The organism is Mesorhizobium sp. Primo-A (genome assembly GCF_003997175.1).
GTDB lineage: Bacteria > Pseudomonadota > Alphaproteobacteria > Rhizobiales > Rhizobiaceae > Mesorhizobium > Mesorhizobium ciceri.
Genome location: NZ_RZTG01000015.1, coordinates 1 through 54996 on the forward strand (window position 1 = coordinate 1; position 54996 = coordinate 54996).

The following is a 54996-nucleotide window of genomic DNA, read 5'->3' on the forward strand; positions in this document are numbered from 1 at the left end:
CTCCCCGTCTGTCCCCGATGCCGCAGATAATGATCGGCGATCGCACAGGCAACCATTGCCTCGCCGATCGGCACGGCGCGGATGCCGACGCATGGATCGTGGCGGCCCTTGGTCATGATCTCGACGTCCTTGCCGTCCTTATCGATCGACTTTCGCGGGGTCAGGATCGACGAGGTCGGCTTGACGGCGAAACGGGCGACGATTGCCTGGCCGGTCGAGATGCCGCCGAGGATGCCGCCGGCATTGTTGGACAGGAACACCGGCTTGCCGTCATTGCCGATGCGCATCTCGTCGGCATTCTGCTCGCCGGTGATGCGGGCGGCCTCGAAGCCGTTGCCGATCTCGACGCCCTTGACCGCGTTGATCGACATCAGGCCGGAGGCGATGTCCTGGTCGAGCTTGGCATAGATCGGCGCGCCGAGGCCCGGTGGAACGCCGTCGGCGACGATCTCGATCACCGCACCGACCGAGGAGCCCGCCTTGCGGATGCCGTCGAGATACTGCGTGAAGACAGGAACGGAAGCCGGATCGGGGGTGAAGAACGGATTTTCCGCATCGCCGATGAAATTCCAGTTCCAGTTGGCGCGATCGATGGATTTCTCGCCCATCGACACCAGCGCACCGCGCACCACCACGCCGGGCACCACCTTGCGCGCCAAGGCACCGGCCGCCACTCTGGCTGCCGTCTCGCGGGCCGAGGAGCGGCCGCCGCCACGATAATCGCGCACCCCGTATTTGACGTCATAGGTGTAGTCGGCATGGCCGGGCCGGTACTGGCGGGCGATCTCGCCATAATCCTTTGAACGCTGGTCGACATTCTCGATCAGCATCGACACCGGCGTGCCGGTGGTGATCATCGTCTCGCCGTCCTCGTCGAGGATGAAACCTGACAGCACCTTCACTTCATCTGGTTCGCGACGCTGCGTCACGAAACGTGACTGTCCCGGCCGGCGCTTGTCGAGTTCGGCCTGGATCTCGTCGCGCGTAAAGCGGATGCCGGGCGGACAGCCGTCGACCACGCAGCCGAGCGACGGGCCATGGCTTTCGCCCCAGGTGGTGACGCGGAAAAGGTGGCCGAACGTGTTGTGAGACATGAAATACCCTGCCCGGCATCGGAGCCGGCTGAAGATTGCGTTCTATTGGCGTTTTTCACAGGGGTCAAACTGTGATCTGGCGGATTTAGTTTTGACACATTCGGTTGGTTTCTGCTCTGCTCCATCCGCTGTTGAACAGCCCGCCGCCATGCCGGTGCAATGATAAAGAGGAACGATTATGCGTACCCTGATTAGCGCCGTTGCCGCCACGCTGCTGCTTTCCACCGCCGCTTTCGCCGGCCAGACCGAAGGCCTGATCAAGAAGATCGACAAGGACACGGCGACGCTGACGCTGGATGACGGCAAGTCCTACAAGCTGAACGCAGAGACCGATCTCGACGCGCTGAAGCCGGGCATGGACATCGTCATTGCCTACGATGTGACCAATGGCGAAAACGTCATCACCGACATGGAACTGCCGGACAGCTCAGCCAACTAGAGCTTCCAACCTCAATTGAATGCAGCGTTTGCGGTTCAGCTTTCGCCGAGCCGCCTGCGAAATGGCCTAGAGCGTGTCGCGTCTGAACGGATTCAGGCGACCCGCTTTAGGTCTTTGTTTTATGCATGTCGTTCTCCCAAAACCGGGGCCAATTTTGGGCGACATGCATCAAAGCCACTCCAGACTCTTGCCTTCGAGCTTGAGCAGGCGATCCTGCGGTATTTCCAGGTTCGCTGCCTCGTCCTCGGCCAATCCCAGAACGAAACGAAACAAGGTGCGCATGACGCCGCCATGGGTCACGCATATCGTCTGGCGTTCAATCGCGTCGAAGCATGGCCTCACCCGTTCGAGCAGCATCTGATAGCTCTCGGCGCCTTCGCCGGGCGGCTGGAAGTTCCACTTGTCCAGAGCACGCGTCCCGCTTGCTCCGGGATACCGCGTCTCCAGCTCGGGAAAGGTAAATCCCTGCCAATCGCCGAAATTGACCTCGACGAGGCGCGGATCGGTTCGATAGGCATCCGGATCCAGCTTCATCGCGGCGCGAATACGCTGCATCGTTTCGCGCGTCCGTTTCATCGGACTGGCGACGAAGTCGAATTCCCAGGGATCTGGAACCAACGCAGCTAGCCGAAGCCCGTTGCCGGTCGCCTGTTCGCGGCCAAGAGCATTGAGATCGGTGTCAGCCTGCCCCTGAAGCCGCATTTCGGCGTTCCACGCGGTCTGGCCGTGGCGCGCGATATAAACCAGCGGGTACATCAGGTCTTCCGGTGCGGATCGGGACGGACGACGGTTGGGGGGTGCTAGTCCTTGACCGTCGAAATATCAGGCGCGTCGACCGCCTTCATGCCGACGACGTGGTAGCCCGAATCGACGTGGTGCACTTCACCGGTGACGCCGCGCGACAGATCGGACAGGAAATAGACGCCGGAATCGCCGACTTCCTCCTGCGTCACCGTCTGCTTCAGCGGCGAATTGTACTCGTTCCACTTCAGGATGTAGCGGAAATCGCCGATGCCGGAAGCGGCAAGGGTCTTGATCGGGCCGGCCGAAATGGCGTTGACGCGGATCTTCTTGGCGCCGAGATCGACCGCCAGGTAGCGCACGCTGGCCTCGAGCGCCGCCTTGGCGACACCCATGACGTTGTAGTGCGGCATCACCTTTTCGGCGCCGTAGTAGGTCAGCGTCAGCAGTGAGCCGCCATCGGTCATCAGCGCCTCGGCGCGCTTGGCGATGGTGGTGAAGGAATAGACCGAAATGTCCATTGTGCGCAGGAAATTGTCGCGTGACGTCTCGACATAGCGGCCAGTCAGCTCATCCTTGTCGGAGAAGGCAATGGCGTGGACGAGGAAATCAAGCTTGCCCCAATGTCTGGCGACATTGGCGAAAACCTCATCCAGGCTCGCCGGATCGGTGACGTCGCAATGGCCGGCGACAAAGGCGCCCAGTTCCGCCGCCAGCGGCTCGACACGCTTCTTGAACGCCTCGCCCTGATAGGTCAGCGCTATCTCGGCGCCATGATCGACGCAGGCCTTGGCAATGCCATAAGCGATCGACCTATTGTTGGCGACGCCAAGAATGAGGCCGCGCTTGCCGGCCATTAGGCCCTGTCCACCCGCCATGTGAGCGCTCTCCGCAAGATTTCAGCTTTGTGGGTTGCCCTATCGCACAGGCACAGAGCCCCTTCAAGCGCTCAAAACGGACAGTTCAGGGGACAAAAGCCGCCGATCAGCCTTTTTGGCTGCGCAACAGCGCTTCGAGCGCGCTGTCACCGCCTTCCGGCAGCATGATACGCACATGAGCGTAGAGATCGCCGTGACCGCCGGCCTTTTCCGGCAGGCCTCTGCCCTTCAGCCGCAGGACCTTGTCGGAGCTCGACCAGGCCGGAATGTTGACCGCGAGCCTGCCGGTCGGCGTCTCGACAGGCACCTTGGCGCCGAGCACGGCATCCGCCAGCATCACCGGCAGATCGGCGTGCAGGTCGCGGCCTTCGATGCGGTAGCGTGGATGCCGGCGCAGATGGATCTTGACCAGCGCGTCGCCTGGCTGGCCCGGCCCCTGCTCGCCTTGACCCTTGAGGCGGATGGTCTGGCCATCCTCGACATAGGCCGGCAGCTTGACCGCCACCTTGCGGCCGTCGGGGAACATCGCCGTCACCTTTTCAGCGGTCGCCGCTTCCTCGATGGTGACGTCGAGCGTCACGTTCAGATCGGCAGCGGTCGTCTGCTGGCGGCGATCGCCCATGCCGGGACCGCGCGCGCCGGAAAAAGTGTCGCCAAAAATCTGGCTGAAGATGTCGCTGTTGCCGTCGAACGGATCGCCACCGGGTCGACCGGAGCGGAATTCGAACCGCGAGCCGCCCGGACCTTGCTGCCGGCGAAAGCCGCCAAACGGATCGCCGCCACCGGCAGCGCCCTCAAAGCCCTGGAATCGCGGCTTGCCGTCAGCGTCGATCTCGCCGCGATCGAAAGCGGCGCGATTCTTTTCGTCGCCGACGATCTCGTAGGCCTGGTTGGCTGCGGCGAAACGGTCCTTCGCCTTTGGATCATTCGGATTCTGGTCCGGATGATGCTTTTTGGCGAGTTTCCGGTACGCCGACTTTATGTCTTTGGCCGATGCGTTCCTGGCAACGCCCAGCACCTCATAGGGGTCGCGCATGCTTACTGCCCTGGAGAAGAGTTGAGTCTCTGGTTGCCTCTTATATGCGCTCCCATAGGAAGAAATTCCAGTGCTGGAGCCGCATATCAGACGCGGAAAATCAGAGCGCCTTGAAGTCCTGCATGCGCCAGCCGCCGGCGCTGGCCAGGCACAGTTCGCCTTCGAACATGGCAACGCCGTCAAAGCTTTCGCGCGAGGCCTTGAAGCGGCGGCAGGTCTGGCCGTTGTCCTTCAATTCCGCCAGATCGGTGATGGAACCGCGCGAGCCGGTACCGGCATTGGCCCATGGGACGGCCTGCCCGCCGAGCTGCTCGATGTCGGCCGAGGAGACTGCATTGCCGATCGTCGTCTGGTCGGAGTCGCGATCCAGACTGGCCGGCGCGGCCGAGGCCGATGTGCTGCTGGTCAGGATCGAGCGGTCGACTTCGGCTTTTTCCAGGCTGAAGCCGCCGGCGCCACAAGCGGCAAGCGGCAAGGCGACCGCCACGATCGCGGCTTTCGCGCTGGCCGAAGCGATAACGCTCCATTGCCTGCTGTCAAAAGCTTGCGCGATAAGCGACAATCGGCAGCCTCCCCCTTGCTTCGTTAAGAATCTTGGCTTTGTAAGAATCTTCGTGACAATTTGAGAAAAACTATGAGTGACACTGAGTTAACAAGCGGTGACTTTACCGAGGCTGCCGAGCCGTTTCGCCTGTTTGCCGCATGGCTGGACGACGCCACGAAAAGCGAGCCGAACGACCCCAACGGCGTGGCTCTGGCGACCGTCGATGCCGACGGCATGCCGGATGTGCGCATGGTTTTGCTCAAGGGGTTCGATGAAAGCGGGTTTGTCTTCTACACGAATTTCGAGAGCGCCAAGGGCCAGGAGATTCTTGGCAGCATGAAGGCGGCGATGTGTTTCCATTGGAAATCACTGCGCCGCCAGGTACGCATTCGCGGACCGGTGGAGATCGTCAGCGACGCCGAAGCCGACGCCTACTATGCGACACGGCCGCGCGGCAGCCGCATCGGCGCATGGGCCTCGAAACAATCGCGGCCGCTGGAAAGCCGCTTTGCGCTGGAGAAGGCAGTGGCCGAATACACGGCACGCTACCCGATCGGCGAGATCCCGCGGCCAAAGCACTGGTCCGGCTTCCGAATCGTGCCCACGACAATCGAGTTCTGGCACGACAGGCCGTTCCGCCTGCACGACCGGCTCGTCTTCAGCCGCAACGCGAAAGGCGCCTGGGACAAGACGAGGCTTTATCCCTGAAGAAGAGGCTCAGGCCTTCTTTCTCGTCATGAACGCGGTGAGCGCGGCGCGCGCCTCATCGGACTTCAGGCGCTCGCGAAAATGCTCGCTTTCCTCGCCGATGCGGGCGACGAGGTCGTCGCGCGAGCCGCGCATCAGGTCGCGCGCGATCTTCAACGCCTGCGGCGGCTTGGCCGCGATCTGGCCGGCGGCCGCCAGCACCGAGGCCTCCAGTGCTGCTTCCTCGACCACCTCGTAGATCAGGCCGGCGGCCTTCGCCCGTTCAGCCGAAAAGCCCTCGCCGAGGCCGAGCAGCGCGAAGGCACCCTGCTGCCCGAGGATGCGCGGCGCCAAGAGGCTCGACCCCGCCTCGGGCACCAGGCCAAGGTCGACGAAAGGCGTCCTGAACACGGTGCGCGGCGTGGCGAAGGTCAGGTCGCAATGCAGGTTGAGCGTCGTGCCGATGCCGACCGCGATGCCGTCGACGCCGGAGACCATGGGTTTTTCGACCCTGGCCAGCGCCATCAGGAAGTCCCAGACTTCGGTGCCGCCGTCACCACCGGTGGCGATGATCATGAAGTCGGCAAGGTCGTTGCCTGAGGAGAAGGCGCCGGGCACGCCGAGAAAGACATGGACGCGGATCTCCGGGTCGGCGTCGCCTTCTGCCAGGCTTTTTGACATTTTCGCATACATGGCGCGCGTCAGCGCGTTCTTCTTGTCCGGCCGGTTCATGCGGATGATCTGGATGGCGCCCTGGCGCTCGACGAGGATATGGTCTGTCACGGTTCTTTCCTTGTGAACGTCAGGCGGAAATCAGCGTTTTTCCGGCAGCGGCGAGGCTTTCGGCGCCATCGATGACGCGCGCCCGCAAAGCGCTGACCTCGCCGAGCAGGTTTTCGGCGAAGAAGCGGCAAAGGGGAATACGGCCTTGGTCGGCAAGAGCGCCGCGCGCCAGATAGGCGCCGCCGGCGGCAAGCGAGATCAGCCTGAGATAGGGCGTCGCACCCGCCAGCGCCTCGTCCGCCCGGCCTTCGGCCGCCAGTTTCTGCAGGAAGCGGGTCGCTTCGCTGAGATCGCCAAGTGCCGCGTCGAGAGCGTCGGCGGTGCGGCCGAAACCCTGCAGGTTCGAGGTCCGCACCGCTGCGGCCATATCAGCCAGTTCGGCGATATAACCATGCACATGGTCGCCGCCGCCGAGCGGCAGCTTGCGCATCACCAGATCGATCGCCTGAATGCCGTTGGTGCCCTCGTAGATCGGGGCGATGCGCGAATCACGATAGAAGGCGGCCGCTCCCGTCTCCTCGATGAAGCCCATGCCGCCATGAACCTGGAGGCCGAGTGAGGCAACCTCGACGCCGATATCGGTCGAGAACGCCTTTGCCAGCGGCGTCAGCAGATTGGCGCGGTCGCGCCAGTGGGCCGCCTCGTCACCGGCGGAGACACCGGCCATGTCGATGGCGTGGGCACAGGAATAGCTGATGGCGCGCGCGGTTTGGGTCAGCGCCTTCATGGTCAGCAGGTTACGCTGGACATCGGGGTGATGGACGATCGGCGCCATACCCGTGCCAGTGTAGCTCGCGGCCTTGCCCTGCCGGCGTTCATTGGCATAGGCGATCGCCTTCTGCGTTGCGGCTTCCGCGACCGCTACCCCCTGCATGCCGACACAAAGCCGCGCATTGTTCATCATCGTGAACATGCAGGCGAGGCCCTTGTTCTCCTCGCCGATCAGCCAGCCGATAGCGCCGGGCTTGGCGCCCTGGAAACCATCGCCATAGATCATGGTGCAGGTCGGCGAGGCGTGGATGCCGAGCTTGTGCTCAAGTCCGGAACAGAAGACATCGTTGCGCGCGCCGAGCGCGCCATCGTCGCCGACCAGGATTTTCGGCACCAGGAACAGCGATATGCCGCGCGTGCCGGCCGGCGCATCCGGTAGCCGCGCCAGCACCAGATGGATGATGTTGTCGGTGAAATCGTGCTCGCCATAGGTGATGAAGATTTTCTGGCCGAAGATGCGGTAGCTGCCGTCACCCACCGGCTCCGCGCGGGCGCGCAAGGCGGCGAGGTCCGAACCGGCTTGCGGCTCGGTCAGGTTCATCGTGCCCATCCACTCGCCGGAGACGAGCTTTCCGAGATACTTTGCCTTGAGGTCTGTGGAGGCGTGTTTGTCGAGCGCTTCGACAGCGCCCATGGTCAGCGTCGGGCCGATGCCGAAGGCCATGGCGGCGGAGTTCCACATTTCGAGCGCGGCAACGCCAAGCATGGTCGGCAGCGCCTGGCCGCCATATTCCTCAGGCCCGGAGAGCGCGTTCCAGCCGCCATCGATCCAGCGGCGATAGAGTTCCTTCCAGCCGGGTGGTGTGGTGACGGCAGCGTCCTTCAGCACGGCACCTTGCCGATCGCCGATCGTGTAGAGCGGTGCGACCTCTTCAGTGGCGAAGCGGCCGGCCTCGCCAAGAACGGCATCGACCAGGTCATCGCCGAGATCGCCGAACCTGCCGGCATCGAGCGCCGATTTCATGCCGGCGACGTGCTTGAGCGTGAAGGCGATATCCTCGACCGGTGCCCTATACATGCCGCTTACTCCTTCCGATGCATCGGTCCTGCCGACCCTAGAGCCAGCGCCGCTGCAAAACCACCCGCCGTATCAGCGCTCTCCCATCTTCTTTTTACGTAAACGTCAAATTTTGTCACGCGGATTTTGCAATCGCGGCGGCGCGTATTAAGTTCAATCCATGCCGGATCAAGTCGACCGGCGACGGATCAGAACCAGCCAACCGGAACAGCCCATGCTTGCCAGACCCGACGCCTATCGCTGCATCGAATGCGGCCTGCCCTATCGAGCGGAGGGGTTCTGCTACCATGGCGGCAGACTGGACCACGGGGCCGCCTACTGGTCGGATCGCGGCATATTATGCTCGCCGCAATGCTCACTCGCCCACCACCGCAAACGCGCCGCCGAGGGCACGCTGCGGCAAGAGCCGGCTCCGGACCCGTTTGAATTCTAGCAGCTGATGCGTCGCCAGCTTTTCTGAAGTCAGCCCCGAAAGTACTTCCTTAACCATAGCCGTTCAGGATTTGTCTTTGATCAACGGGGATTCCCTGTTTTGAAAAGGACGGCGCGTCTCCTTCGCCGCTTGAAGAGTGTCGTGCCGACGCCCTTCAAGCCATTGTTTCCTCCGCATGTCGTTGCCCCAAAACCGCTGCACACTTTTGGGCGACATGCGCTGGCGCTTCTCGCCTTGGCGGCGACGATGGCGCTGTCCACGGCGGCAAAGGCTTCGGATTTTTCCGAACCCTGGAAGAACGCCGACCGCGCTTTGGTGGTCGATGCCTACGAATACAATTCCATCGGTTGGGCCCAACTCGCCACCGACAAGCGGGTCGTCGGCTTCATCAACAAGGCCTCCGACGGCATGCCGCCGCCCTATTTCTGCCTGGGCAACGACATTGAGGTGAAGCTTTGCAAGGCGCTGTGGAAACGCCATGCGGTGACGCGCGAACTGTTCCAGACGCGCCGGGTGGTGGCCAAGGCACTCGGCCTGAAATGGGGCGCCTATCACCTTGCCCGCCCGGGCAATCCGGTCGAACAGGCCAACAATTTCCTCGATTTCGCCGAGCCTGCGCCCGACGATCTCATGGCTCTCGACATTGAGGGCAATGATCCCTCGCAATGGATGTCGCTCGACGATGCCGAGGAGTTCGTCCGCCAGGTGCATCGGCGCATCGGCCGTTTCCCGGTGCTGTACACCAACGGCAAGACCGCCCAGTACATTGCCGACAACAGCTACCGATACCGGCTCCTGTCGCGGCTGCCGCTCTGGTATGCCCGCTATAAGTCCGACATCGACGTGCATTTTCCGATGGGCAACTGGCAAGGCTACGCACTGTGGCAGTTTTCGGCGCAAGCCAATTGCGGCCGTTTCCGCTGCCCTTACAGGGTTGCCGGCACGCCTAACGACATAGACGTCAATGTCGCGCCGACCGACGCCGCCACGCTGCGCGCGCAATGGCCGTTCGGCGGGCTTATCGACGTGCCGCCGGACTATCTCGCCTCCATACCGCTGCCGGTTTCACGCGAGGCCGGCCTCGCCGGCAATGTCACCATCACCTATGCGTCTGTGGCCGCGCCGCCGACTTTCGAGGACATGGTCGCAGCGTTGGGCACACGCTGGTCCCGTTTCCGCGACGGCTTCCGCATGCCGGTCGTGAAGACGGTGCCCCGGAGACCGAGTTTCGGCATTGTCCAATATGTCGCCTGGAAGCGGACCGAGCGGCGTTCGCCCGCACAACTCGACGCTGCGTTTGCCGCTGCCGATCCGCTCAGCACCGCTTCGACCGAACTCGACCGCGGCCAGCGGTAAGCCAACGCGGACTTCAGGTTCCCTGTTCGCGCGCCACCGCCTGCCAGCCGATATCGCGGCGGCTGAACCCGTCCGGCCAGTCGATGCGGTCGAGCGCGGCATAGGCTCGTTTCTGCGCCTCGCCGACCGTGGCGCCTGATGCCGTCACGTTGAGGACGCGGCCGCCATTGGCCACCAGCGCGCCGCCATTGATGGCGGTGCCGGCGTGGAAGACCTGGACGCCGTCGCTTGCCGCGTCTTCGACGCCGCGGATGACCGAGCCTTTTTCCGGCGTGCCGGGATAGCCTCTCGCCGCCATCACCACGGTCAATGCCGCCTCGTCGCGCCAGCGCACCGAAGTATGTGCCAACTGGCCGTCGGTTGCCGCGTTGAGCAGGACCAGCAGATCATCCTTCAGCCGCATCATCAGCACCTGGCATTCCGGATCGCCGAAGCGGGTGTTGTATTCGATCAGCTTCGGCCCCTTGTCGGTGATCATCAGCCCGGCAAACAGCACGCCGGAGAAAGGCGCGCCCAGTTCGGCCATGCCGCGCATGGTCGGCTCGATGATCTCACGCATGGTGCGCTCGACCAGTTCCGGCGTCATCACCGGTGCCGGCGAATAGGCCCCCATGCCGCCAGTGTTCGGACCGGTGTCGCCGTCGCCGACGCGCTTGTGATCCTGCGCGGTGCCGAAGGGCAGTGCGGTGGTACCGTCGCAAAGACAGAAGAAGCTCGCCTCCTCGCCGGTCATGAATTCCTCGACCACAACTTCCGCGCCGGCGGCGCCGAAGGAACCATCGAAGCAGGCATCGAGGGCTGCCTGTGCTTCACTGAGCGTCATGGCGACGGTGACGCCCTTGCCGGCAGCGAGCCCGTCGGCCTTGATGACGATCGGCGCCCCGGTCTTTTCGACATAGGCCCTGGCCGAGGCCAGGTCACTGAAACGGCCATAGGCGGCGGTCGGGATGTTGTAGCGGGCGCAGAGGTCCTTGGTGAAACCTTTCGAGCCTTCCAGCTGTGCCGCTGCCTTGGAGGGACCGAAGACGCGGATATTTTCGGCGCGCAGATCGTCGGCAATACCGGCGACCAGCGGGCCTTCCGGACCGACCACGACGAGGTCGATTTTTTTCTCCCGGCAGAATGCGGTGACCGCGGCGTGATCGGCGATGTCGAGCTTGACCAGTTCGGCCTCGCCGCCAATGCCCGGATTGCCGGGGGCGGCATAAAGCTTCGTCAGCAGCGGCGACGCGGCGATCTTCCAGGCGAGCGCATGTTCGCGGCCGCCGGAGCCCAGAAGAAGAACGTTCATGGCCACCTCTTGATGCCGAAATTCTGCTCTGGCGGCCATCTGATGGCGTTTTCTGCGCTTCCCGTTCTACTGCGTGCAGTAGAACTGAGCTCACGGACCAAATGTCCGCTCCGCTGCGGTTCTCGAAACCACCACCATATGACTCGCCAGAGCGAATTTCGAAACAGTCTCTTGGAGACCCGCTATTGCTCTCCGGGCGACGGGTCAAGGCATCAGGGTGTTTAGATCGCAATTGCGCACGGGAACGTTATCCCCGCAGAAAATTGGCGGCGGATACCGCCGCCAATTTTCTGGCGATTCGCTAGGCGGAGAAAACCACCGGAAACCAGTCCTCGCGCAGCCTCTCGCCCGGCTGCATGCCGTGGCCATGATAGGGCGGCGAGGTGCGGCCCGGCCGCTCGACATAGCGCGCATCGTCACCGACCCAGCGCAGCGACAGCGCCCGGCGCCGCGCCGCGGTCATATTGCCACGCGCGCCATGCGCGGTCCTGAAGTCGAACAGGATGGCGTCGCCCGGCTCCATTTCCCATTCGAGCACCTTCATCGAAGGGTCCTTGTCGGGATCGGGCACCGGCAGATAGTCGCCCTCGCCGGCATAGAAATTGCTATCGTCGAGCCAGCGCACCGGCAGGATCATCTTGTCCCATTTGTGCGAGCCGGCGATCAGCCGCAGCGTCGCCTCTTTCACCGGGTCGATGGGTATCCAGAAGCTCACCGTCTGTTGGCCATCGACGAAATAGTAGGGGATGTCCTGATGCCAGGGCGTCGGCTTCTGCGTGCCGGGTTCCTTCACCAGCACATGATCATGGAAGAACTGCGCGGTGCGCGACTGCATCACCGCCGCCGCCAGTTCGGCGGCGGGTGAGTCCCGTACCAGGCTGACGAATTCGGGGATGCGCTCCCAGTTGCAGTAGTCATCGAAGAAACTACCGCGACCGTTGGCTATGTCGGATGCGGTGGCGCTGCGGTTCTGCATGTTGCGTTCGATGCCGGCGGCAATCGTGTCGACCCAGCCCTTGAAGGCGCCGCGAATGCAAACAGCGCCGTCACGCTGATAGTCGGCAATCGTGGACGCGCCGATCCTGGTGGCGTCGAGGGTGGCAGTCCGGGAAGCCATGGCGTTCTCCTCTTGGAATAAAGCCACTATCGCAACATCTATTCATTCGGTAAAATAATAACTATCGATCTGACATATAGAGTGCCTCTATGAGTGTGACTTTCACGCAGCTGCGCTATCTGGTTGCCGTGGCGCGTCACGGCAGCGTCACCGGCGCGGCAAGGATGCTGAACGTCTCTCAGCCGTCGATCTCGGTGGCCATCGACGCGGTCGAAAAGAATTTCGGCCAGAAACTGTTCGTCCGCCAGCGGGGAAGCGGCGTGTCGCCGACATCGTTCGGCCGCGCCGTCGTGGCCAAGGCAAGGCAGGTTCTCACCGAAACGGAGGAACTCATCGGCCTGGGTTCAAGCAAATCGGCTGTCAGCGGCGAGTTGGTGTTGGGATGCTTCGAGGATCTGGCGCCTTTCTTCGCGCCGGCTTTGATCCGCGCCTTCTCCGAACGCTATCCGGCCGTCAAGATCGTCGTTCGCGACGAGACGTTCGAGACGCTGGGTCGACGGCTGGGTGACGCGGCCATCGATCTCGGCCTGACTTATGATCTCAGCCTGCCGACGCATTTCGCCCGCATCCTGCTGCGTGAACTTCGCCCGCACGCGCTGTTGCCGGCAGGCCATGCCCTGGCGGATCGCCCGTCGGTCAGCCTTGCCGATCTGGCCGCCTATCCGCTGATCACCACCGACCAGCCGCACAGCTGGCAGCATATGCTCGACCTGTTCCGCAGCCGCGGCCTTTCGCCTGTGGCCGACATGACGACAAGCTCGTTCGAACTGCAACGGAGCATGGTCGCCAACGGCTTCGGCGTTGCGGTCAGCTACACCCGCCCGCATGGCGACCGCAGCTATGACGGGCTGCCGCTCATCTGCAAGCCGCTGTCGGATCCGCTGCCCATGCAGCGGATCCTGCTTACCTATGACACGCATCAGCGTGTGTCGAATGCAGCGCTGGCCTTCGTCGAGGTGGCCAAGGACTGGTTCGCCACCCGCGACATCTTTGCCTCGTGAAAGGCTGACGGGCGCCGCGTCTCCGCTTGCCGCTTGACGGTTTCCGCCGCTGCTGCCACTCCATGGGCATGGAAACCATCCAGTCGAAAGCGGCCCAGGGCCGTGTCGCCGATGCGCCGAACGGCCATTGGGTCTACCGCGTGCTGCCGCGCTCGATATGGCCCTATGCGCAGCTTGCGCGGTGGGACAGGCCGATAGGCTGGCAACTGCTGCTGTGGCCGTGCTGGTGGTCGGCGGCCTTGGCGGCAAGCGCCTATCCGCGTCCCGGCGACCCGCTGCTCTCACTGCTGCCGGCGCCTTTGTATCTTGTGCTGTTCCTGGTCGGGGCCATCGCCATGCGCGGCGCCGGCTGCACCTACAACGACCTCGTCGACGAGGACATCGACAACCAGGTGGAGCGCACGCGCTCGCGACCGCTGCCGTCAGGCAAGGCGACGCGCCGGCGGGCATGGCTGTTTCTCGTCCTGCAGGCCCTGGTCGGCCTCGTCGTGCTCATCCAGTTCAACAGCTTTGCCGTCCTGCTCGGCATCTGCTCACTGGCGGTCATCGCCATATATCCGTTCATGAAGCGGATAACCAACTGGCCGCAACTGGTGCTCGGCCTTGCTTTTTCCTGGGGCGCGCTGATGGGATGGGCGGTCGAGTTCGGCGATCTCGATGGGCCTGCTGTCATGCTCTATATCGGCTCGATCCTGTGGGTGATCGGCTACGACACGATCTACGCGCACCAGGACAAGGAAGATGACGCCATTGTCGGCGTGCGCTCGACGGCACGCCTGTTCGGCGACAACACCAAGGCCTGGCTGGCCGGACTTTATGGCGGCGCGCTGATCTGCTTCGCCATCGCCTTCGCGTCGGCGCAGGCGCCGGTGGTGGCGCTGGCCGGGCTGATCGCCGCCGGCACCCATATGGCGCGGCAGATCGCCGTGTTGGACATCGACAATCCGGACCAATGCCTGCGCCTGTTCAGGTCGAACAACCAGGTCGGCTGGCTGATCTTCCTCGGCCTGATCGGCGGCGCTGTGTGGGTGGCTCTGAAGCCGCTGGTTTAGCGGGCTTTTTCCCTTCTCCCCTTGTGGGAGAAGGTGGATTGGCGCGCAGCGCCAAGACGGTTGAGGGGTGCTGGACGGAGTGCCGGCGTTGCCAAGCTGGAACACCCCTCATCCGACCGAGCTTCGCTCGGCCACCTTCTCCCACAGGGGGAGAAGGAAGAACCTTCCTACTCCCGCGAAATAATCTCCTGGCCGTCGACGACCAGCCTGAGACCGAGGTCGCCAGCTCTGCGGCGAGCGAGGAAACGCGGGCGGCGCGTGTTCGAAATCCGCCCCTTGCGCCGATCCTGCGGCGGCAGCGTCTTGATGGCGGCGCCGAGCGATTCTTCCAGGGTGCGGGCAACGCCGTCCGATTCGATGAGCAGCATCGGCAGGCGGTAAGCGTCGGCCCAGGCGCGCCAGTCGGCTGCGACATCGTCGAGATCGTCGGCCACCAGCAGCGGCACCGACAGCATCGGGTCGTTGTGCAGGAGTTCCAGGGTCACCGTGACATTGCCGTCCGGATCCTCCATGGCGCGGGCGGCAACGCCGCGGAACGCATTGGAAGGCAGAACGATGATCGCGGGCAGGCCGCTCATCTCGAGCAAGCGGCGGATCACGGCGCCGCGCTGGTCGATGGTGAAGGTTACATCGCCGTAGTCGTCGCGAGTCGCGTAGCTCACCACTTGCGGCAGGCGGAATGGGTCGAGACGCATGTTGCGTCCCGCCCAGACTGGCTTCAGTCCGGTGTTCATAGAGTGGCCTTCCTGTCTGTCTCCTGAGAGCCGGTGTCCGGTTCTCTCCGGGCCGGTTTTTCCAGCCTCGTTTGTATGGAGACAGTAGCGCGGGCTCCTTACCGCCCCGCTTAAGAAAGTCGGTTAAATTTTGCTGATCTCAGGGATGGTTATCGGAATCCCACCAGCCACAAGATGTCGAAAGGATCAGATAACCTTACCCGGATTCATGATGCCGGCCGGGTCGAAAGCGGCCTTCACCCTTCGCATCAGATCGATCGCCATCGGCGGCGCGGTGGCGATCAGTTCGTCGCGCTTCAACTGGCCGATGCCATGCTCGGCCGAGATCGAACCGTGCAGGCTGCGCACCACATCGTGCACCGCCTTGTTCATGGGGTGATAGAGAGCGAGGAACGCCTCATCGTCGCCGTCGACGGGCCGGGAAATGTTGTAGTGGAGATTGCCGTCGCCCATATGGCCGAAGCAGACCACGCGCGCGCCGGCGCTCACCGACGCCACCGCGCCGGCGGCTTCTTCGATGAAACGCGGGATCGAGGCGATAGGCACCGAAATGTCGTGCTTGATCGAGGCCCCCTCCGGTTTCTGCGCCTCGGGCAGCAGCTCGCGGAAATTCCAGAAGGCATCGCCCTGCGCGAGACTCGCGGCAATGACGGCGTCGCCGACGAATTCCTGTTCGAGGCCAGCCGAGAGCACATCCTCGATCAACGCTCGCGAATCTTCCGACGAACGGCCTGATGAAATCTGCATCAGCACGTACCACGGCCAGTCCTCGATCAGCGGCCGCACCACACCCTGGGCATGCGCCAGGGTGAAATCATATGGCCGCCTGCCGATCAGTTCGAAAGCGGTGAGTGCTGCCCCGGCACGGTCCATGGCCAGGCCGAACAGCGAAAGTGCCGCCTCGGGCGACGACAGGCCGACGAAGGCGACTTCGCGCCCCTTCGGCTTCGGGAACAGCTTCAGCACGGCGGCGGTGATGACGCCGAGCGTGCCTTCGGCGCCGACGAACAGGTTTTTTAGATCGTAGCCGGTGTTGTCCTTCTTCAGCTTGCGCAGGTCGTCGAACACCTCGCCGGTCGGCAGCACCACCTCGACACCGAGGCAAAGTTCACGCGCATTGCCGTAGGCAAGCACGCCGGTGCCGCCGGCATTGGAGGAAAGATTGCCCCCGATCTGGCAGGAGCCTTGCGCGGCCAGCGACAGCGGGAACAGCCGGTCGGCGGCGTCGGCTGCCTCCTGCAGCGTCTGCAGGATGACACCGGCCTCGACCGTCACCGTGTTGGACAGGACGTCGATCTCGCGGATGCGGTTCAGCCGCGACAGCGACAGGACGATTTCGCGCCCGGACCTGTCCGGCACCTGCGCGCCGACCAGCCCGGTGTTGCCGCTTTGCGGCACGATCGGCGTTCCCGTCTCGGTCGCCAGCCGCATGATCCGGCTGACCTCGTCGAGGCTGCCCGGCCGCAGCACCAGCGACGTCGCGCCGTGCCAGAGCCCACGTCGCTCAATGAGGTAGGGCGCGATGTCCTGCTGATCACGCAGCGCATATCTGTCGCCGACGATCGCAGCGAAGCGATCGATGAGGGCGGGATCGAGTGTCTCTGTGATTTCGATCATGGGGGAAACTATGTTGCGGGTTGCGTGATGTCACGAGGGGCGGCTGCACGCGACAGCCGATCGTTGATCGCTTCGCCGAGCCCGTCGCAGGGAATAGGCTCGACGGCGATGGTGCGCGCGCCGCTGCGGTCGAGTGCCTGCATACAGGCGAACAGATTGCTCGCCGCTTCGCGCAGGTCACCGGTTTCGGACAAATTGAGGAAGGCTTCGGCGCGGTGCCAGCCTTGTGCCCTCTGGCCGCCGAAGCCGAGCAAAGCCTCGCCCTCGCCGACCGTGCCGGCATTGAGCCGCATCGCGGCACCTGGCGCATAGTGCGAGGCAAGCATGCCCGGCGCCTCGATACTGGCGGTGCCGCCGCGCAACAATTCCATGCCGATGGCGGCCTCGATCTCCTCGGCAGCGATGCCGCCGGGCCTCAGCAGCCGCATTCTTTCCCCCTCGGCCTTGAGAATCGTCGATTCCAGCCCGACCGGGGTTGCGCCGCCATCGACCACCAGCTTTATCCGCGCACCGAGATCGGCTGCCACCGCTTGCGCGGTCGTTGCGCTGATCCTGCCGGATGAATTGGCGCTGGGCGCGGCAAGCGGGCGGCCGAGCCTGGCGATCAGATCGCCGCCAAAGCCCCTCGGCATGCGCAAGGCGATTGTATCGAGCCCGGCGGTGACGAGCGGATGGATGCCGTTGCCGGGCCGTTGCGGCAGCACCAGCGTCAGCGGACCGGGCCAGAACGCGCGCGCGAGTTTCTTCGACAGCGGATCGAACAGCGCGAGGCGCTCGGCCATCGCCATGTCGGCGACATGGGCGATCAGCGGGTTGAAGCGCGGCCGCCCCTTGGCTTCGAAGATGCGCGCGACGCCGATGCCGTTGGTCGCGTCGCCAGCCAGCCCGTAGACGGTTTCCGTCGGGATGGCGACGACATCGCCCTCCCTGAGCAGCGCCAGCGCCCGCTCCAGCGCCTCGCCCGAGCCAAGTATTTCAGCCACTCTCGTCACCTCACAGATGCGGGGTGCGTAGTACGATGGCGGCCATTGGGCAAGTCGGCTGTTGGGTAACCGTTTGTTGGCGAGCAGGAGCATTGGCGATTTATCAATCCCTAAAATGCTATGGTTCCACGAAAGCCGGCATCAATTCCGGCCTGCTATCGAACAGCTTCTGGGCAAAGGGGAGCGACATCAGTGTCTGCGCGTATCCTGCTGGGTATCATTCTTGCTGTTGCGGCCGGCGAAGCCCAGGCGTCATCCCTGGTTTTTCCAGGCACGCCATCCTCCACACCATCGATCGTCAGGATCGGCGCTCCCAACCAGCCTGGAATCGTCGATGCGGTCAACACCAGCGATGCGCGGTCGGTGATGGCAGTAGGGGAAGCGCCGCCCGACGTCACCGATGAAAAGGTAGCGGCGATCCCGGACAAGCCCGCGACCGGACACGGCTTCCAGCCAGGCCCGATGGTCATCCGTGGCGGCGTTACCGGTCCCGATTTCCCGGCACCCGCGCCAACCGCTGCACCAGCGACCGGTGCCGCGCCGGCCGCTGGCACCGCGCCGGCAACGGCCACCGCTTCCGCTGCCCCCTCAGGGAACGCCGAGAACAAACCCGCCCCGCCGAGCGCTCCGGCCCCGGCAGCAGGGCAGCGCATGCCTCCCAACGGCTACACCAAGTAGCCTCGGCTCAAAGACAGCCGACATCGATGGCGTGACTTGACGGCGATCTGGCGCCCGGCGCACCATTGCCAGGCAGTCCCCGTTCCAGGCATTTCTGGCAGACGGGATTTCATCACTAGGGGTAAAGGGGGGGCCATGAGAAAATCTGGAATCGTAACCGGAGCAGGCCTATTGCTGGCGTCACTGCTTGGCGTCGTCGCGGCTCATGCCGACGACATGCTGGGATCCTATGTCGCGCGCATTTCCGATCGCGACCATCAGGCGAGTGACGGCTATGCGCTGGACAATGCCGCGCAGATGGTGCGGCAGGACCGCGCCAACTGGCACAAATTCCACCGCCGTGACAGCGACGACGAGGCTGATGGCTGGTTCAGGACCAACGACCAGCGCGCCGACCTGCAGCGCATGCTGGAACGCGGCGGCGCGATGAGTTCCTCGACCAAGCGCGCCATCGTCAATGGCGAACCGCTGATCCAGGTCGACGTCTACGAAAACAGCGTGCGCGTCAGCATTCTCGAGAACTGACGGGCCGTCGCCGGGGCGGCTGACAGTCGGCTTCGGGGACGGCTGATAGCAAAAGGCGGCGCCTCGGCGCCGCCTTGCCATCGATAGACTCGGCGGCTGAAAAGATCAGGCCGCTTCTTCCTTGTCGTCGTCTTCTTCTTCGGACTCGTCGCCTTCAGCCTTCACGCTGTCCTCGGCGTCGTCTTCGTCCTCGTCTTCATCTTCGTCGTCATCCGAGAGCGTGGCAGCTTCGGTGGACTCTTCGCCTTCTTCATCGTCGCCGTCTTCGTCGTCATCAGACAGGTCAGCGGCTTCGATCGCTGCGGCGGCGGCATGATCGAGAATGGTTTCGGAAGCGGATTCAAGCGCCTCGGCGGGAGTTTCTTCTGTCACTTCGATTTCGTGATCGGAATTCATGGAAGCCTCCGTGGGGTTGGGGAACATGTCCCTTTTGCCACGGAGAGATCATCGCCATATGACTGTAAGCCGGCTCGAACGGCCGGTAGCAGAGAATATTTTCTTCGCCTTAACCTGCGATCCTGGAGAAATCCGCGACCTGACCGGTGGCCGTGCGGATGCGGGCGAGCAGCGCCAGGCGGTTGGCACGCACCGCCTGATCCTCATCGTTTACAAGAACATGCTCAAAGAATGAATCAACCGGCTCGCGCAACACGCTAAGCGCCAGCAAGGCGCCGGAAAAATCATCGTTTTGAATCGCTTCGCCGGCTTGCTTCTCAGCCTGGTTCACCGCCGCAAACAGCGATTTCTCGGTATCCGCGCGAAACAGCGCCGGCTCAACGGTTTCGGCGACCGCCGTTTTCTTTTTCTCCTCGGCAGCCAGAATGTTGGCCGCGCGCTTAGTGCCGGCGAGCAGGTTCTTGCCGTCCTCGGTGTCGAGGAAGGCGCCGAGCGCCTCGACGCGGCGGACGATCTGCAAGAGGTCGTCGGACTGCGGCGTGATGACGGCATCGATGAGATCGTGCCGGGCGCCCTGATCGCGGAGGTAGACTTTCAGGCGGTCGTGGAAGAAGGACAGAAGGTCAGACGCTTTCCCGACGATGGCTGCCAGCGCCAGTCGAATATCATTCTCGACCAATATTCTAACCACACCCAGCGCCGCTCTACGCAGCGCATAGGGATCCTTCGACCCAGTCGGCTTTTCGTCGATTGCCCAGAAACCGACCAGCGTATCGAGCTTATCGGCAAGCGCCACTGTGATCGAAACCGGATCGCTCGATACGCGATCGGACGGGCCTTGCGGCTTGTAGTGTTCCTCCGCTGCAGCGGCGACCGATGCATGCTCGCCCTGAAGCAGCGCATATTTGCGGCCCATGGCGCCTTGCAGTTCCGGGAACTCGCCGACGACTTCGGTGGTGAGATCTGCCTTGGCCAAGACGGCAGCGCGGCGCGCGAGTGCGGGATCGGCGCCGACTGTCGGAGCCAGTTCTTCCGCCAATCGCTTGATCCGCTCCACCCGTTCGCCCTGCGTGCCGAGCTTGGCGTGGAAAGTCACGCCGAGATGGTCGAGGCGGGCCATGCGCTGGTCGAGAGGCTTCTTGAGATCAAGCCCGAATTTTTCCGCCGATGCCTCGAGCTCAGCCAGGTCAGGCAAATCGCCCTGGTCGGTCGTCCAGAAATAAAGCGCGTCGGACAGACGGGCGCGCACCACCTTGCCGTTGCCGTGGGCGATCTCCTTGCCGCCATCCCTGGCTTCGATGTTGGCGGTTAGAATGAAGCGATTGGAAAGCGCGTCGTCGACACCCTGCGGCCGCGTCACAAAGCACTTCTGGTTGGCGCGGATGGTCAGTCGGATCACTTCGGCTGGAATGGCAAGGAATGCCTCCTCGAACTCGCCCATCAGCACGACCGGCCATTCGACCAGTCCGGACACCTCCTCCAGCAGCCCTTCGTCCTCGACCAGATCGAGCCCGTTGGCGAAGGCGAGATTGCGGGCGTCGGCAAGGATGATCTCCTTGCGGCGGTCGGCATCGAGCACGACCTTGGCCGCTTCCAGTTTGGAAACATAGTCGTCGAAGCGGCGCACCATGATCGCATCAGGCGCATGGAAGCGGTGGCCATAGGTGATGTTGCCGGAGCGGATGCCGTCGATCTCGAAATCGACCACGACCGGCTCCTCTGTCTCCGGGCCGAACGTGCACAGGATCGATTGCAGCGGGCGCACCCAGCGCAATGAACCTGGCTTGGCCGAGGCCGGCCCCCAGCGCATCGATTTCGGCCACGGGAAATTGCGGATGATATCAGGCACCAGGTCCGCGATGATCTGTTCGGCCGCCCTGCCCGGCTTCGAAATGTGGGCGACATAAAAATCGCCCTTCTTCGGATCGGAATGGACATGCGCCTCGGCGATCGAGGAAAGTCCGGCCTTGCGCAGGAAGCCCTGGACCGCCTGTTCGGGCGCCGATGTCGAAGGCCCCTTGATCTCTTCGTTTATATCCTTCGAGCGCGCGGTGAGACCCCTGATGTCGAGGGTCAGCCGCCGCGGCGTCCAGTACTCGCGCGCCGCCTCATAGGTCAGCCCCGCCTCGACCAGGCCGTCAGTCAGCATCTTCCTGAGATCGCCAGCCGCCTTGCGCTGCATGCGGGCGGGAATCTCTTCCGAGCGGAGTTCTAGAAGCAGGTCAGGCATGGATGGGGCTCACGCGGCAAAATGGTCCGGGCGGGGGCATAGCAACTCGGCTGGCCGCTGTCACCCTTTCCGCACGGGGATCGCCGATTTGCGCCCGTTTCCAGAAATTTTGGCCATCCTGTCGGGACGAGACCGCGCCACCCGTCCTTGGATCAAAGATTTCCATGAACCGAACGCAGCGCTGAAGCGACCCACGCTCAGGCAGGGAACATTTGGCTCAACGACCATGAAAACGGCATCCAGACTTCTGCAGATCCTCGCACTCGGCGCCTGCTTCACCGCGCAGGCTCACGGTGCCTTCTCGATGCCGGGCGTTCGACAGGCATTGCGCACAATCGACGGTGCCAGCAGCCAGAACATACTGCCGATCAAAGCTTCCTTCGAGATGATGAAGCGGGCCTGAGACTCAGGCCGCCAGGCCACCCGCCTGCGTCTTCAAAAACGCCTCACCGCAGGCCTTCGCCAGATTGCGCACCCGCAGGATGTAGCTCTGCCGTTCGGTGACCGAAATCACGCCGCGCGCGTCAAGCAGGTTGAAGACATGGCTGGCCTTGATGCACTGATCATAGGCCGGGAAAACCATGCGGTGCATCGGCAGATTGTCGTTCGATGCCGGCGCGCCGGCATCGAGCAGCGCCTTGCATTCGGTCTCGGCGTCCTCGAAGTGGCGCAGAAGCATCGCCGTGTTGGCGTGTTCGAAATTGTGGCGCGAATATTCCTGCTCGGCCTGCAGGAAGACATCGCCATAGGTGACCTTGTCGGCGCCTTCCCGGCCGTTGAAATTGAGGTCGTAGACATTGTCGACGCCCTGCACATACATGGCCAGCCGCTCCAGCCCGTAGGTGAGTTCGCCGGCCACCGGTGCGCATTCGATACCGCAGACCTGCTGGAAATAGGTGAACTGCGAGACTTCCATGCCGTCGCACCAGCATTCCCAGCCGAGACCCCAGGCGCCCAGCGTCGGGCTTTCCCAATCATCCTCGACGAAGCGGATGTCGTGCAGCAGCGGATCGACGCCGATCGCCGCCAGCGAGCCGAGATAGAGTTCCTGCAAGTTGGGCGGGTTCGGCTTCAGGATCACCTGGTACTGGTAATAATGCTGCAGCCGGTTCGGGTTCTCGCCATAACGCCCGTCCTTGGGGCGGCGCGAGGGCTGGACATAGGCAGCGTTCCAGCGTTTCGGGCCGAGCGCGCGCAGCGTCGTTGCCGGATGAAAGGTGCCGGCGCCGACTTCCATGTCGTAGGGTTGCAGGATGACGCAGCCATAGGCCGCCCAATAGTTGTGCAAGGTCAGGATCAGCCCCTGGAACGAGCGGCTGGGATGCATATGGGCGGGGATTTCAATTGTCACGGGTGGCCTCGACAGCACAGGCTAGCTTGCCGGCACGTCCTAGAGACACGGCGGCGAAGCGTCAAGCAAAGCACGACGATGCGGTTGCGCCGACATTATGGAGCTGGCCCATTGCCCATCTCTCGGGCCTGCGCTCTGTTCGCCTGTGCAGCAACGACAACAGGTTTCAGCCATGCCCAGCCCGATCGTCATCCGCCCCGTTGCGCGACAGGATTTCGAGCAATGGCTGCCGCTGTGGGACGGCTACAATGCATTTTATGGCCGCTCGGGCGAAACGGCCCTGCCGGGTGAGATTACCCAGATGACATGGTCGCGTTTCTTCGATGCCTATGAGCCGGTCCACGCGCTGGTGGCCGAAAGCGAGGGACGGCTTCTCGGCCTCGTGCATTATCTCTTCCATCGCAGCACCACGGCGATCGCGCCGAATTGCTATCTGCAGGACCTTTTCACCACGCAGGCATCGCGTGGCAAAGGCATCGGACGGGCGCTGATCGAGGGCGTCTACGAGCGTGCCCAGGCGGCCGGCTCAGGCCGGGTATACTGGCTGACGCATGAGACCAATCACACGGCGATGAAGCTTTACGACAAGGTCGCCGAACACTCCGGCTTTGTCGTCTATCGCAAGCTCTTCTGAGGCAGCCAACCGAATACGCGGTTCAAACGAAAACGGGACTTCTGAAAAGAGCCCCGTTTGCGTTGAATTCAAATGGCTGACTTCATCCCTTCGGGGCGGGCACCGGCTCCGGCTTGACCTTCGGGGTCTCCTGCGCCGTGTTGGATTCGATCGGCGGCAGGCCCTTCATCAGCTTCTGCTGCAAGTTGGCCAGCACATCGGGATCCGGCTTCAGGTCGCGAGCCTGGTTCCACTGGAAGGTGGCTTCCAGCTTGCGGCCGACGCGCCAGTAGGCGTCGCCGAGGTGATCGTTGAGAACCGGATCTTCCGGCTTAAGCGACACGGCGCGTTCCATTTCGCGCACCGCGTCATCGAACCTGCCGAGGCGGAAATAGGCCCAACCCAGCGAATCGACGATGTAACCGTCGCTCGGCCTGAGGTCGACGGCCTTTTGAATCATCGCCAGCCCTTCCTTGAGATTCATGTTCATGTCGACCCAGGAATAGCCGAGATAATTCAGCACCTGCGGCTGGTCGGGGAACAGTTCCAGCGCCTTGCGGAAGTTCGGCTCGGCCTTGGGCCATTCCTTCAGGCGCTCATAGGCGATGCCGCGCTGGTAGAAGATGTTCCAGTTGGCTGCGGTCGGCGTCTTCAGCGCCTCGACAGCCTTGTCGTAGAGTGTGGCGGCCGAACGGAAATCCTCCTTCGAGGAATAGACGCCACCGAGCGCCAGATAGGCGCGCATGTCATTGGGATGGGCGTCGACGAAAGCCTTCAGATGAGTGATCGCTTCTTCGTGACGGTCGAGATCGGCAAGGTTGAGGCCGAGCTGCAGGTCCGAAAGCTCCTTCAGCGGCGAACCGGCGGGGATCCGGCGATAGAGCGCGATGGCGCCTTCGCCGTCCTTCAATTGCTCGGACACGGCAGCGAGTTGCACAAGGGCAGCGTCGCTATCAGGCTTCAAAGCAAGCGCATATTGCAGATAGAGGCGCACGAAGGGCTCGCCGCCGCCACGGTTGAGCGCGGTGGCGAGGTCGAGCAGGATTTCGGAGGCGCCATCGGATGGGCCGGCCACCAGGGGCGCAATCTTGTCGCCTTTTGCAATTCGGTCGCGCAAGGCGACGATTTCCAGCTTGCCAGGCGAAAACGCCTCGGCCTGATCGAGCACCGACAGCGCCTTGGTCTTGTCGCCCTTGCGGGCCAGGAACGAGGCGTAGGCCTGGGCGTTGCGCATCCAGGTTTCGGGAGCGGCACCACCGGCGGCGGTATCCTGCATGGTCGCGGCGTAGATCGCCTCGGCCTTTTCGGGCATGCCGGATGCATCAGCGATCAGGGCGCGGTGGAACGACTTGAACAGGCCGAACCAATCCGGCCCCTGCAGCTTGTCGATGGACGCCATCGCATCGGCAGGCTCGCCGGCGCCTTGCTGCGCCCAGCCGGACATCACCCCGGAGATCAGCCGGTCGAGATCGGATTCCAGCGACAGCTTGAGCCAGTACTGCGCCTTGGTGAAATCCTTCTTGTGGAAGGAATCGACGGCGAGCGCCAGCCGAGAGAAACGCTCGATGTCAGGCACTTCCTTGAGCTTGTCGGCATAGACCAGGGATTCGTCGAAGCGCCCTTGCGCGATCAGCGACAGCATCAGGCTCTGCTGCAGGCCGGTGTCGCTCGGGTCGAAGGCCAATGCTTGCTTGTAGTAGGCGATGGCGCTGTCGAGGTCGTTATCGCCTTCGGCGATCCGGGCTGCCAGATAGGCGCCCGAAAACGACGTGATCTTGACCGGTTCGGTGGTTTGCTTGGCATAGGCCGGCAAAGCCGAGATCGCCATGCCTGTCACAATTGCCAGCCTTGTCAGCCAGCGCGCACGTCCTTGCCGCATCGTATCCCTTTCAGCCAGGCGCCATCTCCGCGTCAGCGGGATCGGCGTAGACTCGATCTTTCCAGGCAAAGCATGGCCTTTTTGGGGTCGCGCTTCAATCCGCCTCGAATTCACAATCCGGGCACCCGATTAACAAATCATGGCGACAGGCACCAATTTTCCGCTCTTGGGATTTCGGCCATGGCCCTACGCGGCGCCGAATATATCACAGATTCGACGCTGAGGCTCCGCTTCGACCGCCAAGGCTCGGGCCAATATCAGCCCTTGCCTGGCGAGGCAGACCGTTGCACCAGCGTGTCGCTGTAGCCGCCGGCCGCTATCGTGCTGCACAGTTCGTTCCATTCGCAGCCGCCGCAGGCCTTGCGTACAAGGCCAGCCGAAAACGCCTGCCGCATCCGGCCCAGCATCGCCGTGTCGAGATCAACACAGGTGCCGACCTGGATTGGCCGTGCCAACAATTCTTCCACGTCCTGCGCGGCGAGCCGGTCCCGCTCGACGACGCTCTCGTTGAGGCAGTGCGGTTCCGGCTCGTCGAGCAACGGGGCGCAGACATCGTCTGGGCCGGAAACGAGGAGGACGTCCTCGCCCCGGCTCAGGCGCTCCGCTACGCGATCATAATTGGCGGTGAAGGCGGGGCTGTATCCCTTGCCCACATAGGTGAGCAGGCAAAGGAGGTGATGGGCGCGCAGCCTGATCGTCACGGATTGACCAGCTTGGCCTTGCCGCCGCGAAGCGCCATGAGCGTCGCGGCACCCAGCGCCGACTTGAGCAAGCCGCCGACGATGAACGGCAGGAAGCCGAAGGTAACGGCCTGTTCGGCTCCAATCATGACGGCAAGCCATGCTGTGCCCAGCACAAGGCAGGCAAGGTTGCCAAGCAGCATGGCGACGAAGGCAAGCATCACCCTTTTGCCGTTCCAGCCGCGTTCGGCCAGCCAGCCGACCAGTGCGCCGACAAGCGGGAAGGCGAAGAGATAGCCAGCCGTCGGCCCGACGAAATGCGCCGCACCCGCTGCCCCTCCGGACAGAACGGGAAAGCCGACCGCACCCTCGACCAGCCAGGCGGCGATGGTGAGCGCGCCAAGCCGCCAGCCATAGAGCGCGCCGACCAATGTCACGGCGAAGGTCTGCATCGTCACCGGGACCGGCACCATCGGCACTTCGACGTAGGATGACAGCGCCAGGAACAGGGTGCCGAGCACAACGGCTCCAATCTGCCAGGCAAGAGAACGATCCTGGAGCCGGAGCGGGCTGAACGACGGCTTGCTGGACGAGAATGCGACGTCTGTCATTGGGATTCCTTCGATCGATTTCAAATTATAGATAATTTCTGTTTTCGATCTATTATCGAATCCACACTTCCCTGGAGATTGCAAGCCCTGGCTTTGGCGGAGGCCGTCTAACCTACGATGGCGAAGGCTTCGCGCGTCGTTCCGGAAGCCGTCCTGACCGGCTTGCGGCCAATCCATTGGACGTGCCGCCCCAGTGTGACGGCCGCCGATTCGGTGTTTCCCTGCCGCAAGGCGGCGAGGATCGCGCGATGGTCCTGATCGGTGCGTGTCTCCCACTCCGAGCGCCATGCCGCGAACAGGAAACGGGCGCTTGCCGCGTGCAGATCGTTGATGGTGGCGAGCAGGCGCGGCATGCCACATGGCGACAGGATCAAGCGGTGGAAGGCGCGGTTGGCCTCTTCCCACGACCGGACATCGCGGGACTTGTCGCCAGCCTTGGACGCCTCCTCGGCGAGATCGAGAATGGCCGATGTCAGATGCGGCGCCGCGTGGCGCAGCGCCAGCACTTCAAGGGCGGCGCGCATTTCGGCGACTTCCTTGACCTCGCCCAGGTCGAAAGACGCGACACGCACGCCGCGGCGCGGTTCGCCGATGGCCAGCCCTTGCGCCTCGAGGCGGCGGAAGGCCTCGCGCACCGGAACATGGCTGGTTTGGAATTCCTCGGCGATGTGATCCTGCCGAAGCCTGGCCCCCGGCTCGATCGCACCGGAAATGATGCGGTCCGCCAGAACCTTGCTGATGCGCACCGCGATGGTGTCGTCTGTGCCCTTTGCCATGTTTTATAGATAATTTGCGGCAGGGCGGCTTGTCGAGACGGCGGGACCGAATTCCTAAACTTCCTCTTAGCGCAGGCCAGAGATAGCGTCGCGAAAGTCCAGCCTTTAGTTGACCCGGCTGATGCAGAAATCGATGACGTCGATCAGCGCCGATTTCTGCGGCGTCGCTTCGAGCGGCGCCAGCGCGTCGCGGGCAATCTCGCCGAAATGGCGCGCGCGTCCGATCGTGTCGGCAATGGCGCCGTGGCGGGTCATCAGGCCGGTCGCCTTTTCCAGGCCGGCGTCATCGGCGACATTGTCCTCGATGGCGCGCTTCCAGAAGGTGCGCTCGGCCTTGGTGCCGCGCCGATAGGCGAGAATGACCGGAAGCGTCACCTTGCCCTCGCGGAAATCGTCGCCGACGTTCTTGCCGAGATCCTTGCTGGTGCCGCCATAGTCCAGCGCGTCGTCGATCAGCTGGAAGGCCAGGCCGAGATTCATGCCATAGGAGCGCAGCGCCGCACGATCGTTGCGCGTCGCCTGGGCGATGACCGGGCCGACCTCGGCAGCAGCCGAAAAAAGTGCGGCGGTCTTGGCCTTGATGACGGCGAAATGCTCGTCCTCGGTGGTTTCGAGGTTCTTGGCGGCGGCAAGCTGCATGACCTCGCCCTCGGCGATGATCGAGGCTGCACTCGACAGGATGTCGAGCGCCTCGAGCGAGCCGACATCGACCATCATGCGGAAAGCCTGGCCGAGCAGGAAGTCGCCGACCAGCACGCTTGCCTGGTTGCCCCAGATCATGCGGGCGGTCTTCTTGCCGCGGCGCATGCCGCTCTCGTCGACGACATCGTCGTGCAGAAGCGTCGCGGTGTGCATGAATTCGACGGAGGTGGCGAGCTTGACGTGGCCCTCGCCGGCATAGCCGAACATCTGGGCTGCGGCCAGCGTCAGCATCGGCCGCAGCCGTTTGCCGCCGGACGAGATCAGATGGTTGGCGACCTCCGGGATCATCTCGACGTCGGAGCCGGCCTTGGACAGGATCAATTCATTGACGCGCCCCATATCGGCGGCAGTCAGATCGATCAGATCCTTGATGGAGGCGGGCTCCCGCTTCCCGTTTTCGATGTTGAGAACGACACCCACGACAATCACTCCCGTCTTGGTATAGAGCGTGCGACGGCACCCTTAGTCCCTGTATGGACTCTAGGGCGGCGGACATGGGCACGGCAAGTGGCGAATTGGCGCGGCGGCGGCGACAGAATGTCAACGACCCCAAGGGAACGGCTCTGCCCCGGAATCCCCTGCCCGTTTACATCAATAGCGCAAACTGCGAGTTTCATACGATGATAGAACTAGTCCGCACCAACGATGCCGTGATCATTTCCTTTGTCGAATCGCTGATGCGCGACGCCGGCATTGCCTGCTTTGTCGCCGACCAGAATATGAGCATTCTCGAAGGGTCGATCGGTCTTTTGCAGAAGCGCGTCATGGTCGACGCCGACCAGGCCGACGCGGCACGGCGCATCCTCAGGGATGCCGGCATCGCCAACGAAATCCGCGGAAAATAATGTCCGCCGCGCCCGCCGCCCTTGTCCCGGACACGCCGGCCCATACGGTCGACGCTTTCCATCGCGGCCGGTTCTGGCTGGTGCAGCCCAAGCAAGGCGGTCATCGCGCCGGCATGGATGCGATGATGCTGGCGGCCTCCGTGCCGTCCTCTCTTGCCGGTCGTCTCGCCGATTTCGGTGCCGGTGCCGGGGCCGCCGGCCTGGCGGTGCTGTCGCGCTGCCCGGCCGCTGAGGCGGTGCTTGTCGAACGCGCGCCGGAAATGGCGGCCTTCGCGGCAGCCACCCTTGCCCATCCCGGCAATGCCCATCTGAGCGATCGCGCCTCCGTGCTGGTCGCCGATGTCACCGTATCGGGCCGGGCGCGGGCGGCCGCCGGCCTCGCCGACAATGATTTCGACTTCGTCATCATGAACCCGCCCTTCAACGCTCCCCGGGACCGCGCCTCCCCCGATCGCCTCAGAAAAGAGGCCCATGTCATGGAGGACGGGGTGTTCGAGAGCTGGATCCGCAGTGCGGCGGCGGTGGTCAGGCCGCGCGGCGGGCTTGCCGTGATCGCCCGCCCCGAACAGCTCGGCGCCATTCTCGATGCGATCGCAGGGCGCTTCGGCGATGCCGAAATGCTCGCCGTCCACCCTCGCCCAGACGCCGCGGCAATCCGCATCGTTGTGCGGGCAGCGCTCGGGGCACGGGGAAAGCTTGCCATCCGCCCGCCCCTGATGCTGCACGCGCAATCAGGCAACGGCCCTGACGAGCGCAGCGAAATGATTACCAACGGCCTCGCCTCGCTGTTTGGAGATTGAGCTATTCTGCCTGGCCACATTGCCGTTGGCCGGGAAATCCCTACATGCCTGCAACCTATCGACCGGAGACCGCGCCCTCGTGAAACGCCTTATCAACCGCCTGCTGCCGAAATCCTGGCGCTCCACCGTCGTCACAATTCCGGTCATCCGGCTGCACGGCACCATCATGGCAGGCGGTGGCCAGTTCCGGCCGAGCCTGTCGCTGGCCTCCACCGCTGGCCTCATTGAGAAGGCGTTTTCCTACGACGCCCCGGCAGTCGCCATCTCGATCAATTCGCCCGGCGGCTCGCCGGTGCAGTCGCGGCTGATCTTCAAGCGCATCCGTGACCTGGCCACGGAAAAGAACAGAAAGGTACTGGTCTTCGTCGAAGACGTGGCGGCGTCGGGTGGCTACATGATCGCGGTTGCCGGTGATGAGATCTTCGCCGACCCATCCTCCATCGTCGGGTCGATCGGCGTGGTCTCGGCTTCGTTCGGCTTCCCGGAACTGATGAAGAAGATCGGCATCGAGCGACGCGTCCACACCGCCGGCCAGAACAAGGCGGTGCTCGACCCGTTCAAGCCCGAGAAAAAGGAAGATGTCGAGCGGCTGAAGGCGCTGCAGCTCGAGGTGCACGGCACGTTCATCGACCTCGTCAAGGAGCGGCGCGGCGCGAAACTGAAAGACGACCCGGACCTGTTCACCGGCCTGTTCTGGACCGGCATCAAGGGCCTTGAACTCGGCCTGGTCGATGCGCTCGGCGACATGCGCACGGTGCTCAAGACCCGTTTCGGGGCGAAAACCCAGCTCAGGCTGATCACGACACCGCGCGGTTTCCTCAGCCGCTTCGGCCTGTTTGGCTCAAGCAAGGGCTTTTCAGCGCCCGAGATCGCAGGCGCTGCCGCCAGCGGCCTGATCGATGCGGCGGAAGAGCGCGCATTGTGGTCTCGCTTCGAGCTTTGAAAACCCGGCAAAAGCGTCTAGCATGAGAGCTTAACCGACCCGACCGGCCACCTTCGCCGGCCCAGCGTGGGAGGAGTTTTGGTATGCCGCAGATCATTTTCTTCACCGTCGTTGGCGTCGCCGCCTATTTCGGCTACCGCACCTTCATCCGCGAAGCCGAACGCGTGACCGCCAAGGTGCGGCGTACCGAAAAGCAGACGGCCAACGGCGCGATGGGCACTTTGGTCAAGGATCCGAAGACCGGCGAGTACCGGCTGGCCAAGGACTGAGCACCATTTCGCAGACCATTGTGGACACCGACATCGGGTCGCGTAGCTGGCACGCGCACGCCAAGATCAATCTTGCGCTGCATGTCACCGGCAGGCGCCCTGACGGCTATCATCTGATCGAGAGCCTGGCGGTGTTCACGCGGTTTGGCGACAGGGTCGAAATCGCGCCTGCCGACAGCGATGAATTTACCGTGTCCGGCCGCTACGCCCCGGCGGTTCCTCTCGACGCCAGCAATCTGGTGCCTAGGGCGCGCGATGCCCTGCGACAGGCGGTCGGGCACGAGAGAACACCGCCGGTCGCTATCCGGCTGGAAAAGAACCTGCCGGTCGCCTCCGGCGTCGGCGGCGGTTCGAGCGACGCGGCGACCGTGCTGCGCGGGCTGGTGGAGACATGGGGCCTGGATATAGACGGCGCAGAGCTGGCGCGGATCGGCCTCTCGCTCGGCGCCGATGTGCCGATGTGCCTGGCGGCCAGACCTCTGGTCGCGCGCGGCATCGGAGATGAACTGTCGATGGTGCCGGATTTTTCGGCGCTTGGCCTGGTGCTGGTCAATCCGGGCACCCCGGTCTCGACGGCGGACGTCTTTGCGGCGCTTTCCCGGCGCGACAATGAGGCCTTGCCGCCGCTGCCGCGCAGCATCGATTTTCATAGCCTGCGCAACTGGCTGGAGATCACCCGCAACGACCTCGAGCCCGCCGCGCTGGCGATGCAGCCGGCTATCGGCAGGGCGCTTTCCTGGCTGAACAAGGCCGGATCCGGTTTTTCACGGATGTCCGGGTCCGGCGCCACCTGCTTCGGCCTGTTCGAGACCGGCAATGTCGCCAAGCGCGCCGCCGCCGAAATCCGCGGCCGCCAGCCCGACTGGTTCGTCGCGGCGACGCGCAGCATCGCATCGGAGGTATCTGATGGCCAGAATTGACGAGAGCCGCTCCTTCATTCCCGTGCGCATCGCGGTGCTGACCGTTTCAGATACGCGCAGCCTCGCCGACGACAAATCCGGCCAGACGCTGGCCGACCGCATCACCGAGGCCGGCCATATGCTGGCGGCCCGCGATATCGTCACCGACGATCGGGAAAAAATCCGCGACACGGTTCTGGCGTGGTCGCGGGACAAGAATATCGATGTCGTCATCACCACCGGCGGCACCGGTTTCACCGGCCGTGACGTGACGCCGGACGCGCTGGAGCCGATCTTCGAAAAGCGCATGGATGGCTTTTCGGAAGTGTTCCACCGGATCTCCTACGACAAGATCGGCACCTCGACGATCCAGAGCCGGGCGACCGGCGGCGTCGTCAACGCCACCTTCGTCTTCGTGCTGCCGGGTTCGCCAGGCGCCTGCAAGGACGCGTGGGACGGCATCCTGAAGGCACAGCTCGACTACCGGCATATGCCGTGCAACTTCGTCGAGATCATGCCGCGCCTGGACGAGCATTTGCGGCGCGGCAAATCAGCTCCGTAAAGCCGAGGCAAGCGTCGCTCTCAGCGGATGACCGGCTCGCCATGAAACCGCCGGCGCGACGGCGGCGAGACGCCGAAGCCGACTTCCATCATCAGTCGGGGCGTGCGTGCCGGCACGGTGCCCATATGGAAGCCAAAAGGGTCCTCGACGAAACCGAGACCGGCCTCGCCGGTCAGCGTCACCGGGCTCTGCTCGCCATAGACATCCAGGACCTGTTGCGCGGGGTGGCCAACCAGAAGCGTGAGCTGGTGCTTGAGGCTGCGGCGCTTGTGGCTGCCCCTGACATAGACATGCGGACCGGTGTCGGCGTCGACCGGCTTGAGGTAGAAGAAGAATTTCAGCATGCGCCAATCATCGAGGTCGAAATGATACTTGCCGAGCGAGGCGAGGTTCTTGTCGGCATCCGAAGCGGCACCGGTTAGAAAACTCCACCAGACGCGCGTCGTGATCAGTTTTGCCTGGCCGCCGAGATAGTGCGCGGCAATATCCAGAAGCAGCGGATCGCGCTGGATGGCAAGCGCCGCCGGGCAGTCGAGGATGCGCTCGAAAAAATGCCCGCTGAGCAGCGAGCGGCCAAGGCGTTTCTCGGCCTCGGCATGTTCCCCCGGCATGAATTCGAGACGGCGGTCGAAATTGCCGAAGCAAGGCGTGCGCCCGGCGAAGTCGGCGATCTCTTCATGGATATCAGGCGGCAGGACCAAGCCTGAGAACAGCCCGTCGGAGCGCAACGCATCGACGACCGCTCCCCGTTCGACACCGGCAAACATCGTATCCCCGGCATTGGCGACCGGGCGGGCGCGTTTTGCGCCCAGCCAATGCATGCGGCGTCCAGGCATTGTGCGCGCCAGCACGAACATCGGCAGCCAGGCGGGGTTTTCGCGCAGGTCCTTGAGATAGGTCGGAATGCGCACCGCGATGCGTCGCAACAGACTGCCGTCGCGCGCAATAGCCTCGAGACTGGCCGCGCCGGATGTGTCGGGGGTTGAAAGCTTCATTGGGTCCTCGGCTATGAGAGCACCACCGATGCCGCATCGGTGCTCGCCACTCGGCATGTCCCAAACCCAATTCCCGCTTGAACGGACGCTAACCCCGCGTCAGATTTTGTGCAATGCACAATGGCCTGAGCAGCTGCAAAAAATCATGTCGAGGAGCGGCGTTCCTGCTTGGCGGGCGCCATCCAGATCTCGGCGTCGAGCCGCTTCGTTGCGAGGCCGCGGGCGATGGCCTCAGCACTGCCGGCACTCTTGGCCGCGGCCGCCGCCTGACGCTTGCTGATCAGCAATCCGTCGGCCAGGGCGCGGTTTCCCGAAAAGACCCGTGCCAGGAATGGCGTGCGGCTGGCCCGCGTGCGCGAAAACCGTGCGGCCATGGTCTGCCTGGCCGTATGCGCGACAACCTCATCGATCCAGCCCTCCACCAACCGCGCGCCCGGTTCCAGGAGCAGCAACCAGTCCCCCTTGGCCTGGCGGATGCCGGCAGCGACACCGCCGGTCACGTACTGACAGCCGGCATGCTCGGCCACACGATGCGTCTGGTCGGCGGAGCCTGTGTCGCAGACGATGACTTCACGCACCACGCCTTCGACCGCGCCGCCAATCAGCGAGGCGAGCGTGCGGGCGAGGCCCTCCTCGTCATTGCGGGTTTCGATGAGAACACTGAGCATCCTTAGCCGAATAGCGGAAAGCGCCGCACAGCGCCAGTTTTGCATCGCACCATAGAAAGTTCTTGCTTTGTTCTCATCGATGAAATAGGAATAATTTCATGAACAGAGCGATTCGACACAACACGGACAGTCCCTGGGAGCGGGCGAAAATGGAACAGATCGTGCGCGCCGACATTGCAGCTTTCGGAGCAGGAAGAGCCGAGATGGCCAATGCGATGGTCGAGCAGAGCGGCATGCGTGTCCGCCCGGACCGCAACCGCGGCAGGTCGGCCGGCATCAACCCGTCCGGCCGATTCGAGCCAGTCAGCCGGCACGTGTTCGACGATGGCTGGAATTCGCTGGAAGAACTGCCCCCCTTCAAGACCGAAGTGCAGGTCGAGAAGCCGCGCACCATCATCACCCGCAACGAATCGCCCGACATTTCCTTCGACCGTTCCATCAACCCTTATCGCGGCTGCGAGCATGGCTGCGTCTATTGCTTTGCCCGCCCGACGCACGCGTTCATGGGCCTGTCGCCGGGTCTGGATTTCGAATCGAAGCTGTTCGCCAAACCTGATGCGGCGCGCTTGCTCGACAAGGAGCTTTCGAAGGACAGCTATCAGCCGCGCACCATCGCCATCGGCACCAACACCGACCCCTACCAGCCGATCGAGAAGCAATACCGGATCATGCGCGAAATCCTCGAAGTGCTGGAAGCGCGCGGCCATCCGGTCGGCATCGTGACAAAGTCCGCCCTGGTGACGCGCGATATCGATATCCTGTCGCGCATGGCCGAACGAGGGCTCGCCAAGGTGGCGCTGTCGGTGACGACGCTCGACCGCATGCTGGCGCGCACCATGGAGCCGCGCGCGTCGACGCCGACCAAGCGGCTGGAAGCGATCCGGCAGCTTTCGGATGCCGGCATTCCGGCGTCGGTCATGGTGGCTCCGATCATTCCGGGCCTGACTGATCCGGAGATGGAACGCATCCTCGATTCGGCACGTGCGGCCGGCGCGCGCGAGGCGGGTTATGTGATCCTGCGGCTGCCGCTGGAGGTCAGCCCGATCTTCAAGGACTGGCTGCTGCGCCATTATCCCGACCGTTACCGCCATGTGATGTCGCTTGTCCGCTCCATGCGTGACGGCAAAGACTACGATTCGGAATGGGGCAAGCGCATGAAGGGCGCCGGTCCCTATGCCTGGCAGATCGGCCGGCGCTTCGAGATCACAGCCAAGCGGCTTGGTCTCAATGCCGAACGGCGCACGCTGCGGACCGATCAGTTCGTTGCCGCCGGGAAAGACCAGGTGCAACTGACGCTGCTTTGAAGAGACAATTCGTCGCGATGGATTGATCCGTCGCGCACCAAGAATCCCGTCCGGCCTGCCCCGGCCTGCAGACGGTGCCCTCCCGGTCCGGCGCCCCACCCGACCCGGAGGGACTTGCGGAGAATCGGAGCCGATGCGAACCTCGCCGCAACATGGCTCGCGCGCGTTCTGATTCTCCGCCTCTCTTTGAGATCATCGAGAAGCCCGACTTCTCCTTCGAGACGAAGGCGATGGCGGAGGGCCTGTGGCCGGTCGCCGGGATGGACGAGGCAGGCCGCGGCCCCCTGGCCGGGCCGGTGGTCGCCGCAGCGGTGGTGCTCGATCCCGCCAACATTCCCGACGGCCTCGACGATTCCAAACGCCTCAGCCATTTACAGCGTGAGGCCCTGTTCCTGCGCATTCTCGGCTCCGCACAGGCGGTCTCGATGGCCTCCATCAGCGCCGAGGGCATCGACGGCAGCAACATCCTCAAGGCAAGCCTGGAAGCCATGCGGCGCGCGCTGGTAGGGCTGTCGGTCCGGCCGAAGCTTGCGCTTGCCGATGGACGCGACGTGCCGCCGGGACTGCCTTGTGAAGGGCGCGCGCTGATCAAGGGCGACCAGCGTTCGCAGTCGATCGCCGCCGCCTCGATCGTCGCCAAGGTGATGCGCGACCGCATGATGTGCGGCTGCGGCAACCATCACGACCGCTACGGGTTCGAAGTCCATATGGGCTACGCCACGGTTCGTCATCGCACCGCGATCGAAGCGCATGGCCCGGTGGCGCGGCTGCACCGCGTGTCGTTTGCGCCATTCCGGCTGGGTGGGGCCGAGGTGGACGTGGTGGAAGAAGAGAGCTTCGCCGGGCTGGATTGAGCGACGACGACGACAAGCCAATCTCCCCCCTTGTGGGGGAGATGTCCGGTAGGACAGAGGGGGGCGCTGTCCCGCCGGCCTCTCAATCGATTGCAGTTATGCCCTCAGGCTTGTCCCGATAGACCTTAGGACAACAAAGGTTAGCGTTCCTTCACGCCCCCCTCTGCCCTGCCGGGCATCTCCCCCACGAGGGGGGAGATTGGCAGCTTCAGCGCCGCAACAAAAAAGCCGCCGGGTTGCCCGGGCGGCTTTCGATGACTGGCTAGACGAACCGCCTAATTCAGCTTCGACTTCACGTCCGCGAGCGAAGCCTTGAACAGATCTGCACCGGCCTTGGCGTCGATCTTGCCGGCAAGCAGCGCGCGTGCTGCCTCGACGGCGATGTCGACGGCGCTGGCGCGCACTTCGCTGATGGCATCACGCTCGGCCTGACCGATCTTCTGTTCGGCAAGCGCGGTGCGCCTGACGACATAGTCCTCGGTCTTCTTATGCGCGTCGGCGGCAAGCATGTCGGCTTCGCGCTTGGCGGCAGCGACGATGTCGGCGGCCTCCTGCTCGGCTTCCTTGCGCTTGCGCTGGTACTGGCCGAGCAGCTGCTGGGCCTCCTCGCGCAGCCGGCGCGCTTCGTCCAGTTCATTGCTGATCCTGGCGGCACGGGCGTCGAGCGCCTTGGCGATCATGCCAGGCACCTTGATGTAGACGGCAACGCCGAGGAAGATGATCAGGGCTATCGTGGCCCAGAGCGTCGCGAGAGATGTGTAATCCATGATGCGCTCCTCACCGGGCCACGGATTTGACCGCGGCCGCGATCTCGGCCTTGCTGGCCTTGCCGCCAACCAGAGCCTCGACGATCGCCGAAGCGGTGTCCTCGGCGATGCTGCCGACTTCCTTCATGGCATTGGCCTTGATGGAAGAAATGCGGGCTTCGGCTTCGCCAAGCTTCGCGTCGAGCGCAGCCTCGACCTTCTTGCGAGCGGTGTCGGCCTCGGCCTTGGCAGCGTCGTTGGCCTGCTGGCCGATCGCGTTGGCCTTGGTCTTGGCTTCCGCCAGTTCCTGCTCGTAGGCAGCAACGGCGGCGTCGGCCTCGCCCTTCAACCTGGCCGCCTGGTCGAGGTCCTGCGTGATGCGATCGTTGCGGACATCGATGATGCCGCCGACGCGCGGCATCACCACCCGCTTCAGGAAGAGATAGAACAGCCCGAAGGTGATCGCCAGCCACAGAAGCTGCGACGGGAACGTCGCCGGATCGAATGGCGGAAACGTGCCATGCGCTTCAGCAGGCACGCTGGTGCCGGAATGCGTGTCGCCTTCCGTCGCAGCGTGGCTGGTATCGGCTGATGGCGCGGACTCTTGCGCAAAGGCAGATGTCACGAACATGGACTATCCCCGAAATTCAGGCCCGCCGCTTGCGCGGCCGGCCTGTCCAATCTTCCCGAGTGCTCAGCCGAACAGGGCCAGAAGCGCGATGAGAAGCGAGAAGATGCCCAGAGCTTCGGTCACGGCAAAGCCGAAGATCAGACGGCCGAACTGGCCATCGGCGGCCGACGGGTTGCGCAGTGCGCCCGCCAGGTAGCTGCCGAAGATGTTGCCGAGGCCAATGCCCGCGCCACCCATGCCCAGGCAAGCGATGCCGGCGCCGATGTACTTTGCTGCTTCTGCGTCCATTTGTTCAACTCCTTTGGATCTAAAATTCCGTTGCGATTCCATCCGGCGCCAATGTTGGAAATCTTTGGGCCGGAAACTTTTGGACCTAGTGCCCTGGATGCAGGGCGTCGTTGAGATACATGCAGGTCAACACGGCAAAGACGTAGGCCTGCAGGAAGGCGACCAGCAGTTCCAGTGCCGTCAGCGCCACCGCCATCGCCAGAGGCAGGATCGAGCCGGCGACGCCAACCGCGCCGAGCGCGCTCAGGCTGACGACGAAGCCGGAGAACACCTTCAGCGTGATGTGGCCGGCGAGCATGTTGGCGAACAGACGAACCGAGAGGCTGACCGGGCGCGACACGAAGGAGATTACTTCGATCAGCACCACGAGAGGCAGCAGGAAGACCGGCACGCCGTGCGGCACGAACAGTTTCAGGAAGCCAAGACCATGCTTCATGAAGCCGTAGACGACCACGGTTGCGATCACCAGCACGGCAAGGCCGAAGGTGACGATAATGTGGCTGGTGACGGTGAAGAAATAGGGGAACAGGCCAAGCAGATTGGCGACGAGCACGAACATGAACAGCGAGAACACGAGAGGGAAGAACTTCATGCCCTGCGTGCCGGCGGCGTCGCGCAACATGTTGCCGACAAACTCGTACGCCATCTCGGAGACCGACTGAAGCCGCCCGGGAACCAGGCTGCGGCTCGACGTCGTGAGAAACAGGAATCCAGCCGCGACGATCACGGTTGCGACCATGAACAGCGCCGAATTGGTGAAAGACAGGTCATAGCCGCCGATGTCGATCGGAATCAGCTTGTTGATATGGAACTGGTGGATCGGATCGACCTTGTCAGCTGCCACGTTCAAACCCCGTCAATGCCGCGTACGGCCTCGTTACCATTACCGCACATGGTGCGCGGTCATTTCTTGTCGTCTTGGCCACGGCGCGATTTATCGCCCTGTCCAAATTCTGCCACGACGCCGGCGGAACGCATCACATTGAGCACTCCGGCGCCAAAACCAAGCAGCAGAAACACGATCAGACCCCATGGCGATGTCCCCGCCAGACGGTCGATGACCCAGCCGATGCCGGCACCCACCACCACCCCGGCGATAAACTCGCTGGAGAGTTTGAGCGCCTGACCATAACCGGCCACACTGCCCGCTTTCGCGTCGTCTTTCCCCTCGAGCCGGCCCGGCCGCCTTGTCGCAAGCGAAGCTTCAAGGTCACGGCGGCGGCGCTCAAGATCGTCGTCGCGGATGTCGGGTTCATGCTGATTGCCGCGGCCGGTTTCTCCGGTTCCGTCTGGCCCATTCTTGTCGGCCATCGCAACCCCCCTGCCCGGTCAGACCGTCACCGTCCGTCCGCTTCTAAAGTCGCCGGCAACATAGTTAGAGGGTTTGCGCCCGTCAAGCCACGGGCGGAAGTTCATTGCCATGTATTTTAGGCAATAAAATCAATGAATTACGAAGGTGCGACATCGTGCCCGCCAGGATGACGAGGATGCATGGCGCGAATCCCCCGCGCAATGGCTCTTTGATCGGCTGCGCGCCACATCAAGGATCAGCGGCTGCTCCGCACTCAGCTCCAGCCGCCGCCATAGGTCCGATAGAAGATATGCAGGCCGATCTTGGTCATCTTCTGCATCGTGCGCGCCCAGCCGGGGTGGACATATTGGGCATAGTAGTGGGTCGACGATCCGACTTCCGGAATGAAGATCTTGCCGGCGGTGACGGCCATGGCGATCTCCTGGGCGGTCTTGTAGGCGGCTGGGCTATCGATGCGCTTCTTCCTGCCGTCGCAGGCGAAGGAGAACTGGCAACGGTTGAACCAGCTGTCGTTCTGGTAGACGACGCCGCAGATCGAATTCGGATAGGTCGGATTGCGGACGCGGTTGAGGATGACCTGAGCGACAGCGGCTTGGCCGCGCACGGATTCGCTCCTCGCCTCGAAATAGATTCCGTTGGCAAGGCATGCCTGCTCCTTCTTGGAGAAGACACTCGCCGGCAGCGGGTTCTGGATCCACGAATGATCGCCCTTGGCCATCGGCGGAATGAAGCGGCCCTCATTGGGCTGCTCGTCCTGAAGCAGGGCCTCGAAGGGCGATGCCTTGGCATAGTCCGGCTCGGATTGCGCATAGGCGGTGGCCAGCACATCCGGATGGTCGTTGTTGACCAGCGCCGCCAGCATGGCCGGCACGCCGGGATCCGGCTTCTTGTCCTCGCGCGCATGGAATGCCGCGGCGATCTGGATTTCCTTGCCTTTGATCTGCGGCTTGGCGAAAGCCATTTTCAGGCCGCTGTCCATGCTGGGTCGCAGCAAGGAGGAGGTGCGCTCGAAGATCGAGCCGGCGTTGAAGTTCTTCGGGGGTGCGACGGGAGACATCTGGACGATGCGCCCTTTCTTCTCGGCGCGCACGACGCGGTCCTCATCGGGCGTGGCGCTGACCTTGCCGCCCTTGCCGCGAAACGACACGTTGCCGACACCGGCCAGGTGGACGCCCGATCCGGAAATGGAGCCGGTGACATCGGAATCGACAAAGGGCATCTCGGCCGCGTGGGTCGAGCCGGCGACGGATTTCTCGACATAGGAATTCCAGCGCGTGCTCGATGCTTCGAGGCCGGAAACGAGGCTCGTCATGTCCTGATAGGCGGCGACGGTCGGAAAGCCGATCCAGATGCCGAAACCGATGACGAGCGGACCCAGAAAGCCACGTTTTCTCTCACCGGCGGCGGCAACCAGCCGCTTCAACACACGTCGATGCACGGAACTCTCTCCAGGAACGCTACAGACCCCACTGGAGAGCAAAATGATGCATTAACCTTGATGGGACGTTAACGGATTCGATCGGGTTTTCCCGGTCGGCCCGAGGTCGTGGTTGCGAAGTCGGGCGATTTTGCGGCCGGACCATTCAGGCCGGGCGCAGGAAGATCGGCCGGGCGATCAGCGCGCAGATGGCGGCCGCCAGCCAGACGCCGGACCAGGACCAGAGGTGCAAGAGCCCCGGAATGGCCACCGGCACCAGGAAGAAGCCGACGAAAACAAAGGTGTTGGCAAGGCTGAGCGCGGTTCCGACATGGCCGGCGCCGGCAAGGGTGGCAAGCTCGGTGTAGGCGACGCCGTGCCAGGCGGAGACAGAGATGCCTGCGACAATAAGCACGACCGGAAGAACCGCCGACCAGATGAGCTGGCCGCCCGGAATGGTTGGGCCGAACAGGACCAGCAGCCAAAGCATGGCGAAGGCAAGGGCGCTGAACGCGCTGCACAGGCGAAGAAATTGGCGGCGGTTGCCATAACGGTCGGTGAAGCGGCCGCTCCAGATGCGCATGACCATGGCGCTGATCTGCACCGCGGCGAGGCTGGCACTGATTGCCGCCGTTCCCAACCCAACGAAGTCGTGCAGGAATACGGAGGCGAAGGTGAGCACGGCCACCTGCGGAAAGCAGAGCAGGCCGATGGCGGTCGCGATACGCCAGACGTCGCGATTGCGCAGCGGCGCCGGTCCGGCCACAGCCGAAGCGGGATGGCCCTCGCCCGCCGTCGGCGGCTCGTGCAGCCAGCGCCAGGCGAACAGGGCAGACAGAGCGGATGCACCCGCCAGGACTCCGAACACCGCGGCAAAGCCGAAAGCCAGCGCAAGCGAGGGCAGCACGAGCGCGCCAAGGCCGCCGCCAAGCGGCACCGCCGTCTGCCTGATGCTCATGGCGAAGCCGCGCTCGTTTTCCCGGAACCAGCCCATGATGGCGCGGCCGCTCGAACCGTTGACGCTGCCGCCGAGCAATCCGGTGATGAATAGGCTCGTGGAGAGCAGCGTGACATCGGGAGTACCGGTCCTTGTCGGCACGACCAGCATCGCCATGACCAGGAGCCACGCCGCCGTCGCGCCGAGCCCGATCAACAGCACGCGGCGGTCGCCCCAGCGATCGGTGAGCAAGCCCCAGGGCAGTTCGCTGAGCGCGACCCCAAGCCCGAGAAGGCCGAGCGCCAGACCGAGTTCGGCATTGCCTAGGTGATAGCCCTGGCGAAGAACGACCGCCGTCGCCGGGATGCCGGAGAACGTAGCCGAGAAGGCGGCATTGGCGGCAACGCCGATGCCCAGGACTTTCCAGCGATGGCCCGGCGTGAACACCCTCCCGGTGGAACCGGTATCTTCCAGAAGTTCCGACGGCTGCCGGTCGGTGCAATTGACAATGGCGGACATGACTTCATTTCCCGTGCTGGCCAGCGGTCCGGCCTTGACGATCTGTCCCTACCGCCATAATTTCGTCCTGAAAATCAGGAAGTTTTGAACTTACAATCCTGAAAATCGGGACTTCCAACATGCGACGCGTGACATTCGACCTCGACGTCCTGCGCAGTTTCGTCACCGGCATGGAGCTGGGTAGCTTTGCCAAGGCCGCTGACCGGCTTGGCCGGTCGACGTCGGCGGTCAGCGCGCAATTGAAGAAACTGGAAGAACAGGCGGCGACGCCGATCTTCCGCAAATCAGGACGCGGCCTCGCTTTGACCGAGGCAGGCGAGACCATGCTCGGCTATGCGCGCAGGCTGATCGAATTGAATGACGAGGCGGCATCCGCCATCCACGGTGTCGAGCTGGAAGGCTGGGTACGGCTCGGCTTGCAGGAAGATTTCGGCGAGGCGGTGCTGCCGGACGTGCTCGGCCGATTTGCCCGGGCGCACCCCAAGGTGAAGATCGAAGCCAGGATCGCACGCAGCCACGACCTTGCCGAAAGGGTCCTGTCAGGCAGCCTCGATATCGCGCTCGCCTGGCACTGCGGCGAAACGCTGCCCTACAGCCAGCATGTCGCCGATGTGCCGATGCGCTGGATCGGGCCGGCAAAGCGTATCGAGACCAGCCTGCGCAACAGTGAGCCGCTGCCGCTGGTGGCGCTCGAAGCGCCATGCCTTCTGCGCACGGTGGCAACCGAAACGCTCGACCGCGCCGGCCTGTCGTGGCGGATGGCCTTTTCCAGCCCGAGCCTTGGCGGCATCTGGGCAGCCGTGGCGGCGGGGCTGGGGCTGACAATCCGCACCGACATCGGCCTGCCGGCCAGCGTCAGCGCGATGACGCCGGAGATCGCCGGGCTGCCGGCATTGCCCAAAATGGCGTTGGTGCTGCACCAGAAGGATGCTGAACTGGATCCGGTGGCAGCGCGGCTGGCCGACATATTGCTGCAGGCGGCGTTGCAGGCGCTGCCACGGGACGAGCGGTTGAAGGAGGTCGCTTAGACAGCCGGAACAGGTATCCAGCGCCCGACCGCTTATTTACGCTTGTTCGACCTGCCGGCGAACGGATTGTCCGACGTGCGCAGCGCGATGCGGATCGGCACGCCGGGCATATCGAAGGCTTCGCGCAGGCTGTTGGAGAGATAGCGGACATAGGATTGCGGCATCGCATCGGGCCGCGAGCACTGGACAACGAAACCCGGCGGCCGGGTCTTGGCCTGGGTGACGTATTTGACCTTCAGCCGGCGCCCTGCCACGGCAGGCGGCGGATGGTGTGCCAGGATGCCTTCCAGCCAGCGGTTGAGCTTGCCAGTCGAGACGCGGCTGTTCCATACCTTGTGGGTCCTGATGACGGCATCCATCAGCTTGTCGAGGCCGCGCCCGGTCTCGCCGGAGACAGGTACGGCCTGCAGGCCGCGCGCCTGGGGAAGAAGCCGTTCCGTCTTCTCGCGCAGTTCGGCCAGAAGCTCCTGGGGATGGTCGATCAGGTCCCATTTGTTGAAGGCGATCACCGGCGCCCGGCCTTCCCTGATGATCAGGTCGGCGATCTGCAGATCCTGCTTCTCGAAGGGAATGGTGGCGTCGAGCACGATGATGACGATCTCGGCGAAGCGGATGGCGCGCAGGCCGTCCTGCACCGACATCACTTCGAGCTTTTCGTGAATCCTGGCCTTGCGGCGCATGCCGGCCGTATCGAACAGCTTCAGGCGGCGGCCATGCCAATCCCAATCGACCGAGATCGAATCACGGGTGATTCCGGCTTCCGGTCCGGTGAGCAGCCGCTCTTCGCCGATCAGCGCGTTGATCAGCGTCGACTTGCCGGCATTGGGACGGCCGACGACGGCGATGCGCATCGGTTTGGTGTCGTCATAGGTGTGCTCGGCATCCGGATCGGCGATATCCTCGCCGATCAGCACCTCGCCGGCAGCGATCTCTTCGTCTTCGCCATCTTCGTCTTCGCCGAAGGCGCGCGCTTCGCCGAGCGCGCCGATCACGGCGTCGCGCAAATCGGGCATGCCCTGGCCATGCTCGGCCGAAACCGGGATCGGCTCGCCAAGGCCGAGCTCCCAGGCTTCCAGCATACCGCCCTGGGCGCCCTTCGCCTCGGCCTTGTTGGCGACCAGCACGACCGGCTTGCCGGACTTGCGCACGATCTCGGCGAAGGTCCTGTCGTCAGGCAAAAGGCCGGACTTGGCATCGATGGTGAAGAAGATCAGGTCGGCCTCGCGGATAGCGATCTCGGTCTGCGCACGCATGCGGCCGGGCAAGGTCGAGGCACCAGCGTCCTCGAAGCCGGCGGTGTCGATGACATCGAAATGCAGGTCGTAGAGCTTGGCGGCGTGGACGCGACGGTCGCGGGTGACGCCCGGCGTGTCGTCGACAAGCGCCAGCTTTCTTCCCACCAGCCGATTGAAGAGAGTCGATTTGCCGACGTTAGGTCTGCCGATGATGGCGACTTTGAAGGTCACGACGCACTGCCCGACCCGCGGATCAGCTCGGACATCAATGTTGCGCGCTCGCGGGTGTTGCGCGGGGCGCCGTCATCGGCGGCGATCTGGTCGAACAGTTTCAGCGCATCCTGCGTCTTGCCTTCCTTCCAGGCGGAAAGGCCGAGCGCCTCGCGCGCCGTGTGGCGCAGCGTGTTGGTGTCGGATGTCAGCGCTTCGATACGGCTGGACACGTCGGCGAACGAGCCATGGTCGACGAGCAGCAGCGCTGCCCGCAGCCGCGCCATGTCGCGAATGCTCTGGGGAATGGCCGTGTCGGCGGCGACTTCGTCGAAATCCTTGACGGCGGCGGGAACGTCGCCCTTGTTCGCCTTGACGGTCGCGCCGCGCATGCGTGCGAGCAGCGGATAGGCGCCGTAGCCATCCTTCTCCAACTGATCGAGCGCGGTCAGCGCCTCATCGTTCTTGCCGTCATTGGCAAGCTTCAGCGCCTGCGAGAACGCATCGCCCGAGCGGTTGGCGCGCGTCTCGTCCCAATAGCGATAGCCGACGAAGGCTGCGGTGCCGAGCACCACGAGGATCGCAACGACAATCAGGGCTGGGCCAAAACGGTCCCACAGCGCCTGCGCCTGTTCGCGACGGATCTCGTCGTTGACTTCACGGATAAAACTGTCGTCGGACATCAAATCAAACCATTCCTGCCCGGTCGGGCCTTTGTCAGCCCGCGTTTTAGCGAAATTTTGCCGGCATGGAAGGGGTTCGACCGGAAAATCGCTATTGTCCGGGGCAAACGGATGTTTGCCCCGGACGAGCAGCCGAAGAGGCCCATCGCACCCGCGCCACATTTAGGCGATAGCCGGCTTGCAGACGTTCCCCGAGTTAAGATCAGATTCCTATGCTTCGTCCGTTCCGCGTTGTTGCGTTTTCGCTTGCCGCGCTCGTCACTGCCGGCGTGGCTCTGGCCGACCCGCCCGCGCCACCGGTGCCGGCAAAGCCCAAGCAGGTCGTCATCATCTCGTTCGACAGCGCCCGCGACATTTCGCAGTGGAAGCGCAGTCGAGCACTGGCTGAGCGCACCGGGGCACATTTCACCTATTTTCTGTCCTGCGTCTTCCTGCTGTCGACGGAAACACGCAAGGAATACACCGCACCCGGCAGAAGCGCCGGGAAATCCAATATCGGCTTTGCCGCCTCGAAACAGGAAGTCACCGACCGGCTCGAGCAGATCGGGCTTGCCGCGCATGAGGGCCACGACATCGCCAGCCATGGCTGCGGCCATTTCGACGGCAAGGACTGGAGCAAGGCCGACTGGCTGAAAGAGTTCGGTTCGTTCGAGCACATTCTCGAGAACGCCTATGCCATCAACGGCATTGCGCCCGAGCCTGAGGGCTGGCGCGATTTCGCACGGCATGCGGTTGTCGGTTTTCGCGCGCCGTATCTGTCGACGGGCAAGGCGCTCTATGAAGCGCTGCCGGCCGCCGGCTATCAATTCGACGCCAGCGGCGTCTCGCAGGGCCCCGCCCGACCGACGGCCAGCAACGGCGTCATGCACTTTTCGCTGCCGCAGATTCCAGAAGGACCGAAGTCACGGCCGGTGATCGCCATGGACTACAATCTCTATGTCAGGCATTCCGGCGGCTTCGAACGGCCAAGCCAAGCGGGCGAGTTCGCCAACCGGACCTATGATGCCTTCCGCGCCGCCTTCGACAAGCAGTATGCCGGCAAGCGCATTCCGCTGGAGCTCGGCTTCCACTTCGCGCTGATGAATGACGGCGCCTACTGGAACGCGCTGGAGCGCTTTGCCGGCGAGGTCTGCGTCAAGGCCGATGTCGAATGCATCAGTTTTCGCGATTATGTTTCGCGCCAGGATGCCGGCCAGAGGCAGGTCTCGGTCGGCGGCTGAGCCGCCAACCCGGTTCGTTTCCAACCTCGATCTTTAGGCCGGATCCTCAGCGCCCTGCCTTGCCAGATAGCGCTGGTCGATATCGGGCAGCGGCTCGCCTTGCAGCGTCGCCTCGAAGGCGCGCAGGCGCTTGTGGACCGATTGCAGCTCGACGATGGTCGACCAGGAGGTGAGCAGAAACTGCAGTGAACCGGTCACCTTGCCGAATGCGTTCGAAATCTGGTTCAGCGCGCCGAACGTGATCTTGTGCGCCACCAGCGAGGGACCGAGGATCAGCAGCGAGAAAATGTTGTCGGCCTGCAGGTAGGTGTAACGGACGACGTTGAAATAGATGTAGTGGAAATAGAGCCTGAAATAATTGTGGCGAACATTCTCGAACAGCTCGGCCGTGGTGGCCGGCTGGGCCCGGTCCGCGTGATCCTCGCCGTAGACGAGTTCCTTGCGGTAGGCTGCCTCAACGCGCTGGTTGCGGAACTGCAGCCCTGGAAGTTTCAGACCTGCAACCATGACCGAGATCGTCCCGAACAGACACCAGGCAAGGGCTGCGACAACCAATGGCTGTGGAATCGCGCCGATAATCGGCAACTCGGTGATATGGGCCTGCAACTGGATCATGACCGGCAGGAATGCGATCAACGTCATAATCGACTGGACGAAGCTGGAGCCGAGATCTTCCATGATCTGCGAGAACCGCATCGTGTCTTCCTGGATGCGCTGCGAGGCACCCTCGATATGGCGTAGCCTGCCCCAATTCTCGACGAAGTAGTTGTTCATCGCCGTGCGCCAACGGAAGATCCAGTGACTGACGATGAAGGCGTTGACCACCTGCACATTCATGCCGACCAGGGCGAGCCACGAAAAATCAGCCAATCCGATATAAAATTCGCTGTTGGTCGACTTTCCAGTCCCCGACATCAGCCCCTGCACATAGTCGAAGAAAGGCCCATACCAGGCGTTGACGGCGACGCTGACCTGCACATTGAAATAGATGAAGAACAGGATGACCGCGGTCATCAGGATCGACCAGCGTTGCCATGGATGCGGCGAATACCAGCTCCAGAATGCGTAGAAGACGAGCACGCAGAACGCGAAATAGAGATAGAACCAGAGGAACGGCTTCGATACGAGGATGGCGATGCCGATGATGGGCGGCGCGCCGGCCGCGGCGGGCGGCAATCCGAAAACCGTACCTAATTGTTCACCACCGAAGAACCAGAACAGGATCGCCGCAAGGCTCCAGACGGCGGCCGAAGTGAAGAACAGCTTCGGCTGCGGGAAAAAGGATACGAACACTGTGGCGAATTCCTCGATCTAGGCACAAATCAGCTGACGACAGCGGGCATAAAGTCACACATTAGTGGGAAAGAAAATGCCCGTGCCCGATGCCCGGCACAGCAAGCTCACAATCATGGCGATTTTGGCGCAGCCGACCATGTGATGGCGCCGGAGACGACCAGCACGATCGCGGCTGTGATCGAGGCGAGGAAGAAATCGCCGGACATCTGCGCCAGAAACCCGGCGGCGACCGGCCCGATGATCTGGCCAAGGCCGAACGCAGCCGTCATCAGGGCGAATATCCGCCGCGGCGCGCTTGGCGCCTGCTGCCGGGCGGCCTGCAGGCCAAATGCGGTGATGGCAATGAAGGTGCCACCGAGCAGCACGCCGGCAAGCAGCGGCCCGGTGGCGCCGCCGATGGCGACGCTGGCGGTGACGCCGGCAACTTCGATGAAGCACGCCAGCGCATAGGCGGCATAAAGGCCGGTCCGGGCCGCGATCTTCTGCCAGAGCCAGACTGAGGGAAAGCCCGCAAGACCGGCGACCATCCACACCATGGCCTCGAAGACGCGGCTGCCGCCGCCTTGCCGGACGATGGCGACCAGGAATGTCGCCGTCACCACATAGCCAAAGCCGAACAGGCCGTAGGCGACGATGACCTTGACCAACGACCGGTCCATCCGCAGTGCCGGCTCGCGGGTGGCTTCGCCGTTGCCGAGCGGACCCTCATTGGCCAACAGCGCAACGAGGACGAAACCACAGGCCGAAATCGCCGCCGACCACAGCCAGCCTGCAGCCCAGCCCGAATGCTCGGCGACCAGCACCGCCATCATCGCCGCCGATGCCGCTATGCCGAGCCCGACGCCGCCGAAATGCCAGGCCTGCAGGTCGTTGCGACCGGCAGCCGCGATGTGGCTGAAAACGGTGCTGGCCATGAACACCATGACGAAGGCGCTGGCCAGACCGGCCAGAAAGCGGATAGCGAGAAAGGCCGTCATCGCTTCGGTCAGCCCCATCAGCGCGGCAAGGACCGTACTGGCGCCAAGCCCCGCCAGCATCAGCAGGCGCTCGCGCCCATGCGCCCAGCCGCCCGCCGCTGCCAACGCGCCGACGAGATAACCGAGATAATTGGCCGACGCGATCCAACCGGCATCGGCAGGCGACAGATGCAATTCCTGCATCATGCCGGGCAGGATCGGCGTGTAGACGAAACGGCCGATGCCCATGGCAACCGCCATGGCAATCATGCCGGCGAAGGCGAAACGCAGCGCTGTCGAGGTGGCTGATGTCATTGCACTGCACAATAAGTGCAGGGGTCGCTGAAACAATCGCCATCTGTTGGGCCAGCGCGTGCGCGGGACGTGGTGCTCGCCTCGACTTTCCTCAAGCCGGAACGCTTGGCGGCTGCTCAGCAGCGGCCGCCGGCGTGCAACGGGGCCGTCTCGTGCACTGTCCGCCGTGCCGTCAGCCTGAACGGCACATCGCCCAGTTCGCGTTCCGACATGGTGTTCAGCACCGGATGCGAAAGCGGATCGGTCAGCCATCTCTGCGTTTCGCTGTCCGGGTGCGGCTCATACGGCGTACTCGCAGCGAAAAAGACCTTCAGCGACGACGACAAGATCCTCAGCATTTCCGGCTCCACAGGTCTGTCTCTTCCGATAAAATCCGCCGTTTCGACATGCCTTTCAATTGAGATTTCAGCCGGATCAGTTTAGAAAAACTCAATGGCCATGCTCAACCGCGTCCACCTCAACGGCCTGCGCGCCGTCGAAACCGTTGCCCGTCTCGGATCGCTGGCGGCGGCCGCCGGTGAGCTCAACGTTTCCGCAGCCAGCAGATAAGCCGTACCGAAAAACAGCTCGGCCAGGCGCTGTTCGAGCGAACGGCGAGCGGTCTGGTGCTGACCGAATTCGGCGCCGTCTTCGCGGCCCGCCTTGGTGCTGGATTTCGTGAGCTTTCCCAGGCCGTGGCGCTGGCCGACGAGGCTACGCAATGCACATTGGTGGTTTCGGTGGCGCCGGCCTTTGCCTCGAAGTGGCTGTTGCCCAGACTATCTCGCCACTTCGACCGGCATCCCAACGTGCTGCTGCGCATCGACGCTTCGGTGCGGCTGGTCAATCTCGATCACTCAGACATCGACATCGCCATCCGGCTTGGCGACGGCAAATGGCCGGGCGGGCGCACGGAACTGCTCTTGGCGCAGGAAGTCTTCCCGGTCTGCGCGCCGGCGATTGCCCAAAAACTGAAGTCGATCGAGGACCTTGCCCAGACCTGCGCGATCACCGACGAGCGAGCAATGATCAACTGGGAAAGCTGGTTCGAGACGGCCGGCGTCCCACCTGTCAGCTTCCTCAAGGGTGCGCGTTTCACCGACCCGATGCTGTGCCTGGAATCGGCGATTGCCGGCCACGGCGTGATGCTGGGCTGGCAATTGCTCGCCGCGGATGCGCTGGCCGACGGGCGGCTGGTGGCGCCTTTCGGTATCCGCGCCCAGAGCGGGCTCGGCTATTGGCTGGTGACCTCGTCCGTCAAGGCGGAAAGCCGCAAGGTCCGGGATTTCAAGGTCTGGATCAGGGAAGAGATCGAAGCAACCATGGCGCGGTTCGGGTCCGCAAACCCAAAACCCGCCGGCGCGATCGCGGTGGAAAGCGCCGCGCCGCCGCTCTATGGTAGGTCGGACATCAAACTACGACAGGCAGGATCATGACCACACATTCGCGCGGCGTTTCCGCATCAATCGACCCGGTGAAGCTCGACAGGCTGGCGGAAGTCGCCATCAAGGTCGGGCTGCAATTGCAGCCAGGGCAGGATCTGGTGCTGACGTCATCGATCGCGGCACTGCCGCTAACCAGGCGGATCGTCGAGCATGCCTACAAGGCCGGCGCCGGCCTGGTGACGCCGATCTTCAACGATGACGAGATGACGCTGGCGCGCTACCGCTTCGGCGCCGATGCGAGCTTCGACCGCGCCGCCGGCTGGCTCTATGAAGGCATGGCGAAGGCCTTCTCCAACAATGCGGCCAGGCTTGCGGTGCGCGGCGAGGATCCGTCGCTGCTCTCCGCACAGGATCCGGCGAAAGTGGCGCGCGCCAACAAGGCCAATTCGATGGCTTATCAGCCGGCGTTGGAAAAGATCACCGGCTTCGACATCAATTGGAACATCGTCGCCTATCCGGACCTCGCCTGGGCCAAACAGGTCTTCCCCGGCGATGCCGACGATGTTGCGGTCGTGAAACTCGCCGATGCCATCTTCGCCGCGTCGCGGGTCGATGTGGAGGATCCGATCGGCAACTGGAGGGCGCACAACGCGGCGCTGCGCAGCCGCACCGAATGGCTCAACGGCCATAATTTCCATGCGCTGCACTTCACCGGACCGGGCACCGACCTGACGGTTGGACTGGCGGACGGCCATGAATGGATGGGCGGCGCCTCGACCGCCAAGAACGGCATCACCTGCAACCCCAACATCCCGACCGAGGAGGTCTTCACCACGCCGCATGCGGGGCGAGTCGAAGGCCATGTCTCCTCGACCAAGCCGCTGTCCTACCAGGGCACGCTGATCGACGACATTTCGGTGCGTTTCGAAGAAGGCAGGATCGTCGAGGCCAAGGCATCGAAGGGCGAGGACGTGCTGAAGAAAGTGCTCGACACCGACGAGGGCGCGCGCCGTCTCGGCGAGGTGGCGCTGGTGCCGCATTCCTCGCCGATATCGGCCAGCGGCCTGTTGTTCTTCAACACGCTGTTCGACGAGAACGCCGCCTGCCACATCGCGCTCGGCCAATGCTATTCGAAGTGCTTCGTCGACGGCGCCTCGCTCAGCCAGGACGAGATCGCCGCGCGCGGCGGCAACAAGAGCTTCATCCACATCGACTGGATGATCGGCTCGGACAAGATCGACATCGATGGCGTCCACAAGGACGGCGCCCGCGTGCCTGTCATGCGCAAGGGCGAGTGGGCCTGAGGGTTCCAGCCAGGAGGTGTGATGGCCTTCAAGATCGCGGTCAAGCGTATCTACGAGCCGCCCGCTGCCGATGACGGGCAGCGGGTTCTGGTCGACCGCATCTGGCCGCGCGGCGTCAGCAAGCAAGACGCCGCGCTGACGCTGTGGTTGAAGGACATCGCGCCGAGCGACGAGTTGCGCAAATGGTTCGGACACGAGGCGGTGCGCTGGGCGGAGTTTCAGGAGCGGTATGGCGCTGAGCTGGATGGGAATGGCGCGGCGGTGACGCAGTTGCGAGGCCTGCTGGGTAACGGCAAGGTGACGCTGCTCTACGGCGCGCTTGACGAGGCGCACAACAATGCGGTGGCGCTGGCGGGGTATCTGCGCGGACGCTGAGATTTTATGGCGGTCGGCGGGACAGCGCCCCCCCTCTGGCCTGCCGGCCATCTCCCCCTCAGGTGGGGAGATCCGCTGTCATCATCTTCTTCGCAAATCCCGAACGTGACAGGAATGGCGGAGCGGCGAAGCTGCCAATCTCCCCACTTGAGGGGGAGATGTCCGGCAGGACAGAGGGGGGCGCCACGGAACACCGTGGACCGAGAGGCAGCTCTACTCCCCCACCGCCGCCTCATAGACATCAGCCTTGAACCCGACCATAACCCGGTCGCCTACCTCCAGAACCGGCCGCTTGATCATGGTCGGCTTGGCCAGCATCAGCGCCTTGGCGCTCTTCTCGTCGAGACCCTGCTTTTCCTTGTCCGGCAGCTCGCGGAACGTCGTGCTCGCCTTGTTGAGCAGCTTTTCCCAGCCGACCTTGCCCGCCCAACCATCCAGCCGCTTCGCGTCCAGTCCCTCGGCCCTGAAATCGTGAAACCGGTAGGCTACGTCATGGCCTTCCAGCCAGACGCGCGCCTTCCTGACCGTGTCGCAGGTGGTGATGCCGTACATGGTGATCGTCAAAAGCGTGCTTCCTTGGCTGACTGTCGAATCCGTTCCACAGACTAAACCGCCCTTCCCGATTTGCCAGAGCCGTTGCCATATCTCCGTTCCACATGACGGCCAGGACAATGTCCTGGCCGTCTAACCTCCAGATCATGCAGCAGCGATGTGAGCCGGAAGCCGGGGGTCCGGCCTCAATAATAGAAGCGCTCTTCGGTGATCTTGCCGTTTTTGACCGTGTAGAGGCCAACTTCATCCATGGTGACACGCTCGCCGGTAGCCTTGGGCGTTATGTCGAACTTGAAGCGCACCGCGAACTGGTCGCCATTGACATAGGGGCCTTCGACAGAGCCGCCATGGACTTCATTGTTCTCCTGCCACCACTGGCCCTTCTGCCTGAGAGCCTCCTTGCCACGGGAGATGGCCATCGGCCCCTCCATGGCTTCGTAGCTCACGATATCGTCGGAATTGTACTTCTCGGCGGCAGCTTCGTTCTCGCCCTGCTTGAGCAGCTCGGTAAAATCCTTGGCAATTTCCGCGATGGTCATTTGCGTTCCTCCTGTTCAGACGCACTGCAAATAGGCAACGACTCGCTGGCCTGCCATCGTCGGACCACGGGGTAGCTGACAAGCCATGTCAGGATGATGGATATCGCTCGGAGTATGTGACGACGATGTGAGCACATCACATCGCGCTCAGCGGCCAACATTCCGGGAAAACGTACTTCTTCAGTCCGCGCAAGCTGTGCACAAGGACGAACTCTCGTGCAACAAAGCTGATTGGGCCCATAGGCTGTTTGGGGACAAGTTTTCGGTCATATGCAAGCGTCAGATGCGGAACGAAACCATCTGACGCCTTGAGGCCTTCGCGCAGCATTTCGACGCCGAGCTTCCTGCTCAACTCACAAACCGGTCCGTCATCGGCGAGAAGCACGAAAGGGTGTTTGGCTGGCTTGCCCCTAGTCGCCGGTCGGCCGGGAAAGCTACTGGCATAGCGAAAGGTAACCTCGAACGGGGCCATCGCAATGCGCCGTCCCGATCGGGCGGCCGCAAAAAGAATTTTGGACCGTAGCCTTTTGTAATCACCGACATGCTGCAGGCTGACGTGAAAACGCTCCGGTAGCAGTTGGTCGCCGGTTACCCCGCATTGGCCGCATAGCCGATTTTGACAATCGGCAAAGCGCGAATGGTCCTTAGACTGCAAAAACAAACCGAAGAACACGCGCTCGGGCCGTTTAGGCCGCCATGGCGGCTCTGGAAGTCCATAGTCGAATTCGCCTTGCAGATACATACGCACACGCCCGGCAAAGAACGCTCCTGTTTTGCTCCATTCCGGAACAAAACAGGAACGCTCTCCTTGAGTCAAGCCTGGAATCTATTCGAGCTCACGCCCAGCAGCCGATGATACCCTCGACCTCGAGGAAATCGTGGATCGCCCAGTTGGCCCCGGTTTTTAGAGTTCGATGAACTAACCTGGCAGCACTGGGCAGTTGGCGCCACGGCGCAGGCTGATATGCGCCACGTCGCCGACCTGGAAGCGAAAACCCTCGGCCTGGCGCGGCGCGTCGATGACGACAGGTGCGCCCTGCCCGAGTTCGGCATGCAGGCGCAGCGTGCGGCCGTGAAAGACGACGCTGTTGACGCGCGCCGGTGCGGTGCCGGGCGCGGCCTCGGTCATCGCCAGCAAATCCTCCGGGCGCACGCCGATGGTGCGGGTAGCGCCCTCGGCAGGTGCCTCGCCGGTTTCAGAAATAGCCTCCAGCGGCAGGGTGCCGGCGGTGAAACGCAAGCGATCGCCATCGCGGCCGACAAACCGTGATTGCAGGAGATTCATGGTGCCGATGAAGCTCGCCACAAACTTCGTGGCAGGCCGGTCATAAAGTGTGGCCGGCGGTGCGATCTGCTCGATGCGGCCCTTGTTCATGACGACGATGCGGTCGGAAATCGACAGCGCTTCGGTCTGGTCGTGGGTGACCATGACGAAGGTGGTGCCAAGCCGCGACTGCAGCCGCTTCAGCTCAACCTGCATCTGTTCGCGCAGATGCGCATCGAGCGCCGACAACGGCTCGTCGAGCAGCAGCACGCGCGGCTCGCAGACGATGGCACGCGCGAGCGCGACGCGTTGGCGCTGGCCGCCAGACAGTTCGGAGACACGGGCGCCAAGCTTGTCGGCGAGACCGACCATGTCGAGCGCTTCGCCGGTGCGCTTAGCCTGTTCGGCTCCAGACAGTTTGCGCAGCGACAGACCGAAGCCGACATTTTCTGCAACATTCATGTGCGGGAACAGCGCGTAGTCCTGGAACACGGTATTGACCGGCCGGTCGAACGGGCGAAGTGCCGTGATATCGCGGCCGTCTAGCAGCACCTTGCCGCTCGACGGGCTTTCGAAACCGGCGATGACGCGCAGACTGGTGGTCTTGCCGCAACCCGACGGCCCGAGCAGCGTGATGAACTCGCCGCTGA

The 54996-nt window shown here is 63.4% G+C and carries 60 protein-coding genes and 1 pseudogene (1 of these 61 only partly in view); 23 read left to right on the plus strand and 38 right to left on the minus strand.

What is annotated here, in order from left to right; translation table 11 throughout:
- On the minus strand, positions 1 to 1094 hold a 1094-nt coding region (gene aroC / locus EOC83_RS25650; RefSeq protein WP_127325992.1), incomplete at its 3' end, for a chorismate synthase.
- 178 nt (positions 1095 to 1272) lie between these two features.
- Here aroC and EOC83_RS25655 point away from each other — a divergent pair.
- Positions 1273 to 1533, plus strand: a complete 261-nt coding sequence (locus EOC83_RS25655) for a DUF1344 domain-containing protein (protein WP_013532801.1) — start codon at positions 1273 to 1275, stop codon at positions 1531 to 1533.
- Positions 1534 to 1701: 168 nt separating this feature from the next.
- On the opposite strand, the gene EOC83_RS25660 is transcribed toward EOC83_RS25655, so the two are convergent.
- From EOC83_RS25660 to EOC83_RS25675, 4 genes are all read right to left on the minus strand, one after another.
- A complete protein-coding gene (locus EOC83_RS25660) occupies positions 1702 to 2289 on the minus strand; it encodes a histidine phosphatase family protein (protein ID WP_013532802.1) in 588 nt (195 codons plus the stop codon).
- Between the two features lie 44 nt (positions 2290 to 2333).
- Positions 2334 to 3152, minus strand: a complete 819-nt coding sequence (gene fabI / locus EOC83_RS25665) for an enoyl-ACP reductase FabI (RefSeq protein WP_063167666.1) — start codon at positions 3150 to 3152, stop codon at positions 2334 to 2336.
- Positions 3153 to 3258: 106 nt separating this feature from the next.
- Positions 3259 to 4188 (minus strand): J domain-containing protein, encoded by a 930-nt coding sequence (locus tag EOC83_RS25670; RefSeq protein ID WP_063167665.1) that lies wholly within the window; start codon positions 4186 to 4188, stop codon positions 3259 to 3261.
- A 100-nt stretch (positions 4189 to 4288) separates the two neighbouring features.
- The gene (locus EOC83_RS25675; RefSeq protein WP_013532805.1) at positions 4289 to 4750 is read right to left on the minus strand and encodes an RT0821/Lpp0805 family surface protein; all 462 of its coding nucleotides are present in this window, start codon (positions 4748 to 4750) and stop codon (positions 4289 to 4291) included.
- Positions 4751 to 4822: 72 nt separating this feature from the next.
- Here EOC83_RS25675 and pdxH point away from each other — a divergent pair, with 72 nt between their 5' ends.
- Entirely contained in the window at positions 4823 to 5440 is a 618-nt protein-coding gene (pdxH, locus tag EOC83_RS25680; RefSeq protein WP_063167664.1) for a pyridoxamine 5'-phosphate oxidase, read from the plus strand.
- Between the two features lie 9 nt (positions 5441 to 5449).
- On the opposite strand, the gene EOC83_RS25685 is transcribed toward pdxH, so the two are convergent.
- Both EOC83_RS25685 and EOC83_RS25690 read right to left on the minus strand, forming a co-directional pair.
- Positions 5450 to 6202 (minus strand): crotonase/enoyl-CoA hydratase family protein, encoded by a 753-nt coding sequence (locus EOC83_RS25685; RefSeq protein WP_063167663.1) that lies wholly within the window; start codon positions 6200 to 6202, stop codon positions 5450 to 5452.
- A gap of 19 nt (positions 6203 to 6221) precedes the next feature.
- A complete protein-coding gene (locus EOC83_RS25690; RefSeq protein WP_063167662.1) occupies positions 6222 to 7991 on the minus strand; it encodes an acyl-CoA dehydrogenase in 1770 nt (589 codons plus the stop codon).
- Positions 7992 to 8205: 214 nt separating this feature from the next.
- Between EOC83_RS25690 and EOC83_RS25695 the strand changes: the two genes are divergently transcribed.
- Entirely contained in the window at positions 8206 to 8424 is a 219-nt protein-coding gene (locus EOC83_RS25695; RefSeq protein WP_013532811.1) for a hypothetical protein, read from the plus strand.
- Between the two features lie 246 nt (positions 8425 to 8670).
- Positions 8671 to 9780, plus strand: a complete 1110-nt coding sequence (locus EOC83_RS25700) for a glycoside hydrolase family 25 protein (RefSeq protein WP_032809930.1) — start codon at positions 8671 to 8673, stop codon at positions 9778 to 9780.
- Positions 9781 to 9793: 13 nt separating this feature from the next.
- Here EOC83_RS25700 and purD read toward each other — a convergent pair whose 3' ends face one another.
- Both purD and EOC83_RS25710 read right to left on the minus strand, forming a co-directional pair.
- Complete coding sequence (gene purD, locus EOC83_RS25705) at positions 9794 to 11071, minus strand: phosphoribosylamine--glycine ligase (protein WP_063170188.1); 1278 nt, start codon at positions 11069 to 11071, stop codon at positions 9794 to 9796.
- Positions 11072 to 11372: 301 nt separating this feature from the next.
- Positions 11373 to 12188, minus strand: coding sequence for a phytanoyl-CoA dioxygenase family protein (locus EOC83_RS25710; protein WP_013532814.1), 816 nt, complete (start codon positions 12186 to 12188; stop codon positions 11373 to 11375).
- Between the two features lie 89 nt (positions 12189 to 12277).
- Between EOC83_RS25710 and EOC83_RS25715 the strand changes: the two genes are divergently transcribed.
- Complete coding sequence (locus EOC83_RS25715) at positions 12278 to 13189, plus strand: LysR family transcriptional regulator (protein WP_063167661.1); 912 nt, start codon at positions 12278 to 12280, stop codon at positions 13187 to 13189.
- Between the two features lie 68 nt (positions 13190 to 13257).
- Positions 13258 to 14241: a 4-hydroxybenzoate octaprenyltransferase gene (gene ubiA / locus EOC83_RS25720; RefSeq protein WP_063170187.1), complete on the plus strand. Its 984-nt coding sequence runs from the start codon at positions 13258 to 13260 to the stop codon at positions 14239 to 14241.
- Positions 14242 to 14408: 167 nt separating this feature from the next.
- Here the strand turns inward: ubiA and EOC83_RS25730 are convergent, their stop codons facing one another.
- From EOC83_RS25730 to EOC83_RS25740, 3 genes are all read right to left on the minus strand, one after another.
- Complete coding sequence (locus tag EOC83_RS25730; protein WP_013532817.1) at positions 14409 to 14975, minus strand: DUF6101 family protein; 567 nt, start codon at positions 14973 to 14975, stop codon at positions 14409 to 14411.
- 186 nt (positions 14976 to 15161) lie between these two features.
- Complete coding sequence (locus tag EOC83_RS25735) at positions 15162 to 16592, minus strand: FAD-binding oxidoreductase (protein WP_063167660.1); 1431 nt, start codon at positions 16590 to 16592, stop codon at positions 15162 to 15164.
- Positions 16593 to 16600: 8 nt separating this feature from the next.
- On the minus strand, positions 16601 to 17575 hold the full coding sequence (locus tag EOC83_RS25740) for an L-threonylcarbamoyladenylate synthase (protein WP_063167659.1): 975 nt from the start codon (positions 17573 to 17575) through the stop codon (positions 16601 to 16603).
- A gap of 192 nt (positions 17576 to 17767) precedes the next feature.
- Between EOC83_RS25740 and EOC83_RS25745 the strand changes: the two genes are divergently transcribed.
- Both EOC83_RS25745 and EOC83_RS25750 read left to right on the plus strand, forming a co-directional pair.
- Positions 17768 to 18253 (plus strand): hypothetical protein, encoded by a 486-nt coding sequence (locus EOC83_RS25745; RefSeq protein ID WP_063167658.1) that lies wholly within the window; start codon positions 17768 to 17770, stop codon positions 18251 to 18253.
- Between the two features lie 135 nt (positions 18254 to 18388).
- Positions 18389 to 18778 carry a hypothetical protein gene (locus EOC83_RS25750; protein WP_024502648.1) on the plus strand — a complete coding sequence of 130 codons (390 nt, stop codon included), beginning with the start codon at positions 18389 to 18391 and terminating at the stop codon, positions 18776 to 18778.
- Positions 18779 to 18883: 105 nt separating this feature from the next.
- On the opposite strand, the gene EOC83_RS25755 is transcribed toward EOC83_RS25750, so the two are convergent.
- Positions 18884 to 19174 (minus strand): hypothetical protein, encoded by a 291-nt coding sequence (locus tag EOC83_RS25755; protein WP_063170186.1) that lies wholly within the window; start codon positions 19172 to 19174, stop codon positions 18884 to 18886.
- Positions 19175 to 19283: 109 nt separating this feature from the next.
- Complete coding sequence (gene glyS, locus EOC83_RS25760) at positions 19284 to 21404, minus strand: glycine--tRNA ligase subunit beta (RefSeq protein ID WP_063167657.1); 2121 nt, start codon at positions 21402 to 21404, stop codon at positions 19284 to 19286.
- Between the two features lie 88 nt (positions 21405 to 21492).
- Between glyS and EOC83_RS25765 the strand changes: the two genes are divergently transcribed.
- Positions 21493 to 21807: a hypothetical protein gene (locus EOC83_RS25765; RefSeq protein ID WP_127224221.1), complete on the plus strand. Its 315-nt coding sequence runs from the start codon at positions 21493 to 21495 to the stop codon at positions 21805 to 21807.
- A 3-nt stretch (positions 21808 to 21810) separates the two neighbouring features.
- Here EOC83_RS25765 and EOC83_RS25770 read toward each other — a convergent pair whose 3' ends face one another.
- Entirely contained in the window at positions 21811 to 22731 is a 921-nt protein-coding gene (locus EOC83_RS25770) for a glycine--tRNA ligase subunit alpha (protein WP_174299093.1), read from the minus strand.
- Positions 22732 to 22927: 196 nt separating this feature from the next.
- On the opposite strand from EOC83_RS25770, the gene EOC83_RS25775 reads away from it, so the two are divergent.
- Entirely contained in the window at positions 22928 to 23389 is a 462-nt protein-coding gene (locus tag EOC83_RS25775; protein ID WP_024502644.1) for a GNAT family N-acetyltransferase, read from the plus strand.
- A gap of 82 nt (positions 23390 to 23471) precedes the next feature.
- Here the strand turns inward: EOC83_RS25775 and EOC83_RS25780 are convergent, their stop codons facing one another.
- The 5 genes from EOC83_RS25780 to EOC83_RS25800 form a co-directional block, all read right to left on the minus strand.
- Entirely contained in the window at positions 23472 to 25247 is a 1776-nt protein-coding gene (locus tag EOC83_RS25780; RefSeq protein WP_063167656.1) for a tetratricopeptide repeat protein, read from the minus strand.
- A gap of 257 nt (positions 25248 to 25504) precedes the next feature.
- The gene (locus EOC83_RS25785; RefSeq protein WP_063167655.1) at positions 25505 to 25948 is read right to left on the minus strand and encodes a DUF1284 domain-containing protein; all 444 of its coding nucleotides are present in this window, start codon (positions 25946 to 25948) and stop codon (positions 25505 to 25507) included.
- Complete coding sequence (locus EOC83_RS25790) at positions 25945 to 26538, minus strand: biotin transporter BioY (RefSeq protein WP_063167654.1); 594 nt, start codon at positions 26536 to 26538, stop codon at positions 25945 to 25947. Before EOC83_RS25790 ends, EOC83_RS25785 begins: the two co-directional genes overlap by 4 nt.
- Before the next feature lie 107 nt (positions 26539 to 26645).
- Entirely contained in the window at positions 26646 to 27314 is a 669-nt protein-coding gene (locus EOC83_RS25795) for a GntR family transcriptional regulator (protein ID WP_063167653.1), read from the minus strand.
- A 105-nt stretch (positions 27315 to 27419) separates the two neighbouring features.
- The gene (locus EOC83_RS25800) at positions 27420 to 28436 is read right to left on the minus strand and encodes a polyprenyl synthetase family protein (protein ID WP_013532830.1); all 1017 of its coding nucleotides are present in this window, start codon (positions 28434 to 28436) and stop codon (positions 27420 to 27422) included.
- 200 nt (positions 28437 to 28636) lie between these two features.
- Here EOC83_RS25800 and EOC83_RS25805 point away from each other — a divergent pair, with 200 nt between their 5' ends.
- From EOC83_RS25805 to moaB, 6 genes are all read left to right on the plus strand, one after another.
- Positions 28637 to 28861 carry a DUF2007 domain-containing protein gene (locus EOC83_RS25805; RefSeq protein ID WP_063167652.1) on the plus strand — a complete coding sequence of 75 codons (225 nt, stop codon included), beginning with the start codon at positions 28637 to 28639 and terminating at the stop codon, positions 28859 to 28861.
- A complete protein-coding gene (locus EOC83_RS25810; RefSeq protein ID WP_013532832.1) occupies positions 28861 to 29661 on the plus strand; it encodes a methyltransferase in 801 nt (266 codons plus the stop codon). The genes EOC83_RS25805 and EOC83_RS25810 overlap by 1 nt, the downstream gene beginning before the upstream one ends.
- Positions 29662 to 29740: 79 nt before the next feature.
- Positions 29741 to 30604 (plus strand): S49 family peptidase, encoded by an 864-nt coding sequence (locus EOC83_RS25815; RefSeq protein ID WP_027164178.1) that lies wholly within the window; start codon positions 29741 to 29743, stop codon positions 30602 to 30604.
- 83 nt (positions 30605 to 30687) lie between these two features.
- On the plus strand, positions 30688 to 30873 hold the full coding sequence (locus EOC83_RS25820; protein ID WP_027164179.1) for a membrane protein: 186 nt from the start codon (positions 30688 to 30690) through the stop codon (positions 30871 to 30873).
- A 20-nt stretch (positions 30874 to 30893) separates the two neighbouring features.
- Positions 30894 to 31793, plus strand: a complete 900-nt coding sequence (locus EOC83_RS25825; protein ID WP_063167651.1) for a 4-(cytidine 5'-diphospho)-2-C-methyl-D-erythritol kinase — start codon at positions 30894 to 30896, stop codon at positions 31791 to 31793.
- Complete coding sequence (moaB, locus tag EOC83_RS25830) at positions 31780 to 32334, plus strand: molybdenum cofactor biosynthesis protein B (RefSeq protein ID WP_024502637.1); 555 nt, start codon at positions 31780 to 31782, stop codon at positions 32332 to 32334. Before EOC83_RS25825 ends, moaB begins: the two co-directional genes overlap by 14 nt.
- Before the next feature lie 20 nt (positions 32335 to 32354).
- Here moaB and EOC83_RS25835 read toward each other — a convergent pair whose 3' ends face one another.
- Both EOC83_RS25835 and EOC83_RS25840 read right to left on the minus strand, forming a co-directional pair.
- Positions 32355 to 33329, minus strand: a complete 975-nt coding sequence (locus EOC83_RS25835) for a hypothetical protein (RefSeq protein WP_063167650.1) — start codon at positions 33327 to 33329, stop codon at positions 32355 to 32357.
- A 143-nt stretch (positions 33330 to 33472) separates the two neighbouring features.
- Complete coding sequence (locus EOC83_RS25840) at positions 33473 to 33997, minus strand: glycosyltransferase (RefSeq protein ID WP_063167649.1); 525 nt, start codon at positions 33995 to 33997, stop codon at positions 33473 to 33475.
- A 149-nt stretch (positions 33998 to 34146) separates the two neighbouring features.
- Between EOC83_RS25840 and EOC83_RS25845 the strand changes: the two genes are divergently transcribed.
- Complete coding sequence (locus EOC83_RS25845; protein WP_023808673.1) at positions 34147 to 35301, plus strand: PA0069 family radical SAM protein; 1155 nt, start codon at positions 34147 to 34149, stop codon at positions 35299 to 35301.
- A 152-nt stretch (positions 35302 to 35453) separates the two neighbouring features.
- Positions 35454 to 36155: a ribonuclease HII gene (locus EOC83_RS25850; RefSeq protein WP_027164182.1), complete on the plus strand. Its 702-nt coding sequence runs from the start codon at positions 35454 to 35456 to the stop codon at positions 36153 to 36155.
- 275 nt (positions 36156 to 36430) lie between these two features.
- Here EOC83_RS25850 and EOC83_RS25855 read toward each other — a convergent pair whose 3' ends face one another.
- From EOC83_RS25855 to EOC83_RS25885, 7 genes are all read right to left on the minus strand, one after another.
- Complete coding sequence (locus EOC83_RS25855; RefSeq protein WP_013532841.1) at positions 36431 to 36922, minus strand: F0F1 ATP synthase subunit B; 492 nt, start codon at positions 36920 to 36922, stop codon at positions 36431 to 36433.
- A 10-nt stretch (positions 36923 to 36932) separates the two neighbouring features.
- A complete protein-coding gene (locus EOC83_RS25860; protein ID WP_013532842.1) occupies positions 36933 to 37532 on the minus strand; it encodes a F0F1 ATP synthase subunit B in 600 nt (199 codons plus the stop codon).
- A gap of 63 nt (positions 37533 to 37595) precedes the next feature.
- Positions 37596 to 37820, minus strand: a complete 225-nt coding sequence (locus EOC83_RS25865; RefSeq protein WP_006206606.1) for a F0F1 ATP synthase subunit C — start codon at positions 37818 to 37820, stop codon at positions 37596 to 37598.
- 85 nt (positions 37821 to 37905) lie between these two features.
- Positions 37906 to 38664, minus strand: coding sequence for a F0F1 ATP synthase subunit A (locus tag EOC83_RS25870; RefSeq protein ID WP_013532843.1), 759 nt, complete (start codon positions 38662 to 38664; stop codon positions 37906 to 37908).
- 59 nt (positions 38665 to 38723) lie between these two features.
- Positions 38724 to 39131, minus strand: a complete 408-nt coding sequence (locus tag EOC83_RS25875; RefSeq protein WP_013532844.1) for an AtpZ/AtpI family protein — start codon at positions 39129 to 39131, stop codon at positions 38724 to 38726.
- Between the two features lie 254 nt (positions 39132 to 39385).
- On the minus strand, positions 39386 to 40570 hold the full coding sequence (locus EOC83_RS25880; RefSeq protein WP_063167648.1) for a cell wall hydrolase: 1185 nt from the start codon (positions 40568 to 40570) through the stop codon (positions 39386 to 39388).
- A 145-nt stretch (positions 40571 to 40715) separates the two neighbouring features.
- Entirely contained in the window at positions 40716 to 42005 is a 1290-nt protein-coding gene (locus tag EOC83_RS25885; RefSeq protein ID WP_063167647.1) for an MFS transporter, read from the minus strand.
- 119 nt (positions 42006 to 42124) lie between these two features.
- Here EOC83_RS25885 and EOC83_RS25890 point away from each other — a divergent pair, with 119 nt between their 5' ends.
- On the plus strand, positions 42125 to 43033 hold the full coding sequence (locus EOC83_RS25890; RefSeq protein WP_013532847.1) for a LysR substrate-binding domain-containing protein: 909 nt from the start codon (positions 42125 to 42127) through the stop codon (positions 43031 to 43033).
- A gap of 32 nt (positions 43034 to 43065) precedes the next feature.
- On the opposite strand, the gene der is transcribed toward EOC83_RS25890, so the two are convergent.
- Together der and EOC83_RS25900 are read right to left on the minus strand one after the other, a co-directional pair.
- Positions 43066 to 44499: a ribosome biogenesis GTPase Der gene (gene der / locus EOC83_RS25895; protein ID WP_013532848.1), complete on the minus strand. Its 1434-nt coding sequence runs from the start codon at positions 44497 to 44499 to the stop codon at positions 43066 to 43068.
- A complete protein-coding gene (locus EOC83_RS25900; protein WP_063167646.1) occupies positions 44496 to 45161 on the minus strand; it encodes a tetratricopeptide repeat protein in 666 nt (221 codons plus the stop codon). The genes der and EOC83_RS25900 overlap by 4 nt, the downstream gene beginning before the upstream one ends.
- Positions 45162 to 45373: 212 nt before the next feature.
- On the opposite strand from EOC83_RS25900, the gene EOC83_RS25905 reads away from it, so the two are divergent.
- Positions 45374 to 46381 (plus strand): polysaccharide deacetylase, encoded by a 1008-nt coding sequence (locus EOC83_RS25905; RefSeq protein WP_013532850.1) that lies wholly within the window; start codon positions 45374 to 45376, stop codon positions 46379 to 46381.
- 33 nt (positions 46382 to 46414) lie between these two features.
- Here EOC83_RS25905 and sbmA read toward each other — a convergent pair whose 3' ends face one another.
- From sbmA to EOC83_RS25920, 3 genes are all read right to left on the minus strand, one after another.
- Positions 46415 to 47674 (minus strand): peptide antibiotic transporter SbmA, encoded by a 1260-nt coding sequence (sbmA, locus tag EOC83_RS25910; RefSeq protein WP_013532851.1) that lies wholly within the window; start codon positions 47672 to 47674, stop codon positions 46415 to 46417.
- Positions 47675 to 47787: 113 nt separating this feature from the next.
- Positions 47788 to 48948, minus strand: coding sequence for a YbfB/YjiJ family MFS transporter (locus tag EOC83_RS25915; RefSeq protein ID WP_063167644.1), 1161 nt, complete (start codon positions 48946 to 48948; stop codon positions 47788 to 47790).
- A gap of 116 nt (positions 48949 to 49064) precedes the next feature.
- Complete coding sequence (locus EOC83_RS25920) at positions 49065 to 49286, minus strand: hypothetical protein (RefSeq protein ID WP_063167643.1); 222 nt, start codon at positions 49284 to 49286, stop codon at positions 49065 to 49067.
- Positions 49287 to 49380: 94 nt separating this feature from the next.
- Between EOC83_RS25920 and EOC83_RS25925 the strand changes: the two are divergent.
- The 3 genes and pseudogenes from EOC83_RS25925 to EOC83_RS25935 all read left to right on the plus strand — a co-directional run bounded on the left by EOC83_RS25925 (position 49381) and on the right by EOC83_RS25935 (position 51991).
- Positions 49381 to 50363, plus strand: a pseudogene (locus EOC83_RS25925) (LysR substrate-binding domain-containing protein).
- The gene (locus tag EOC83_RS25930; RefSeq protein ID WP_063167642.1) at positions 50360 to 51616 is read left to right on the plus strand and encodes an aminopeptidase; all 1257 of its coding nucleotides are present in this window, start codon (positions 50360 to 50362) and stop codon (positions 51614 to 51616) included. Before EOC83_RS25925 ends, EOC83_RS25930 begins: the two are co-directional and overlap by 4 nt.
- A 21-nt stretch (positions 51617 to 51637) precedes the next feature.
- Entirely contained in the window at positions 51638 to 51991 is a 354-nt protein-coding gene (locus tag EOC83_RS25935; RefSeq protein ID WP_063167641.1) for a DUF488 domain-containing protein, read from the plus strand.
- A 213-nt stretch (positions 51992 to 52204) separates the two neighbouring features.
- On the opposite strand, the gene EOC83_RS25945 is transcribed toward EOC83_RS25935, so the two are convergent.
- From EOC83_RS25945 to EOC83_RS25960, 4 genes are all read right to left on the minus strand, one after another.
- Complete coding sequence (locus EOC83_RS25945; RefSeq protein WP_063167640.1) at positions 52205 to 52555, minus strand: ArsC family reductase; 351 nt, start codon at positions 52553 to 52555, stop codon at positions 52205 to 52207.
- Positions 52556 to 52728: 173 nt separating this feature from the next.
- Complete coding sequence (locus EOC83_RS25950) at positions 52729 to 53082, minus strand: nuclear transport factor 2 family protein (RefSeq protein WP_013532858.1); 354 nt, start codon at positions 53080 to 53082, stop codon at positions 52729 to 52731.
- Positions 53083 to 53218: 136 nt separating this feature from the next.
- Positions 53219 to 53899, minus strand: coding sequence for a 2'-5' RNA ligase (locus EOC83_RS25955; RefSeq protein ID WP_245441279.1), 681 nt, complete (start codon positions 53897 to 53899; stop codon positions 53219 to 53221).
- A gap of 102 nt (positions 53900 to 54001) precedes the next feature.
- Positions 54002 to 54996 carry the 3' portion of an ABC transporter ATP-binding protein gene (locus EOC83_RS25960; RefSeq protein ID WP_027164193.1) on the minus strand. It continues 91 nt past the right edge of the window, so only the last 995 of its 1086 coding nucleotides appear in the window; the start codon falls outside the window, past its right edge — the gene reads right to left on this strand; it ends in the stop codon at positions 54002 to 54004.

Excerpts from the sequence above, each read along its gene's own strand:
- EOC83_RS25810 (WP_013532832.1), top strand. The coding sequence starts at position 28,861 with ATGTCCGCCGCGCCCGCCGCCCTTGTCCCGGACACGCCGGCCCATACG.
- EOC83_RS25700 (WP_032809930.1), top strand. The coding sequence starts at position 8,671 with ATGGCGCTGTCCACGGCGGCAAAGGCTTCGGATTTTTCCGAACCCTGG.
- fabI (WP_063167666.1), bottom strand. The coding sequence starts at position 3,152 with ATGGCGGGTGGACAGGGCCTAATGGCCGGCAAGCGCGGCCTCATTCTT.
- EOC83_RS25840 (WP_063167649.1), bottom strand. The coding sequence starts at position 33,997 with ATGCTCAGTGTTCTCATCGAAACCCGCAATGACGAGGAGGGCCTCGCC.
- EOC83_RS25660 (WP_013532802.1), bottom strand. The coding sequence starts at position 2,289 with ATGTACCCGCTGGTTTATATCGCGCGCCACGGCCAGACCGCGTGGAAC.
- EOC83_RS25690 (WP_063167662.1), bottom strand. The coding sequence starts at position 7,991 with ATGTATAGGGCACCGGTCGAGGATATCGCCTTCACGCTCAAGCACGTC.
- EOC83_RS25755 (WP_063170186.1), bottom strand. The coding sequence starts at position 19,174 with ATGAATTCCGATCACGAAATCGAAGTGACAGAAGAAACTCCCGCCGAG.
- moaB (WP_024502637.1), top strand. The coding sequence starts at position 31,780 with ATGGCCAGAATTGACGAGAGCCGCTCCTTCATTCCCGTGCGCATCGCG.
- EOC83_RS25875 (WP_013532844.1), bottom strand. The coding sequence starts at position 39,131 with ATGGCCGACAAGAATGGGCCAGACGGAACCGGAGAAACCGGCCGCGGC.
- EOC83_RS25935 (WP_063167641.1), top strand. The coding sequence starts at position 51,638 with ATGGCCTTCAAGATCGCGGTCAAGCGTATCTACGAGCCGCCCGCTGCC.
- EOC83_RS25780 (WP_063167656.1), bottom strand. The coding sequence starts at position 25,247 with ATGCGGCAAGGACGTGCGCGCTGGCTGACAAGGCTGGCAATTGTGACA.
- EOC83_RS25670 (WP_063167665.1), bottom strand. The coding sequence starts at position 4,188 with ATGCGCGACCCCTATGAGGTGCTGGGCGTTGCCAGGAACGCATCGGCC.
- ubiA (WP_063170187.1), top strand. The coding sequence starts at position 13,258 with ATGGAAACCATCCAGTCGAAAGCGGCCCAGGGCCGTGTCGCCGATGCG.
- EOC83_RS25820 (WP_027164179.1), top strand. The coding sequence starts at position 30,688 with ATGCCGCAGATCATTTTCTTCACCGTCGTTGGCGTCGCCGCCTATTTC.
- EOC83_RS25915 (WP_063167644.1), bottom strand. The coding sequence starts at position 48,948 with ATGACATCAGCCACCTCGACAGCGCTGCGTTTCGCCTTCGCCGGCATG.
- EOC83_RS25750 (WP_024502648.1), top strand. The coding sequence starts at position 18,389 with ATGAGAAAATCTGGAATCGTAACCGGAGCAGGCCTATTGCTGGCGTCA.
- EOC83_RS25850 (WP_027164182.1), top strand. The coding sequence starts at position 35,454 with ATGGCTCGCGCGCGTTCTGATTCTCCGCCTCTCTTTGAGATCATCGAG.
- EOC83_RS25930 (WP_063167642.1), top strand. The coding sequence starts at position 50,360 with ATGACCACACATTCGCGCGGCGTTTCCGCATCAATCGACCCGGTGAAG.
- EOC83_RS25715 (WP_063167661.1), top strand. The coding sequence starts at position 12,278 with ATGAGTGTGACTTTCACGCAGCTGCGCTATCTGGTTGCCGTGGCGCGT.
- EOC83_RS25920 (WP_063167643.1), bottom strand. The coding sequence starts at position 49,286 with ATGCTGAGGATCTTGTCGTCGTCGCTGAAGGTCTTTTTCGCTGCGAGT.
- EOC83_RS25795 (WP_063167653.1), bottom strand. The coding sequence starts at position 27,314 with ATGGCAAAGGGCACAGACGACACCATCGCGGTGCGCATCAGCAAGGTT.
- EOC83_RS25730 (WP_013532817.1), bottom strand. The coding sequence starts at position 14,975 with ATGAACACCGGACTGAAGCCAGTCTGGGCGGGACGCAACATGCGTCTC.
- EOC83_RS25770 (WP_174299093.1), bottom strand. The coding sequence starts at position 22,731 with ATGCATCCCAGCCGCTCGTTCCAGGGGCTGATCCTGACCTTGCACAAC.
- EOC83_RS25845 (WP_023808673.1), top strand. The coding sequence starts at position 34,147 with ATGGAACAGATCGTGCGCGCCGACATTGCAGCTTTCGGAGCAGGAAGA.
- EOC83_RS25855 (WP_013532841.1), bottom strand. The coding sequence starts at position 36,922 with ATGGATTACACATCTCTCGCGACGCTCTGGGCCACGATAGCCCTGATC.
- EOC83_RS25905 (WP_013532850.1), top strand. The coding sequence starts at position 45,374 with ATGCTTCGTCCGTTCCGCGTTGTTGCGTTTTCGCTTGCCGCGCTCGTC.
- EOC83_RS25735 (WP_063167660.1), bottom strand. The coding sequence starts at position 16,592 with ATGATCGAAATCACAGAGACACTCGATCCCGCCCTCATCGATCGCTTC.
- EOC83_RS25790 (WP_063167654.1), bottom strand. The coding sequence starts at position 26,538 with ATGACAGACGTCGCATTCTCGTCCAGCAAGCCGTCGTTCAGCCCGCTC.
- EOC83_RS25805 (WP_063167652.1), top strand. The coding sequence starts at position 28,637 with ATGATAGAACTAGTCCGCACCAACGATGCCGTGATCATTTCCTTTGTC.
- EOC83_RS25890 (WP_013532847.1), top strand. The coding sequence starts at position 42,125 with ATGCGACGCGTGACATTCGACCTCGACGTCCTGCGCAGTTTCGTCACC.
- EOC83_RS25900 (WP_063167646.1), bottom strand. The coding sequence starts at position 45,161 with ATGTCCGACGACAGTTTTATCCGTGAAGTCAACGACGAGATCCGTCGC.
- pdxH (WP_063167664.1), top strand. The coding sequence starts at position 4,823 with ATGAGTGACACTGAGTTAACAAGCGGTGACTTTACCGAGGCTGCCGAG.
- EOC83_RS25695 (WP_013532811.1), top strand. The coding sequence starts at position 8,206 with ATGCTTGCCAGACCCGACGCCTATCGCTGCATCGAATGCGGCCTGCCC.
- EOC83_RS25710 (WP_013532814.1), bottom strand. The coding sequence starts at position 12,188 with ATGGCTTCCCGGACTGCCACCCTCGACGCCACCAGGATCGGCGCGTCC.
- EOC83_RS25655 (WP_013532801.1), top strand. The coding sequence starts at position 1,273 with ATGCGTACCCTGATTAGCGCCGTTGCCGCCACGCTGCTGCTTTCCACC.
- EOC83_RS25950 (WP_013532858.1), bottom strand. The coding sequence starts at position 53,082 with ATGACCATCGCGGAAATTGCCAAGGATTTTACCGAGCTGCTCAAGCAG.
- purD (WP_063170188.1), bottom strand. The coding sequence starts at position 11,071 with ATGAACGTTCTTCTTCTGGGCTCCGGCGGCCGCGAACATGCGCTCGCC.
- EOC83_RS25885 (WP_063167647.1), bottom strand. The coding sequence starts at position 42,005 with ATGTCCGCCATTGTCAATTGCACCGACCGGCAGCCGTCGGAACTTCTG.
- EOC83_RS25835 (WP_063167650.1), bottom strand. The coding sequence starts at position 33,329 with ATGAAGCTTTCAACCCCCGACACATCCGGCGCGGCCAGTCTCGAGGCT.
- EOC83_RS25775 (WP_024502644.1), top strand. The coding sequence starts at position 22,928 with ATGCCCAGCCCGATCGTCATCCGCCCCGTTGCGCGACAGGATTTCGAG.
- glyS (WP_063167657.1), bottom strand. The coding sequence starts at position 21,404 with ATGCCTGACCTGCTTCTAGAACTCCGCTCGGAAGAGATTCCCGCCCGC.
- EOC83_RS25860 (WP_013532842.1), bottom strand. The coding sequence starts at position 37,532 with ATGTTCGTGACATCTGCCTTTGCGCAAGAGTCCGCGCCATCAGCCGAT.
- EOC83_RS25865 (WP_006206606.1), bottom strand. The coding sequence starts at position 37,820 with ATGGACGCAGAAGCAGCAAAGTACATCGGCGCCGGCATCGCTTGCCTG.